This window comes from Variovorax sp. GW822-FHT04E09, assembly GCF_058800845.1.
Genome location: NZ_JBXAMR010000006.1, coordinates 53,828 through 109,322, shown reverse-complemented (window position 1 = coordinate 109,322; position 55,495 = coordinate 53,828). Strand labels below are relative to the sequence as shown.

The following is a 55,495-nucleotide window of genomic DNA, read 5'->3' as shown; positions in this document are numbered from 1 at the left end:
GCCCGAGCTGGTCGAGCGCGGCCACATCTACATCGCGCAGCCGCCGCTGTACAAGGTGAAGGTCGGCAAGGAAGAGCAGTACCTCAAGGACGGCCCCGCGCTGGACGCCTTCCTGCTCAAGGTCGCACTGAAGGACGCGAGCATCGAGACCGGCGGTGCCGCCTCGACCACGCTGTCGGGCGACACCCTGGCCGAGCTGGCGCGCAAGCACCAGGTGGCCGAGGCCGTGATTGCGCGCCTGCGCAACTTCATGGACGCCGAAGCCCTGCGCGCCATCGCCGACGGCGTGGCGCTCGACCTCGACACGCCGGCCGCCGCCGAGGCCTCGGCCGTGGCGCTGCAGGCCAAGCTGCGCGAGCTCAACACGACCGGCGTGCCGGCCGAGGTGAGCAGCGAGTTCGACGCCCGCACCGACAAGCCGCTGCTGCGCATCAGCCGCCGCCACCACGGCAACATCAAGTCCAGCGTGATCTCGCAGGACTTCGTGCACGGCGCCGACTACGACGCGCTGGCGCAGGCCGCCAACACCTTCCGCGGCCTGCTGAGCGCCGAAGGCGCGCTGGTCAAGCGCGGCGAGGGCGAACGCGGCAAGGAAGAGAAGGTCGACGACTTCCGCCAGGCTATGAAGTGGCTGATCGGTGAAGCCGAACGCGCCACCTCGCGCCAGCGCTACAAGGGCCTGGGCGAGATGAACCCCGAGCAGCTGTGGGAAACCACCATGGACCCGACCGTGCGCCGCCTGCTGCGCGTGCAGATCGACGACGCGATCGAGGCCGACCGCGTGTTCACGATGCTGATGGGCGACGAGGTGGAACCACGCCGCGAGTTCATCGAGCAGAACGCGCTGCGCGCGGCGAACATCGACGTCTGATCGATCGATGGCGCGGCACCGGCGGTGTCGCGCTGTTCACCAAAGGGCGCCTGCAAGCGCCCTTTTTTTTGACTCCTCCTACTGCTTGCGCTGCACGAACAGGTTGCGCTTGGCGTCCTCCGGGTACGCGAAGCTGATCTGCCCGTTGCGCACCACGCCCATCACCAGCATGTTGGGCGACAGCGCGTCCTTGTCATTTTCCGAGAACGACTTGTCGTAGGTCGTGACCACGCCGTAGTAGGGCCGCTTGGGCTGCTCGAGCGCGGCCTTGATGAACGGGCCTTCGAGCTTGCCGCTGGGCACGTTGAACATCGCGTGGGCCAGCAGGTAGGTGGCGTCGTAGGCCTGCGCGGCGGCCATCGGCACCGGGATGCGCCTGGTGTTGAATTTGCGCGCGTAGTTGGAAAGAAACGACGAGCGGCGCTCGTTGCTCGGCTCGGCGATGAAGCTCTGCGCCATCAGCGCGCCTTCGGAAGCCTCCCGCGCGCCCTCGATGAAAGAAGGGAAGGACAGCGTCCAGGCCCCGACCTGCGGCACCTTCCAGCCGATGGCCTGCCGGCTGCGTGCGATCACGGCGTTCTCGGGGCCTACGGTGTAGCTGAAGATGACGTCCGCGCCGGCCGCCTTGGCCTCCGACAGCTCCTTCGTCAGGTCTTTCACGCCGAGCGGAAATTTCCCCACGTAGACGGGCTTGAGGTGCTTGGCCGCCAGCGCCTTCTCGACATCCTTGGCGCCCGCCTCGCCGTAGCCGGTGCTGTCGTGCAGCACGGCAACCCGTTTCCAGCCGCGCGCCAGCAGGTCGTCGACCACGAAAGGGGCCTGGATGCTGTCCTTGGGCGAGGTGCGAAACACATAGCTCGTGGCCGGCGGGTAGGTCGACGTCAATGGCGAGCCGGTGGCGCAAGGCACGATCAGCGGCAATTTCGCGTCATTGAAAACGGCCAATGAATTCATCGCCACGCCGGTGTTGCAGAAGCCGATGGTGGCGACCACTTTTTCATTGACGAGGGCCTGGGATTGCGAGCGGCCAGTGTCCGGATTGGCCTGGTCGTCCTTGATCACCAGTTCGAGCGAGCGGCCCAGATACCCGCCCACGGCATTGATTTCGTCGACGGCCATCTTCACGCCGTTGAGCATGGGCAGGCCGAAATCGGCCGACGGCCCGGTGAAAGGGCCGATGACGCCGATGCGGATCGGCACCGGCTGCTCTGCGCTTGCCTGGGCGGCCAGTCCCAAAGCCATCAGCAAAAAAACGAATCGGCGATTTGGATGAAGCATTTGGTTTGCACGCTTTGAAAGGAAGCGCCGAGCCTAATTTCTTTGTGCGCCCTCCAATAGCTAGGGAATGCCCAGTCAATTGCGCACCAATTCCGTCTTTTGTTGCCAATTCAGCACAGGCCGCGGGGCCGGCGACGGACCAGAAAGCGCTCGTTCGCGGCGCGCCCGCGAGCCCCGTCTCAGGGTTTCCGATGAAAGACACCCGAAAAGTGGAACTGACGCCCGTCACACGGGCGTCACCAGCTATGAAAACAATAGCATTCACCTGCGCAACGCAGAAGCTTCCTCGTAAACGCTATATCTAGCCCGACTCTTGCTAAGCAAAATTCCTGACGGATTTCCTGTCACGCAAGATCGAGGACACACAGAGCAATGAACCCCAAGCGTTTCCAACAGCCCGTGGCTGCACTGGTTCTGGGCGCCGCATCGGTCGCCGCGGCCTTCCTCGTGGCCGTGTCGCCGGCCCATGCGTTCTCGAACCCGCCGATCCAGGTCGCGCAGGGCATCGAATACATGTGCGGCGGCGCCGCCAAGGGCGAAGCCGCCTTCCTGGAAATGGTCGCGCCCCGTTGGGCCGCGACCATCGACTTGCGCGTGAACGACGGCAAGGGCGCGCAGCAGGCGGGTTTCCCGGCCAAGGCGTCGATCCAGGTGCGCCAGAAGTACACGGGCCAGACGGTGATGGAAGTGCAGACGCAGGCGCCCTACATGCTCGCGCGGCTCGAACCGGGCGCCTACGACGTCGACGTGACGCTGGGCGGGCTCACGCTCACGCAGCAGCTGGTCGTGATTGCCGGCATTCCGGCGCGGGCCTCGTTCGTCTGGCCGTCGAACTTCGACATGGCCTCGGTCGCGCCACCGCTGCCCCAGGCGCTGGCACAAACCGCCGCGCGCTGACCCGACGCGGGCCGCGACGGCCCGCGCGCAGTTAAGTCTTCCTTAAGTCGTGCCCGGCACAGTGCCTTCCTGCGTGGCGTGTCGCCACCACCGCCCGGAAAGGAAGGCTCCGATGTCTCTCACCACCAACCCCCTGTTTCTGTTCTCGCACGCCCGGCCCGTGGCCGCGGCGGCCGGCGCCGCCTTGCTGGTGCTGCTCGGCGGCGCGCTCTCGGCGCAGCCGGCCCAGGCCGCGATGAACCCGCCCATCCACATGGCGCACGGCGTCGAGTACATGAGCGGCGGCATCGGCCAGGACGAGGCGCAGCTGATGGAAACCGTGTCGCCGCGCTGGCCCGCGAGCTTCGAATTCGCGATCAAGGACGGCCGCCGCGCCGACTTCGCGGCCGGCGTGCACGTCACCGTGCGCGACAGCCACGGCACCGCGCTGCTCGACAACGTGGTCTCGGGCGGCCCGTTCATGGTGGCGCGGCTCGAGCCCGGTCGCTATGAAGTGGAGGCTCGCATCGGCGGCCAGACGCTGAAGCAGACGCTGCTGGTGTCACTGGGCGCGCCGGCCAAGGCGGTTTTCGAATGGCCGGCGGGCACCGACATGGCGTCGGCCGGCACGCGCACGGTGCGGTAAGCGAGGCGGCATCGCGCCGCGGGCGGTGCCGAACGGGCGCGCCCGCGGCGCCCCAACGCCCGCTATCCGGTTGCCCTGCGCTATAGAAAAAATAGCGACCCAGGCAGCTTTCGACGCCTTGAATGCGCGGCATGCGCCTTGCAGATGACATGTCCCGGGCGATGCCCGCGTCCCCCCAGTCCTCATGCCGATCCGTCCCCTGAGCGTCCTGACCGCGCTGCTGCACGTCTACATCGCGCTGCGCCTGCTGCCTGCGCTGGCGTCGCTCACGCCTGCGTGGCCGCTGGCGCTCGTGCTGCTGGCGGTGTCGGCGGTCACGATGCCGCTGCCGTTCGTGTCGCGCAGCCACCGCGCCGACCGCAAGGCGAAGCCAGCGGGCGAGACGCTGCACTGGATCGGCCTGATCAGCATGGGCTGGTTCTCCTCGCTGTTCGTGCTGACGCTGGTGCGCGACCTCGGCCTGCTGCTGGCCTGGCTGGCGAACGCGCTCGGCGGCCTGCAAGTACCCTGGGACAAGGTCGGGCCCTGGAGCGCGCTGGCGGTGCTGGCGCTGGCCACGGGCGTGTCGCTGGTCGGCTTCGTCAACGCGCGCCGCACGGCCGGCGTGAAGCAGGTCGACGTGCCCATTCGCGGCCTGCCGGCAGCGCTGGCCGGCTTCACGATCGCCCAGCTCAGCGACATCCACGTGGGCCCGACGATCCGCAACGGCTACATCCAGCGCATCGTCGACGCGGTGAACCGGCTCGGCGCCGACGCCATCGCGATCACCGGCGACCTGGTCGACGGCAGCGTGCCCGAGCTGCGCGATCACATCGCGCCGCTGGCGGGGCTGCGCGCACGCCACGGCACCTTCGTGGTCACGGGCAACCACGAGTACTACGCGGGCGCGCACGCCTGGATCGACGAGCTGCGCCGCCTCGGCCTGAAGGTGCTGCTGAACGAGCACGTGGTGCTGCAGACGCGCAACGTGCGCGGCGCGCAGACCGACGAAGAGCTGTTCGAGAGCGCGCTGGTGCTGGCCGGCGTGACCGATTTCACCGCCGGCCATTTCGACGCCGCGCACGCGAGCGACCCGCACCTGGCGCTGTACGACGCGCCGCCGCTGGTGCACACGCGCGTGCTGCTGGCGCACCAGCCGCGCAGCGCGCCGGTGGCGGCCGCGGCCGGCTACCAGCTGCAGCTGTCGGGCCACACGCACGGCGGCCAGTTCTTTCCGTGGAACCTGTTCGTGCCGATGCAGCAGCCGTTCACGGCCGGCCTGCACAAGCTGCACGACATGTGGATCTACGTGAGCCGGGGCACCGGCTACTGGGGGCCGCCGAAGCGTTTCGGCGCGCCGTCGGAAATCACGCTGGTGACGCTGGTCCCGGCGCAATCCTGAAGAGACAGAAGAAGCGGGCCGTCAGGCCTGCAGTTCGGCCAGCAACCGCCGTGCGTTCGACGTGGCGGCGGTGTGGATCGGCTTGAGGCCTTCGCGCGCAATGCGCGCCGCCACGCCCGTGAACTGGCCCATCGTGCTGGCGCCGCGCGCCGTGGCCTGCACGAGCGCATCGCCGTGCGTGGCCGCCTGCGCCGGCGTGAAGCTGCCGGCCAGCGAGAAGAGCGCCGTGGCGCCCTGCAGCCACTGTTGCCATGCGCGCTGGGCCAGCGAGGCCTGGCTGCTGTGCCACTGCCGGGCCATCGCCAGCCCCGATTCGCTGGCTGCCGCGAGCTTTTCGTGGCCCATCAACTGGAATTCCGCAAGGTCGGCGGCGCTGGGCGTGAGCCCGGCCTTGGCGATGCGCTCGGTGCGCATGCGGATCACCGTGCCGGACGACAGCAGGGTCTCGTGGGTCTTGAGGGCCAGGTCGACCCATTGCATCAGCGGGCTGGCCACGCGGGCGGTGGTACTGAAGGACGACATGGGAAGAGGGCACGTAAGGGAACAGAGGGCCACTATAGGCCTGCAAAGTGAAAATTGTTGCAGTGCAACAATTCCTGACCGTCATTTCACCGATCGATTGCTTTCTGCGGGCAATATTTAACGTTTGTTGTGGTTGTTGCCGGCATCCGCGCGCAAGCGCCGTGCACGCGCCTCGGTGACGAGGTAAGCGACGAGCGCCCCGGCCAGCGGCAGCAGGTAATACAGCGCGCGGTAGGCCAGCAGCGCTCCCAGCAGCCGGGTGCTGGGCACCTCGTGCGCCAGCAGCGCGACGAACACGGCCTCCAGCACGCCGAGCCCCGCCGGCACGTGCGTGACCACGCCCGCCACCGCCGCGACCAGCAGCACCGCGAGCACCTGCGGATACCCGACCTCGCCCTGCAGCAGCACCCAGATCACGCCGCCGATGAGCGACCAGTTGACGCACGACATCGCCAGCTGCAGCAAGGCCATCGGCAAGCTCGGCGTGCGCAGCGCATGGCCGCGCACGCGCCAGACGTGGCCATCGGAGAACGCGCACAGCGCCAGGTAGGCCAGCGACACCATGAGCAGCACCGCGCCGAGCATGCGCAGGCCGCCGCCGTCGATCTTCCAGTCGGGCGGCAGCGCCATCGGCCAGAAGCAGAAGGCGGCGCCGGCCACCACGAGGTAGCCGAGCCAGTTGGTCAGCATGCTGAAGCCCAGCACGCGCGTGATGGTCTCGTTGCCCAGCCCCAGGCGCGAGTACAGCCGGTAGCGAAACGCCACGCCGCCCACCAGCGAGCCGAAGTTGAGGTTGAAGGCGTAGCTGATGAAGGTCACGCCGATGACGGTGCCCGCGCCGAGCCGGTGCTTCGTGAGGTGGCGCCCCAGCAGGTCGTAGGTGCTGTAGAGCCCGAAGCTGGCGGCGGCCAGCGCGCCGGCCGCGAGCAGCGTGGTGCCCGGCAATGCGCGCAGTGCGGCGAACACCTCGGCCCAGTCGATGGTGCGCGCCTGCTTCAGCAGCAGCCAGGCGATGGCGCCGAAGAAGGCCCAGATCGCCACGCGCCGCACCCACGACCACCAGGGCCGGTGCGTGAGGGCGAGGGATGCGCTCATGCCGTCTCCGTGCGCGCCGTGCCCTCGTCGCCGCGCTTCTTCTGCTGCGCCATGAGATCGGTCGCCTCGGCCGGCGTCAGGCGCGGCGCGTGGCGCGGCAGGCGGTTGAGCCACGACGGGTACCAGCGCAAGAAGTGGAAGACGAAGAAGCTGCGCACCAGCCGCCAGCCGCTCCATTCGCTGGCCAGGTCGTGCGTGCCGATCTGCTTGCAGCTGTGCTGCATGAGATGGTCCATGCGCTCCCACAGCACCTTGTTGAACGCGGTGTCGCGCACGACCACGTTGGCCTCCAGGTTCAGCGACAGGCTCAGCGGGTCGAGGTTGCTCGAGCCCACGGTGCTCCAGCGGTCGTCCATGAGCGCGACCTTGCCGTGCAGCGGCCGGTCGCAGTACTCGTAGATGCGCACGCCGGCGTGCAGCAGGTGGTGGTACAGCATGCCGGCCGCCGTCTTCACGATCGGCATGTCGGGCTCGCCCTGCAGGATGAGGCGCACATCGACGCCCCGGCGCGCCGCGCGCCGCAGCTCCTTGATGAGCCGGTAGCCCGGAAAGAAGTACGCGTTGGCGATCACGATGCGCTCGCGCGCGGCGCGGATCGCGGCGCGGTAGTGGCGCTCGATGTCGTTGGTGTGGCGGCGGTTGTCGCGCGTGACGAAGATCGCGTCGGCCTCGCCCGCCGCGGCCTGCAGCTGCGACACCGGCGGCGCCTGCTTCAGCCTTCGCCGGAACCAGCCCACGCCCTTGCCGCCGACCGCGATGGCGCGCAGCACGAACTGGTGGATCTCGGCCACGATCGGCCCCGCCAGCTCGACCGCGTAGTCCTGCTTGGCCTTGGGACCGAAGTCGAGCAGGTGGTCGGCCGAGTAGTTGATGCCGCCCACGAAGGCGCGCTCGCCGTCGACCACCACGATCTTGCGGTGCATGCGGCGGAACACGTTGAGCCGCTGGCCCAGGAAGCGCTGGCCGGGGTCGAACACGCGCACCTTGACGCCGGCCGTGGCCAGGCTTTCGAGGTACGCGTGAGATAGGTCGGGCGAGCCGAAGCCGTCGATCATCAGGTCGACCTTCACGCCGCGCTGCGCCGCCGCGCGCATGGCCGCGTGCAGCGCCAGGCCCACCTTGTCCTCGAACAGGATGAAGGTCTCGATGATCACTTCGCGCCGCGCCGCGCCGATGGCCTCGAACACGCGCGGAAAGAATTCCTCGCCGTTCTCCAGCAGGTCGATGCGGTTGCCGCCGGTCCAGTGGCCGGCGCGCTCGGGGGTGTCGCGCATGGGGGCCTCGGTGCTCACAGGTCGATGTCCGCCACCAGCGGGGCATGGTCCGACAGGTGCGACCAGGGCCGGCGCGGCAGCACCACGGGCGCGTGCGCGCCCGCATTGCGCACGTAGATGCGGTCCAGCGGCAGCAGCGGCAGGCGCGCCGGAAAGGTGCGCGCGGCGCGGCCGTGGGCATGCACGAACACCTCGCGCAGCGACGCGCCTTCGGCCAGCACGTCGTGCGCGCGGGCGCGCCAGTCGTTGAAGTCACCCGCCACGATCAGCGGCGCATCGGCCGGCACTTCGTCGCGCACGATGTGGCACAGCAGCTCCAGCTGCTGCTGGCGGTGCGCCTCGGCCAGCCCGAGGTGCGCGCAGATCGCATGCACGTCGACCGTGCGCCCGGGCAGGCGCAGCACGCAGTGCAGCAGGCCGCGTTTCTCGGGACCGCTCACCGACACGTCGTGGTTGCGGAAATGCACGATCGGAAACTTCGACAACACGGCGTTGCCGTGGTGCCCCTTCGGATACACCGCGTTGCGCCCGTAGGCGAACTGCGGCCACATGGTGTCGGCCAGGAATTCGTAGTGCGGCGCCTCCGGCCAGTTGTTCACGGTGCGCGAATGGCGCGCGTGCGTGCCCATCACCTCCTGCAGGAACACCACGTCGGCGCCCACCGTGCGCACCGCGTCGCGCAGCTCCGGAAGGATGAAGCGGCGGTTCAGCGCCGTGAAGCCCTTGTGGGTGTTCACGGTCATGACCTTGAGCGAGGCCGGTGCGGCGGCGACAGCGGCCTCGGGCAGCGGGGAAGTGATGGGGGAGGACATCGGTGTTCCCGTTGTACGTGGCCGCGCCCGCGCCGACTGTAGGAACGCGCCACCTTCTTCGCGTGCCTTTCACGCAAGGGCGGCGGGCTCCTACAGGCAGGCCTGCCGCACCCCCACACAGCGCCCGAAACGAGGCTCCTACGGTGGTTTCAAAGCCGATGCCAACGCGCTCGCGCTTTGTGCCTTTTTCCATCTGCAAAGGAGCTTTCCATGATGACCACCCTGCAACGCCTGACGATCCCCACCGCGCTGCTCGCCGCCCTGCTGGGCGCGGGCGTCGCCCAGGCCCAGAAACCGGCGCCCGTCGAACCGATGGCGGGCGACAGCTCGATGCCCGTCTCGCGCGAGGCCGTGAAGGCCGAGGCCCGCGCGCAGAACCGCAACAACGCCAACAGCGTGGTGCCCAAGGGCGAGGCCAGCACCACCGTGAACCACCAGCCCAACGCGATGCCGTCGCCCACCGGCGAGCGCTCGCGCGCCGAGGTGCGCGCCGAGACGCAGCACGTGAAGCCGCGCTTCGGCCAGCCGGGCGAACGCCCGGCGGTGCCGACCAACCCGACCGAGAAGACGGGCACGCCGCAGTAACACCGCGCGCCCACGAAAAAGCCCGCGATGCTTCGCGCATCGCGGGCTTTTTCTTGCCCTTTCCTGGAGGCCGGCTCCCTTCAGCCGGCCGCCTGGTCAGCCTCAGCTCTTGGCAGGCGCTGCACCGTGGTGGCCTTCATGCCCACCGCGATGGAAGCGATGGCCGTGGCCCGCGAACTTCGCGGTCTCGGCGTCGAAGGTCTTCTGCTGCTCGGGCGTCAGCGCGGCGTAGAAGGTCTTGGTCGCTTCGGCGCGCTTGGCGAACCGGGCGCTGCGCTCGGCCTGGCGGGCCTGCATGTGCTCCAGGCGCTGCGGCGTGGTCAGCTTGGCGAACTCGGCGCGGTCCATGCGCTGCGGGCGGGCGGCACCGGCCGGCGGCTGGCTGGCCTCGGTGAAGCTGCTCCACGCGCCTTCCTGGGCGCTGGTGAGCTTGAGCTTGTCCTTCAGCGCGGCCAGGCGCTTGGCACGGTGCTCCTTCATGCGCTCCATGCGCTGGGCCGGGTCCATGCGCTTGTGCTGCGCCTTGGGTGCGGCGGTGGCATCGGCGGGGGCCGTGGCGGCCGTTGGTGCGGCGGTCGACGGCGTGGTGGCAGCCGGCGCCTGAGCGAAGGCACCCGAAGAGGCGAGGGCGGCCGAACCCAGCAGGCTGGCCCAGACGATGCGTTGGCGAAGAGAGATCATGAGAGTCGCTTCCTTTCGAAGAAGTCCACCACCAAAGGGCAGCGGGTGAGACGAAGTGTGGAGCGCCTCTGTAACGCGTCCGTGAGCCGAACGTGAGCGTGCGTAAAGAAGCATGAACCGCAGCGCGGGCCCGTGGCCTGCAGCGTGACTTATTTGGGCCGGGGCGCCTTCAAGCCGCGGTCGGGCACCTGCAGCTTGCCGGCGCGCAGCGCGGCCACCGCGAGCACCACGGCGCGCGCAACGTTGCGCACCTCTTCCTGCACGTCGGCATCGGCGTCGAGCGCCTCGTGGCTGGTGGCGTAGGGCGCGTAGTAGCCGATGTAGCGATCGAGCCGCGCCTGGGCGCCGGCGTCGACCAGGCCCATCCAGTCGAGCCAGTCCGTGAGGTTGCGGCGCAGGCCCTCGGGGCCGGCCACGTCGCCGTGCACCACCACGCCGTAGACGCGGCCTTCCAGGTGCTTGGGGTAGCCCCAGCCTTCGAGCTCCAGGGCCTTGGCCTCGTCGGGCTTCTTGCCGTGCGTGCTGGTGGGGTCGGGGTTGCCGCCGTCGGCGCACACGAGGCGGTCGATCATGAGCTTCAGCGGGCTCGCGGCCTGGTACCAGTGCGTGGGCGTGAGCACGATCACGCCGTGCGCGGCCACCCAGCGTTCGTAGATCTCGTTCATCCAGTCGCCGGTCTGGCGCAGCGCGTGGTTGGGGTAGCAGCTGCACGGCCAGTGGCACAGCGGCATCGCGGTCGAGACGCAGCCCTTGCACGGGTGAATGTGGCGGCCGTAGTCCGACGTGAGCCGGCTCAGGTCGAGCACGTCGACCTCGATGCCGCCACCTTCGAGCACCTCGCGCGCGCACTGGGTGAGGCGCCAGGTCTTGGAGATTTCGCCGGGGCAGGTGCCGTCGTTGCGCGGCGAGCCGTTGACGAGCAGCACGCGCGAGCGCGTCTCGGGCCGGCCCCAGGCGTCCTGCGCCGCGTCGATGCGCGCGCGGGCGTCGAGCCAGTCGACCGAGAGTTCGTAGTCGGGGTCGGCATAGCCGGGCCCGGCGCGGCGCGTGACGGGCGCCTTGCGGCCTTCGTCGTAGGCTTGCCAGGCGATGTCTTCCAGGCGACGCAGCGCCTCGGTCTCGGCCCGGAACGCCGGGTCGTGGAAGCTCTGCATGAAGCGGTCGTGGAACTCGGCGCGCTGCAGCATGGGCGGCGCCTGTCCCTTGCGTATCGTGGGAGGCATGACCGCAATCTAGGCCGCGCACCGGCCGGCGCGAACCGCACGCGACGCCGACTTGCGGTAGGCGAGCGACTACAGAGGCTTCGGGCTCAGCCCAGCTTGCCGTTCTGGAAGTCGTGCACCGCCTGCTTGATCTGCTCGGGCGTGTTCATCACGAAGGGCCCGTACTGCGCGATGGGCTCATTCAGCGGACGGCCCGCGATGAGCAGCGCGCGCGCCGGGCTGTGGTTGCTGGCGCCGGCGCGCAGCACCGTGCCGTCGCTGCCGGGGTCGTTCGCGAGGATGGCCATGCGCCGCGTCGGCACCTCGCTGCCCGCGATCCACAGCGATTCGCGGAACACGTAGACCAGCGCGTTGTGGTCAGGCGGCAGCGGCTGCGCGAACTCGGCGCCGGGCGGCAGCGTGATGTCCAGGTACAGCGGTTGGGTGTGCGCGCGCTGCTCCGCGCCCACGACGCCGTGGCTGGTGCCGGCGATCACGCGCACGTGCGCGCCGCTGGCGGTGGTGAACTCGGGGATCTCGCTGCTGCGGATGTCGCGGTACCAGGGCTCGCGCATCTTGTCCTTGGCGGGCAGGTTGAGCCAGAGTTGAAAGCCTTCCATCAGGCCTTCTTCCTGCTCGGGCAGCTCGCTGTGCACGAGGCCGCGGCCGGCCGTCATCCATTGCACGCCGCCGTTCTCGAGCAGGCCTTCGTGGCCCGCGCTGTCGCGGTGGCGCATGCGCCCGACGATCATGTAGGTGACCGTCTCGAAGCCCCGGTGCGGGTGGTTCGGAAAGCCGCCGATGTAGTCGCCCGGGTTGTCGCTGCCGAAGGCATCGAGCATCAGGTAGGGGTCGAGCCGCTTCTGCAGCGGCTGCTGCAGCACGCGGGTGAGTTTGACGCCGTCGCCGTCACTGGTGGAAACACCGGCCACGATGTGGTCGATGCCGCGCGGGGTGGCGACGGGATCGGTGGGGTGGTGGTGGGCATGAACGTTCGTCATGCCGCCCATGGTGGCACCAAAGGCCCGACCGCGCCACCGGTGGGGGTGCCCGCCGCCCGGAGCCGTTCAGCTCAGCGCGGCCACTGCTGGCGCTGCCAGTAGCAGTACTGCCAGCGCGTCTCGAAGCCCGCGCGGCGGTACAGCGCCAGCGCCGGCTGGTTCTGCGCGTCGACCTGCAGGAACACCCGCTCGACGCCGCGCGCCAGCGCCGCCTGCGCCAGGCCCGCCAGCACGCGCCCGGCCAGGCCGCGCCCGCGCTGCGACTGTTCGGTGCGCATGCCGTGCACGCTGGCCCAGCCGTGGCCGAAGGCCATGGCGCCGGCGGCCACGGTGGCGCCGTTCTCGCGCACGCTGGCAAAGAGCGAGCCCGTGGCGCGCGACAGCGAACGCACGCGGTGCACGCCGTCGACCGGGTCGAAGCCTTCGCCCAGGAACAGCGCGGCCCAGTCCGGATCGGGCGTCGCGTCGACGTCGGCCAGCCGCACGTCCGCCGCGACGAGGTCGCGCATGCGCCGCGCCGAGCCGGTCTGCACGCAGGTCGGGCTGTCGGCCATGTAGTGCCGGCGCGCGAGTTCGGCGCGCAGCGTGTCGAAGCAGGCGGCGTCGGCCAGCCGCAGCGCGGGCGCGACCTGGCGGCTGTCGCAGCGGTCTTCGATGCGGTCGAGCGTGGCGGGCTCGACCGGGTCGCGGTGCAGCGGCACGGCCGAGCGGGCGCGCTTGACGGTGCCGCGGTCGAAGGGCAGCAGCCAGCCGTCGAGTTCCTCGCAGGCCTCGGGCGCCACCGCCGCCACGGTGGCGCGTTCGATGGCCTCGATGTCGGGCGGGGCCACGTTCATCGTCACTGCACGGCCTCCGGTGGCGCGTACTTGGCGGCGGCCACGCTCTTGAGCAGCGCCTCGCGCTGGTTGCGGCTGATGCCGCGCACGCTCTCGGCCACCCACTTGGTGCGGTCGGCATCGATGTGGCCGTCGCGCCGCCATTGCTCCAGCACGGCCTGCGGCTTGTGCAGCATGGCCGCGAGCCAGACCGCCTGCGCCGGTTCGAGCGTGCGTGCGCTGCGCTTGAAGTAGCGCCGCGCCGCGGCCTCGCCGCCGCAGAGGTTGCCACCCCACGGGGCGTTGTCCAGGTACAGCTGCAGGATGCGGGCCTTGCCCAGCGTCTGCTCCATCTCGACCGCGTACAGCAGCTCGCGCAGCTTGCGCTCGGCCGTGCGGTCGCTGCCGGTGACCAGCAGCTTGGCCAGCTGCTGCGTGAGCGTGCTGCCCCCGCGCCGGGTCTGGCCGGGCTTCTGGTTGTGGTCGATCGAGGCGAGGATTTCGGTCAGGTCGTAGCCGGCGTGGCTGAAGAAGCGCTGGTCTTCCGCCGCGATGACCGCGCGCGCCAGCCAGCTGTCGTTGGCCAGCTTGGCCGACGGGCCGCAGCTGGTGCGCGCGCCCAGCATGGCCTCGGTGCCCAGCCCTTCGACCGTGAACTGGCCGATGGTCGGCTGCACCGCGAAGGTGGCGTCGGGCAGCAGCAGCTGCGCCTGCAGCGCCAGCGTGCCGCCGATGCGGGCGCGCTGCAGCTCGGGCAGCGCCGGCACGAGCACGGCGTACCAGCGGGCGATGGGCGCGTCCTGCACGCGAACGTCGAGCTGCAGGTTCTTCGGCGCGAGGCGGCCGGTCCAGGTGCCCTGCAGCAGGGCGTTGCTGTCGGCCGCCTGGGGCGTGGCCTCGAAGGTGCCGGCCAGCGTGTTGCCATCGCGCCGCACGGTGGCCACCAGCCGCTCGACCTTGATCGGCTGCGTACCGAGCGCGGGCACGTCGGCGCTGCACGGCGCGCAGCGCATCTGCTGCTGGCCGGTTTTCTCGTCCCAGGTGAAATGCACGGTGCCGAAGCGGGTGTCGAGCGCGTGGCCATTCAGCCGCGGCGCGAACCACGACGAGGTGGCCAGGCGCACCGCGGTCGGCACGCCGACCTCGAAGTCGAGCGGGCCGGCCTTGACCGTGGTGCTCCATTCGCCCGCCGCCGGCGCAAGGGCGATCTTGGCGATCAGGAAGATGGCCACCAGGGCGGTCAGGACGAGGGCCAGCAGCCCGAAAAGCACGAATCGCAGGGTCTTCTTCACAAACACGTTCTCATCACATCGGTCTTGCCACGGTGACAGCTTGCCACGGACCGTGCGACTGGCCGCTGGCCGCCGCCCAGTACCAGGCCGAAGTGTCGGTGAAAGCCGTGCCTTGGGCGTCGACGATGCGCTCGCAGACGCGGAAATTTGCCGTACCGTGCCGTTGCGCCACAAAACAGCGCCACATCCGCGCTTGCGCGTCGCGTTCCAGCCGCGCCTGCTCGATGCGGTAGCCCAGCGCGCGGTAGCAGTCGGCGGCCGGATGCAGCATGCGCGTGGGCCGGTTCACGGCGCGCATCACCAGCGTCTGCTGGCCGTCGGTCATGCGGCCGATTGCGCCCGGGAAGCGATCGGCAAAGCGCTGCTCGACCTCGCTCAGCGCCAGCGGGCGCAGCGGCACGCCGTCCCACTGGCTGGGCCATTCGTGGGCACCCACCGCGTCGGCTTCGGCCGCCGGCGCGCGCAGCGCCGCGGCAGCCGACCAGAGCACGCACAGCAGCATCGCCAGCGCGAAGGCGCTCTTGTGGCCCACGCGGTTGATGAAATGGTTGGCGAACCAGCGCTCAACGAACGGTATCGACACGGCGGCCTCCTTCGGCGGTGATCAGGCCCGGCAGCGGGCGGTCGAATTCGATGCGCGGTGCGACGCGCGCCGGCACCATCAGGCGCGCGATGGCGCCGCACACCACGGCCAGCAGCACCAGCCCCAGCGCGTTGTGCGCCCAGGGCGCGAGCGCGTGGCCGGCGCCTTCAAAAGCGATCAGCACGCTGTTGCGCACGATGTTGCCGGTCAGCACCAGCAGGCCGACGGCCGGCAGGCGGCGCAGGAAGGCGCGGTCGCTGCGCCGCGCCCACAGCGCGACCGCGCAGACCGTGAAGTAGCCCAGCCACACCATCTGCACGCCCGAGCAGGGCGCGTCGACGATCACCAGGCGCCCGTCGACCATCAGCGTCGCGCCTTCGCGCGCCACCTCGAAACCCGGCGCGAGCAGCCAGCGGCTGGCCTCGGCCGTCACCACGCGCAGCGGATAGCCCGCGTAGAACTGCAGCGACGACAGCAGCGGCAGCGCCAGCACCGACAGCCCAGCCACCGGCAGCGCCGCCACGCCGCGCGGCAGGAAGGCCAGCAGCCCGGCCGCGAGCGACAGCACCGCCACCAGCCCCGAGGCCAGCGGCGGCAGCGCGGGCAGGCCGCCGAGCCCCGTGCGCAGCAGCGTGGCGAGCACGGTGCCCACGCCGGCCAGCGCCAGCCAGCCCAGGCGCGGCGAGGCGCGCAGCTCGCGCCGGCACTGCCAGGCGAGCGCGGCCAGGGCGACCAGCGCCACGAGGCCCAGCGGATCGTCGGAACCGTCCTGCAGGCGGCGCGCCATCCAGGCCCAGGTGGGCGCGAGCGCGGCGCACTGCAGCGCGAGCCAGCCGAAGGCCGGCGTGCGGTCGATGCGGATGGCCCAGTCCACGACGCGCGGATGGTGGTGGGCCAGGGTTGCCAGAGACATGGTCGTGCGTCCTGTGTTCAAGCCGTGAAACGACGGGGGTCGTTGCGACGTGCGCGGCGGCGCAGCATGGCCAGCATCGACAGCACCACGGCGATCGCGCCCAGCGTTTCCGGCTCCGGCGTGCTCGGCACCTCGGCGCCCAGCGCCAGGTCGCTCACGCCCTGCGGCATCGGCAGCGGCTGGTTCACGTCCACGCTGTGCTGCGGCGCGACGTTGCGCACCACCTTGTCCACCGCGATGAAGCTGGTGTACTGCGTGAGCAGGCTGTACTTCAGGCCCAGCTCGGTGATGCGGTCCTTGAAGGCGGCGCTGCCTTCGAGCGCTTCCTGGTCGCTCAGGCTCTGGATGCGGTGGCGTGCCCACAAGGTGCGCAGCGCGGCGGTGTCCTGGCGCGTCTGCGGCGTGATGCGCACTTCCTCGCGGTACGGGCCGGTGGCGGCCTGGCCTTCGATGATCACGCGGCCCTTGGGCTGTCCATTCGAATCCGGGCGCCACTTGCCGAACACGATCACGGGGCGCTCGCCCAGCACGTCGGGCAGCGCCTGCGGCTCCACGTCGTACACATCGAGGCCGCCGAAGGTGGCCTTCACGTTGGTGAGTACGGGCGACTCCACCATGCGGCGAAAACGCGCGGCCTGCTCGGGTGCCTGCACCGGGTCGGTGATGATGAAGGGCTCGCCCATGCCGGCGCGTGCAATGCCTTCCATGAGGCTGCGGTTCACCGACGAGCCGATGCCGAAGGCGAACACGTTGGCCTTCGACAGGTTGTTGCGCACCAGCTCGAAGGCTTCGCGCTCGACCGTCACGTAGCCGTCGGTCACCACCACCACGGTGCGCGACACGTTCGCGGCCTTGGGTTCGGCGTACACGCGCTTGAGCGCCGGGATCAGCTCGGTGCTGCCGCTGCCGCTGTAGTTCTTGATCGTCGCGAGCGCCTGCTCGATGTTGGCGCGCGTGGCCGGCACCGACTGCGGCGACAGCATCTTGTTGCTGCCCGAGAACAGCAGCACGTTGAAGGTGTCGCTGGGGCGCAGGCCGCCGATCAGGCGTTCGAGCACGGTCTTGGCGGTGTCCAGCGGAAAGCCGTGCATCGAGCCCGAGATGTCGACCACGAAGATGTAGTCGCGCGGCGAGATGGCGCTGGCGGTCACGGCCTTGGGCGGCTCGACCATGGCGAGGAAGAAGTTCTCGGCGTTGTCTCCCTGGCCCTTGTAGAGCATGAGGCCCGATTCGATCTTCTCGCCCGCCAGGCGGTAGTCGAGCACGAAGTCGCGGTTGTCAGCGGGGCGGCCGTCGGCACCGAGCGTGATGTCGGCATGCTGGTCTTCGTCGCGCTTCTTCACGTCGATGGCGTGCGTGGCGGAGCGGATTTCCTTCAGGCCCATCGGCGTGTCGATGCTCGCCGTGAGCTTGAAGCTGGTGGCCGGCGCCACGCCGGCGCGCAGCGTGGGCTGCGCCGGCCATGCGGCCTTGGCGTTCTCCGACTGCGGCGAGTTGTAGCGCGGCCCGACCACGGTCGGGAACACGAACTGGTAGTTGCCCGACTGCGGCACCAGCAGTTCGGTGTAGCGCAGCTCCACCTTCACGTCGTCGCCCGGCAGGATGTTGGCGACGTTCATCTGGAACACGTTGGGCAGGTGCTGCTCGAGCAGCGCGGCGGTCTTGCCTTCCTTCTTGGCGGTGTCGTATTCGATCTTGGCCTGCTGCTTCTCGCGGATCTGCGCCGTGATCAGGCGATCGGCCAGGCGCACGTTGAGGCCGCTCACGGCCGCCTTGGTGGAACCGGGAAACACGTACTTCGCCTCGATGGCACGCTGGCCTTCGTTGCGGTAGGTCTGGGTGACCGTGACGTCGGCGATCACGCCCGAAATCTTGACCGAGACCTCGGTGTCCTTCAGCGGCAGGCGGTCGACCGAGGGGTCGTCGCTCTTGACGAAGAAATACGGGCTCTCGGTCTTCAGGCGCGGACCGGCGGGCGCTTCCTGCGCGTGGACCGGGCGGGCGCCCATGGCGATGAAACCCACGGTGGCCAGGCTCACGGTGGCGAGCCAGAGCCAACGGCCGGGGCGTGGGGTGGTGGGGGTGTCCATGGCGGGTGTCCTTCTGCGTGCGAACTTGCACGGCCCTCACTGTCGTGAGCGTGCGAGAAGGCAGTTGGAAGGCGCGTTGAAGTCGCCACAACCGGAGGCGCCGCTGTGTGAAGTCTGTGTGAAGTGCGCCGCGCGGCGGCTTCATACGGCCTTCGGATCGGCCGGAGAGCATCGGCGCCTCATCACGAAAAAACCCGGAAAAGAGGGGAGAAACCCATGCTTCAACTGTTGAAGGCCCTGCAGGCTTCGGTGCTGGTCAAGGTGGCCGGCCTGTTCTTCCTGCTGCTGGTGCTGTGCATTCCGCTGGCGCGCATCGACGACCTGAACCACGCCCGCGGCGAAAGCCAGCAGGAGGCCGCGCGCGAACTCGCCGCGTCCTATGCCGGGCCGCAGGCCATGGTCGGCCCGCTGCTGCTGGTGCCGTACGTGGAGCGCTGGATGGAGCCGCTGCGCGACGCGCAGGGCAAGGTGATCGGGCAGGCCCCGCAGAGCAAGGAGATGGTGCACGCCGTGTTCCCCGACAAGCTGCACATCGAGGGCGACATGGCGCCGCAGGAGCGCTACCGCGGCATCTTCCGCATTCCGTTCTACACGCTCACGGCCGCGCTCGGCGGCGGCTTCGCGGGCTTCGACCCGCAGGCCGTGCCGCACAGCGAAAGCGGCTCGTCGATCGAGTTCCGCCCGCCGTTCGTCGCCTTCCACGTGAGCGACCTGCGCGGCCTCGACGGCTCGCCCGCGCTCACCGTCAACGGCGAGGCGCTGCGCTTTCGCCAGCGCGTGCCGGGCCTGCCCGACAACGCCACGTACGCCGACGGCATCCACGCGCCGCTCACGGGCGCCGCGCTCGCCGCCTGGCAGACGGGCAAGCCGCTGGCCTTCGACATGAAGCTCTCGCTGGTGGGCCAGGACACGCTCTCGATGGTGCCGATCGCCGAGGAAACCACCGCGCACCTGCGTTCGCCGTGGGCGCACCCCAGCTTCGGCGGGCGCTTCCTGGCCACGCAACGCGAGGTGACGCCGCAGGGCTTCGACGCGCACTGGCGCGTGTCCTCGCTGGTGACCACGGCGCGCGAGCAGGTGCGCGCCGGCCTGTGGGGCGGCGAAGGCGATGCCGCGCAGAACGCCGCGGCGGCCGTCGTGCGCACAGCGCCCTCGGCGTCGATGTCGCGCCATGCCTCGGGCCCGCTGCAGACCTTCGACGTGTCGCTCGCACAGCCCGTCAACGTGTATTCGATGAGCACGCGGGCCGGCAAGTACGGCGCGCTCTTCATCGGCCTGGTGCTGATGGCGGCCTTCATGTTCGAGCTGTTCCGCAAGCTGCGCCTGCACCCGGTGCAGTACGGACTGGTGGGCCTGTCGATCGCGCTGTTCTTTTTGCTGCTGCTCGCGCTGTCGGAGAAGTTCGCCTTCTGGATGGCCTACGCGGGCGCGGCCGCGGCCAGCGTGGCGCTGCTGGCCGTGTACTTCAGCGCGGTGCTCGAAGGCTGGCGCCGCGGCCTGTCGTTCGCCGCTTTCGTGGCGCTGCTGTACGGCGCGCTCTACGGCCTGCTGGCCTCGGAAAGCAATGCGCTGCTGCTGGGCGCGCTGCTGATCTTCGGCATGCTGGCCACGCTGATGCTCGTGACGCGCAAGGTCGACTGGTATGCGCTGTCGCGCCGCAGCGAACCCGCCCCGGCCACGCCGGCGGCCACGGTGGACGCATGAGGCTGCTGCGCGCCATCCCCGGCGTGCTCGGCTGGCTGCTGCTGGCCGTGCTGTGCGCCTGGGCCTGGCACCTGAAGGACCCGCATCTGCGCTTCCTGCGCGAGGAGGAGCTGCCACTGCTGCTCGCCGCGCTGTGCGCCAGCGGCGCGATCGCCTGGCGCAGCGCGCGTGGTGCGCGCCGTGTGGTGGCGCTGGCCCTGACGGTCGGCGCGACATTGACGGCGCTGGGCCACGAGCTGGCCTCGCGCCAGCACCGGCTGGAGGTGAGTGCGGCCTCGGGCCCGGTGGCGCAGGCACTGGGCGCGCGCTTCATCGTCGGCTACGACGACGCGAACGACCTGCGCGAGCTGGCCCGCCGGGGCCTGATCGGCGGCATCTTCGTCACCGGCCGCAACGTGAAGGGCCGCAGCGCCGACACGCTGCGCGCGGAAATTGCCAGCCTGCAGGCGCTGCGACAGGCGGCCGGCCTGCCGCCGCTGGTGGTGGCGACCGACCAGGAAGGCGGCGGCGTCTCGCGCCTGTCGCCGATGGTGCCCCGCCAGCCGGCACTCGCCAGCCTGCTCGAGGCCGACGTGCCCGCACACGAACTGTTGCAACGTGCCCGCGCCTACGGCGCGCAGCAGGGCGGGGCGCTTGCCGCGCTGGGCATCACGCTGAACTTCAGCCCCGTGGTCGACCTGCGCCCCGGCCGCGCCCCGGGCCGCTGGGACCTGCACACCCGCATCGAGGAACGCGCCATTTCCAGCGACCCCGACGTCACCGCGCAGGTGGCGCTCGCTTACGAGCAAGGCCTTGAATCGGCTGGCGTGCGCGGCACGCTCAAGCACTTTCCCGGCCTGGCCGGCGTGACCGAGGACACGCACCACATGGGTGCCGAACTGCACACGCCCGTGGCCCGGCTGGCCGCGCACGACTGGAAGCCGTTTCAAGACGTGTCGAAACATTCGGATGCCGCGATCATGCTCGGCCATGTCATCCTTCGGGAACTCGACGCGGACGCGCCGGTCTCTTTCTCACGCAAAATCGTGCGGCAGGTGATTCGAGGCGAATGGGGCTTTCAGGGCCTGCTCGTCACCGACGACCTCACGATGGGCGGGGCCTACAACCGAGGTCTTTGCAACGCCACGCTGGGCGCACTCGACGCCGGGGTGGACCTGCTGCTCATCGCCTACGACCACGACAAGTATTTCGATGCCATGCACTGCGCGCTGGAAGGCGTGCGGCGCGGCGCGCTCGATCCCCGGGTGACGGAACGCCCGCGCGCGCCACGGCTCCAACCTCTTCGCTAGCCCCCATCCCATGTCCCAAGAACCTCGCCCTTCCCAACCCGCCGGTGCGCTGCACCAGCTCCCGTGGAAACGCATCGCCGGCTGGAGCGCCATCGCGGCCGGTGCCGGCGCCGTCGCGCTGCTGGGCGCCGCCATCGTGGGGGTGGTCGCCATCTACCCGAAGCTGCCCGACATTTCCGAGCTGGCCGACTACCGGCCCAAGCTGCCGCTGCGCGTGTACACGGCCGAGGGTTCGCTGATCGGCGAGTTCGGCGAGGAGCGCCGCAACCTCACGCCCTTCGCGAACATTCCGAAGGTCATGAAGGACGCCGTGCTGGCCGTGGAAGACGCGCGCTTCTACGACCACGGCGGCGTGGACTACAAGGGCTTCGCGCGCGCGGCCGTGGCCAGCTTCAAGGGCGGGCGCAAGCAGGGCGCCTCGACCATCACGATGCAGGTGGCGCGCAACGTCTACCTGAGCTCGGAGCGCACGCTCAGCCGCAAGGCCTCGGAGATCGTGCTGGCCTTCCGGCTCGAGCAGCAGCTGAGCAAAGACCAGATCCTGGAGATCTACCTGAACCAGATCTACCTGGGCAACCGCGCCTACGGTTTCGCCGCCGCCTCCGAGGCCTACTTCGGCAAGCCGTTGCAGCAGGTGACCATCGCCGAAGCCGCCATGCTCGCCGGCCTGCCGAAGGCGCCCGGCGCCAACAACCCGGTGGCCAACCCGCGCCGCGCGCGGGCGCGCCAGCTCTACGTGATCGACCGCATGCACGAAACCGGCTTCATCACCGCCGAACAGGCGGCCGAAGCCAAGAAGGAAGAACTGCACCTGCGCGACGCCGCCGACCCGAACCGCCTGCACGCCGAGTACGTGGCCGAGACCGTGCGCCAAATGATGTACGCGCAGTACGGCGACAGCATCTACACCAGCGGCATGAAGGTCTACACCTCGCTGGTGGCGGCCGACCAGGCCGCGGCGTACAAGTCGCTGCGCAAGGGCATCATGGATTACGAGCGCCGTCAGGTGTACCGCGGCCCCGAGAAGTTCGTCGACCTGCCGGCCAGCGGCCAGAAGGAAATCGACGAGGCGGTCGACGAAGCCCTGGCCGAGCACCCCGACAACGGCGACGTGATCTCGGCCGTGGTGCTGGAAGCCAGCGCGAAAGAAGTGACGGCGGTGCGCGCCAACGGCGAAGCCTTCGAGATCTCGGGCGAGGGCCTCAAGCCCGCGCAGTCCGGCCTGGCCGCGAAGGCGCCGCCGAACATCAAGATCCGCCGCGGCGCCGTGATCCGCGTCGCCAGGACGCCCAAGAACACCTGGGAGATCACGCAGCTGCCCGAAGTGGAGGGCGCCTTCATCGGCATGGACCCGCGCACGGGCGCCATCACGGCGCTGGTCGGCGGCTTCGACTTCGGCAAGAACAAGTTCAACCACGTGTCGCAGGCCTGGCGCCAGCCGGGTTCGAGCTTCAAGCCCTTCATCTATTCGGCCGCGCTCGAAAAGGGCTTCACGCCCGCCACCGTGGTGAACGACGCGCCGCTGGTGTTCGATGCCGCCGCCAACGGCGGCCAGCCCTGGGACCCGAAGAACTTCGACGGCGGCTTCGAAGGCCCGATGCCGCTGCGCAACGCGCTCATGAAGTCGAAGAACCTGGTCACGCTGCGCGTGCTGCAGTCGATCGGCGCGCCCTACGCGCAAGACTGGGTCACCAAGTTCGGCTTCGACAAGGACAAGCACCCGGCCAACCTGCCGATGGGCCTGGGCGCCGGCTCGGTCACGCCGATGCAGATGGCGGTGGGCTATTCGGTGTTCGCCAACGGCGGCTACCGCGTGAACCCGTACCTCGTGACCCGCGTGACCGACCTCAAGGACAAGGTGCTGATGGAAACCGAGCCCCCGGTGCTCGACGAAAGCCGCCGCGCCATTCCCGCGCGCAACGCCTTCATCATGGAATCGCTGCTGCAGAGCGTGGTCAAGGGCGGCTCCGGCTTCAAGGCCTACCAGGCGCTCAAGCGCGACGACCTGTACGGCAAGACCGGCACCACCAACGACTCCTTCGACACCTGGTTCGCGGGCTTCCAGCCCACGCGCGTGGGCATCGCCTGGGTCGGCTACGACACGCCGCGCCAGCTCGGCGTGCGCGGCGAGACCGGCGGCAGCCTGAGCCTGCCGATCTGGATCGGCTACATGCAGTCGGCGCTGCGCGGCGTGCCCGTGACCCTGCCGGCCGAACCGCCCGGCGTGGTGAGCATCGACGGCGAGTGGTACTTCGACGACTTCACGCCGGGCCACAACGTGGCGAGCCTGGGCCTGGAAAGCGCCGAGCAGCCGATCCAGCCGGTGGAAGTGCTGACGGGCGCGCCGGTCGGTGCGCCGCCACCGCCCGAGGAACGCAACCGCATCCTCGATTTCTTCAGGTAACGGCACTCCCCCAGGCTACGCGCACTTCGTGTCGCTACGCCAACCCCCTCGCCGGGGGCAACACCAGCGGCCCGGCAAAGCCGGTTCCGCGGTGTTTCACGAAAAGACGATCCAGCAGAAGGAAAACGCGGGCGGTCTGCGGTGCCTACACTCGGTGCCGCGGCCCCCGCTTCTTTTTTTGTCTCTTCTCTTTTCTCCCCTTTTCTCGCATCCATGGAAATCCTCACCCTGGTGGCCCTGATCGCCTCCGGCTTCTACATCCTGAAATCCAAGGAACAGCGCCAGCGCATCGCGCTGCTCGGTCGCCATCTGGGCCGCTACCAGATCGAGAAGCTGATGGAGAGCCTGACCCAGGGCTATCTGCGCTGCCTCGGCGAAGACGACGCCGAGCGCCGCCAGCAGATCTGGCACCTGCTCGACGCCACCGAGGAAAAACTCGCCGGCCAGTTCGAGACCTTCGCTGCCGAACTGGCGCGCGAACCCGAAGCCGACACGCGCGTGAGCCGGCTGCCCGTGGCCTTGCCGTTCGCCACCACGCTGTTCCCTTCCGCCAGCTTCGACCTGCGCGAGGCATTGCGCATTCATGCGCGCGGCATCGCGGGCGTGGCAAAAAATGCCGCCGGCCGCTCACCGAAATCGAAGGCCTTCACGATGTCGGCCGAGCTGTTCCTGATGCAGCACACCTGCCACTGGTTCTGCAAATCGAAGGCGGTTGCGTCGGCACGCATGCTGGCGCGGCACCAGACGTCGTACGAGCAGTTGCTCGACGCCGTGAGCCCCGAGACGCGCGAGGCCTACCGCGCGCTCGTGGGTCAGTGATGGGTTGACAGCAGCGGCAGCGTGAGCGTCGCCACGGCGCCGCCACGCGTTGCGTTGCCCAAGTCGATGCGGCCCCGGTGCAGGGTCGCGATCTCCTTCACGAACGCCAGCCCCAGGCCCGTGCTTTTCTTCTGGCTGTGCGGTCGGGCGAGCGAGTAGAACTTCTCGAAGACTTTTTCCTGCGCGTAGTCCGGAATGCCCGGGCCGTGGTCGCGCACGTTGATGCGCGCCAGGCGCGAGGTGGTTTCCAGCGTCAGCAGCACCTCGCTGTCGGGCGGTGAAAAGTCGAGAGCGTTGTCGAGAAGGTTGCTGATCGCGCGGCGCAGCAAAAACGGATCGCCTTCGACGCGCGCAGGCTCGCGGATGTTCACGATCAACCGGATGTTGCGTCGCGACGCAGCGGGTTGCGCGCTGGCGGCAATGTCCTCGATGAGCGGGCCCAGCGCCACGGGTTCGGTGCGGTCGAGCGTGCGCCGCGTTTCGAGCGCGGTGAGCTCCATCATGCGGTCGACGATTTCCTGGATGCGCTGGGTTTCGCGTTCGATGTTCTTCAGGAAACGTTCGCGCTGGTCGTGCGGCATCTGCGGTTCCTGCAGTAGCTCGGCCGCGCCGCGGATGGCCGAGAGCGGGCTCTTCACTTCGTGCGTGAAGGTCTGCACATAGTCGGCCACGTAGTTGCGCCCGGTGAGCGCATCGCGCATTTCGCCGAAGCCGGTGCGCACCGCGTCGACCGCGCGCCGCGCCATGCGCGACAGGCTCAGGCTGCGCTGCGCGCGCACCCAGGTCCAGTAGTCGCGGATCAGGCCGAAGGGCCGCACCAGCCAGACCGAGACGATCACGGTGAGCAGCAGCAGCGCCAGCGCCGAACCCACGCCGACCCAGATGGTGCGCACGCGTGCGTCTTCGACGAACTGGCCGAAGCTCTGCACCGGCTTGCCGACGCTGACGACGCCGACGATCTCGTCGTTCCAGCGGATCGGCGCGCCGACGTACATCACCGAGGTGCGCGGGTCGCCGTCGACGTCGCGCGAGGTGCGCGCGCCGTACAGGCCGCCGAGCGTGCGTTTCACGTCGCTCCACTGCGAATAGTCGTTGCCCAGGTGGCGGCCGAGCGAATCGAACATCACGCGGCCGGTGCGGTCGGTGACGTACACGCGCAGCTCGACCCGGCTCTTGTGCAGGTTGTAGATCTGGGCCGAAAACTCGCGCGTGTAGACGCTGCGAAACAGCGGCTCCAGCCGCGCCGTGTTGATGGCGCCGGCGATCACGTCCTGCTCGACCAGGCTGGCCATGAGCTGCGAGGTCTCGACCAGCGATTCCTCGGCCGACTCGCGGTAGCGCGGGTCGATGTCGGAAACGACGCGGTACAGCAGGAAGGCGATGCCCGCCGTGTAGATCAGCAGGATGCCTATGAAGATCCGCGTGCGCCGGGTCATTCCCTGCTGGCAGGCAGATCTTCGTGCAGCGCGTAGCCGGTGCCGCGCAGCGTGCGGATCGGCTCCACCTCCGGCGCGATGGTCTTGAGCTTGGCGCGCAGCGTCTTGATGTGCGCGTCGACCGTGCGGTCGAAGCTGTCGCTGGCGTCGTCCCAGACGAGTTGCAGCAGTTCGTCGCGCGTGAACACGCGCCCCGGGCGCTGGACCATGAGTTTCAGCAGGCCGTATTCGTAGCGCGAGAGTTCCAGCAGCCGTCCGTAGTAACGGATTTGCATGCGCTCGCTGTCGAGCGAAAAGGGCGTTGCGGGGGTCTGTGGCGCCGCTGGAGGCGGCGCCGGCGCGTTTTGATGGGGTACCCCATGAATCGGCGCTGCGGCCGCTGGCGGGCTTCCTGGGCCGTTTCTGGCGCTGCGCCGCAGGATGGTGCGCACGCGGGCAACCAGCTCGCGGGGTGAAAACGGCTTGGCAATGTAGTCGTCCGCACCCAGTTCGAGGCCCACCACGCGGTCTATTTCGTCGCTGCGGGCCGTCAAAAACACCATCGGTACCTCCGGGCCGCCCATCGACTGGTTCAGCGCCTGGAGGCGTTTGAAGAGCTCGAAGCCGTTCAGGTCGGGCAATCCGATGTCCAGGATGGCGAGGGCGGGGCGCTCCTGCGCGAACTGCGCAATGGCTTCTTCGGCCGTGGCGCACCAGATCGGCTGGAAACCGTCGCTGCTCAGAACGTACTGGAGCGTGTCGGCGATGCCCGATTCGTCTTCGGCAATCAGGATCCGGGGTTTGAAGCTCATCCGGCGATGTTAGCGAGGGCCACGAACGACCCGTGCCCGGTTTTTCGCCCGAGGCGCTGGGGACCGGCGCGGCCTTTCGTGGCTTTTTTTTTCGGGCGCGGCTTTTCCTCTTCCTGTCTTCTTATTCTTCTTATTCAAATTAGTAGTAGTAGATAAGGGTCGCACCCGTCTGTGGAAAGGTCGCTTTTTCCTTGACGTGACAACGACTTGTCATGCCCGCGTCACTGTGCGCACCCGCGCTTCCGTGGTGTACCCGCAACTTGGACAACATGGGGTAACCCGTCGGCCCTGTGGATAACCGATGGCTTGTGCAAAAACTCTCCCCAGAGTTGTCCTTTGACAGCCTTCGCCAATTCTGCGAAAGGCGGTTTTCGGGCCGAGAAATTCATTGCCTGTTAATTGAGCAGGCTGTAGATTTCCATTGCAAATCAATGACTTGCGACGCCCCTACAGAGCAGTGCCGGGGTTATCCACAGAGTTGCCCCAGTTTTGTGGGGAGAACGCGTGGAGGAACCTTCGGGCGCCGCGCGGACCCAATCCGCTCCTTCACATGACGAAAAAACTCGAACATGACACCTTCTGAAACAAAAGCGATCGTCACCCTGAGCCTGCTGGCGGCCTTCGTCGACGGCGAGAAGCACGAACGCGAGCGCGCCGAGATCAAGCGGATCGCCGAGGGCCTGTCGCAGGCCGACGGTGTGAACCTGCCGACGATCTACCAGGACGTGCTGATGAAGCGGGTGTCGCTGGCCTCGGTGGCCGGCGAGCTGAAAAGTGCCGAGTCGCGCCAGCTGGCGTACGAGATGGCGGTGTGCATGTGCGACGCCGACGGCGTGCAGTCGGAGCCGGAGCGGCTCTTCCTGATGGACGTGCGCAGTTCGCTCGGCCTGGACGCCTCGGCGGTGCAGTTCTCGCAGCGGGCGGAAGACATTGCCGCCGCGGTACCGGCGGCTGTGGCGGTAACGGCTGCAACGGCGGCAACCCCCGCGGCGCCGCAGGCGCCCGACAGCACCGAGCTCGACCGCGCGATCCTCAACGCCGCCATCCTCAACGGCGCGCTCGAGTTGCTGCCCGAGACGCTGTCGACCATGGCGATCATTCCGCTGCAGATGAAGCTGGTCTACCGCATCGGGCAGGCGCACGGCTACCAGCTGGACACCGGCCACATCAAGGATTTCCTGGCCACCGTGGGCGTGGGCCTGACCTCGCAGTACCTGGAGCAGGCGGGGCGCAAGCTGCTCGGCGGCCTGCTGGGCAAGGTCGGCGGCGGTTTGCTGGGCGGGCTCGGCAAGCAGGCCGTGAGCTCGGGCATGAGCTTCGCGTCGACCTATGCGCTGGGCCACGTGGCCAAGCGCTACTACGCGGGCGGGCGCACGCTCTCCACGCAGATGCTGAAGGACGCGTTCTCCAGCGTGGTGAAGGAAGGGCAGGGCCTGCAGACGCAGTACCTGCCGGCGATCAAGGAACGCGCGCGCACCCTCGACACGAGCCAGGTGCTGTCGCTGGTCAAGAACGCCTGACTTTTTTCAGGGATACCGTGGAACCGGCTTTGCCGGGCCACCGGTATCGCCCCCGGCGAGGGGGTTGGCGCAGCGACACGAAGTGCGCGAAGCCTGGGGGAGTACCTAGACTTGGCTCAGGTCGTCGAGGATGGGGCAATCCGGCCGCGCATCGCCGTGGCAGCAATGCACGAGGTGCGCCAGCGTGCTGCGCATCGACTGCATGTCGGCGATGCGCTGTTCCAGTTCACCCAAGTGCTTTTGCGCGATGCGCTTGACGCTCGAGCTGGCGCGGCGGCGGTTGTGCCACAGGCCGACCAGTTCGGCGATTTCTTCCATCGAGAACCCCAGGTCGCGCGAGCGCTTGATGAAGCGCAGCGTGTGGATGTCGGCGTCGTTGTACTGGCGGTAGCCGCTCTCGGTGCGTGCCACCGCGGGCAGCAGGCCCAGGCCTTCGTAGTGGCGCACCATGCGCGCCGACACGCCCGACAGCCGCGCGGCCTCGCCGATGGCGACCTGGCGGCCGTGGGCGGAGGTCGCCGTCATCATTGAACGGTGTAGCCGGCGTTCTCGATCGCGACCACGATGTCCTGGCGCGGCTGCTGGCTCAACACGTCCACATGGCCGGTTTCGAGATCGACCGTGACCTGCGCGTGCGGGTCGACCGTCTGCACCGCGTCCTGCACCGCCTCCACGCAGTGGTTGCAGCTCATGCCGGAGACCTGGAATTTCTGGCTCATCGTCGTTGCTCCTTGTCGGAATGAATGAAGGGTGGAAGGATTGAACACCCGAATCGGGGACAACGCCAGTTTCAACCCTCTCACGATGTCAACGTCCAGCCAAGGGCTTTGAAGCCACCGCGCTTGACCTTGCCATGGTGTCAGGCTTTAGCCTCGGGACCATGGAACACATTCAGCCTCAACCTTCCGCGGCCGCCGCCACGCTGGACCTCTCGGTCGGCGGCATGACCTGCGCCTCGTGCGTGATGCGCGTGGAGCGCGCGCTCAAGAACGTGCCCGGCGTGCAGAACGTGAGCGTCAACCTCGCGACCGAGTCGGCCCGCATCGTGGCCACCGGCGGCGAGGACATGGCCCTGCTGCTGCGCCGCGCCGTGCGCGCCGCCGGCTACGAGCCGCGCGCCGAAAGCACCGCGCAGGACGAGGCCGCCGCGCTGTCGCCCTGGCACGGCTTCATGCCCGTGGCCATCGGCCTGGCGCTGTCGATTCCGCTGATGGCGCCGATGCTCGGCGACCTGATCGGCCAGAGCTGGATGCTGCCACCCTGGGTGCAGCTGCTGCTGGCCACGCCGGTGCAGTTCTGGCTCGGCGCGCGCTTCTACCGCGCGGGCTGGCATGCGGCCAAGGCCCGCACCGGCAACATGGACCTGCTGGTGGCGCTGGGCACCAGCGCGGCCTTCGGCCTGTCGCTGTGGCTGTGGTGGCGCGCCGCCACCGGCGAGCACGCGGGGCACGGCATGGTGCCGCACCTGTATTTCGAAGCCTCGGCGGTGGTGATCACGCTGGTGCTGCTGGGCAAGTGGCTCGAGGCGCGCGCCAAGCGCCAGGCCACCTCGGCGATCCGCGCGCTGCAGCAGCTGCGGCCCGAAGTGGCGCACCTGATCAACGCACGCGGCAAGGAAAGCGACGTGCCGCTGGCCGAGGTGATGGTCGGCGACCGCCTCGCCGTGCGCCCCGGTGAACGCGTGCCGGCCGATGCACGTGTGCTCGAAGGGCAGTCCGAGGTGGACGAATCGATGCTCACCGGCGAACCGCTGCCAGTGGCCAAGAATCCCGGCGACAACTTGACCGGTGGCGCAGTGAACGGTGATGGCCGCATGGTCATCGAGGTGCGCGCGGTCGGCGCCGAAAGCGTGCTGGCACGCATCATCCGGCTGGTCGAGGACGCGCAGGCCGCCAAGGCGCCGATCCAGCGCATGGTCGACCAGGTGGCTGCCGTGTTCGTGCCGGTGGTGCTGGTGATCGCGCTCGTCACCTTCGCGGGCTGGATGGTCGCGGGTGCCGGCGTCGAGACCGCGCTGATCCATGCGGTGGCGGTGCTGGTCATCGCCTGTCCCTGTGCGCTGGGCCTGGCGACGCCGGTGGCGGTGATGGCGGGCACGGGCGTGGCCGCGAAGCACGGCATCCTCATCAAGGACGCACGGGCTTTGGAAATTGCACACCGCGTCGACACCGTGGCTTTCGACAAGACCGGCACGCTGACGGTGGGCCGCCCCGTGCTCACGGCGCTGCTGCCCGCGGCGGGGGCGCTGGCGAAGGAGAACGACCTGCTCGCCACGGCCGCCAGCCTGCAAGGCGGCAGCGAACATCCGCTCGCACGCGCCGTGTTGTCTGCCGCTGCCGAACGCGGCGTACAGGCGCCGCCGCTCGGTGCGATGCAGGCGATGCCGGGTCGCGGCGTGCGCGGCGAAGTGAACGGCGCGACCTGGGCCATCGCCAGCCTGCGCTGGTGCCGCGAACTCGACGCGATGCCGGCCGAAGCCGACATCGAGCGCCTGCAGTCGCAGGGCGCCACGGTCTCCGCGCTGCTGCGCTTCGACGATGCCGGTTCCGCGCATGTGCAGGCGCTGTTGGCCTTCGCCGACGAGCCGAAGCCGCAAGCTGCCGAAGCGATCCGCACCTTGCGTGCGCGCGGCCTGCGCGTGGTGATGATCTCGGGCGACAACCTGCGCGCGGCGCAGGCGATGGCGGCCCGCCTGGGCATTCCAGCCGAGGACGTGCGCGCCGACGTGCTGCCGGCCGACAAGGCCGAGCAGGTGAGCGCGCTGCGAAAGAACGGCCACGTGGTCGCGATGGTCGGCGACGGCGCGAACGACGCGCCCGCATTGGCCGCAGCCGATGTGGGCATCGCGATGGCGCCGTCGGGCGGCGGCACCGACGTGGCGATGGAAGCGGCCGGCATCACGCTGATGCGCGGCGACCTCGCGCTCGTGGCCGAAGCGCTCGAGCTCTCGGGCCGCACGGTGGCGAAGATCCGGCAGAACCTGTTCTGGGCCTTTGCCTACAACGTGGCCGGCATTCCGCTCGCGGCTTTCGGTTTGCTGAGCCCGGTGGTGGCCGGCGCGGCGATGGCGTTGTCGAGCGTGAGCGTGATGGCCAATGCGCTGTTGCTGCGGCGATGGAAGCCCAAGCACCCACAACACCACTGACCGAACAGTGGATCAGTCGAACAGCAGCGCCATCAGGTGCTCGTCGATGAAGTCCGCTGCTCCGGCCCGGCGGTAGAACTGGCGCAGCGTGCCTTCCTGCACGAAGCCCAGCCGGGCATAGAAACGCAGGGCCGTGGCGTTGTCGCTCTCGGCCATCAGCTCGACGCGGCGAACGCCTTCGGCCTTCAGCCGCGCGAGCACGTCGGTCACCATGGTCTGTGCAATGCCACGGCCATGGAATGCGGGATCGACCGCGAGCGTGCCCAGGCTCGCCACATGCTGCGCACGGCCCGGGTAGCGTGTGACGCGGTAGAAGCCGGCGAGCTGGCCATCGACTTCGAAGATGAAGAAGCCACGGCTGTCGAGCAGGCCCTGGAAGATCGGGCGAAAGTCGTCGCGCGGCATCGGGTCGTAGCCCAGGTAGGGCACGACCCGCTCGTGCATGTAGAGATCGAAGACGGCGTCGAAGTCCGAGGGGACGGCAGGGCGGTGCAGGGGCATGTCGCGCTTCTTCTGGGAGGTCTGCGAGGCAGGATGCGGCCGAGCATAGCAAGGCGGTGCAGACGACCGCACCGCCTTTGTCCTCCCCCTGAAGCTCAACTCTCCGAGACGCGCCGGCTTGCCACGATCACCGCGTTGGTGCCGCCGAAGGCGAAAGAATTCGACAGCACATGGCGCAGCCCCCGCGCCTCGCGCGCCGCGCCGCGCACGAAGTCGACGTTGCCGAACGCGGCATCCGGCGTGTGCAGGTGGGCGATGGGCGGCAGGGTCTCGCGGGCCAGTGCGCGCAGTGCGGCCACGAGTTCGATGGCACCGCCGCCGCCCAGCACGTGGCCGTGGATCGCCTTGGTCGCGCTGACCGGTGCGGCGTTGCCGAACAGTTCACCGATCGACGCAGCCTCGGCGGCATCGCCCGCGCTCGTCGCCGTGCCGTGGGCGTTGATGTGGCCGATGTCCGAAGGCACGAGCCCGGCGTCGCGCAGCGCGGCACGCATCGCGCGCACCTGGCCGGCCGGGTCGGGGTGGGTGATGTGCGTGCCGTCGCAGTTGCTCGCGTAGCCGCTGAGCACAAAGGGTTGTGCGCCGGCGCCGCGCGCCCGCGCATGGGCTTCCGATTCGAGCACCAGCGCGGCCGCGCCCTCGCCGATGGCGAAGCCCGCGCGGTCGCCCGAGAACGGACGGCAGGCGGTGGCGGGCGCATCGGCCGGCGGCGGGGCCATGACGCGCATCGCGTGCCAGCTGGCCATCACGCCGGGCGTGAGCATGGCGTCGTGGCCGCCGACGATGGCGATGTCGATCCAGCCGCCACGGATGGCGCGCATGGCTTCGCCGATGGCCACCGCGGAGGAAGCACAGGCGCAGGCATAGGCCAGCGCCGCGCCGCGCGCGCCGAAGTGCAGCGCCAGTTCGGCGACTGCGGCGTTGGGCATCACGGTGAGCACGGTGGTGGGGCGCATGCGGCGCTGTTCGCCGTAGAGCGCGCGCGTGGTGGCGTCGAAGGTGCCGGCGCCGGCCAGGCCGCTGCCCCAGAAGATGCCGAGGCGGTCGCGGTCGAGGGCGTCGAGGTCCAGACCGGCATCGGCCGCAGCATCCTGCGCAGCGGCCAGGGCCATCGCGGTGCCACGGTCGAGCGGCAGGCGCGAGGCGCTGCGCACGCTGCTGGCATCGAAGTCGCAGGTGGCGGCGGCGATGGCCATCGGGTCCATGCCGGGAATCTCGAGGGTCTGCGCGCGCACCGCGGAGCGGCCGGCGAACAGTGCATCGTCGAAGGCTTCGATGCTGCGTCCGAGCGGCGTGATGAAACCGAGCCCGCTCACGTGCACGGGTGCGGCGGCGGTGTGGGCCGTGGCGGTGGCCGCCAGCACGGCATGGGCGGCGCCGCTGCTCATGCGGCCGCTGCCATGGGTTCGGCGCGTGCGGCGGCGGCTTCGCCTTCGGCATCGATCACCTCGCACAGCCGCTGCAGCGTGATGCCGGCTTCGCGCGGGTCGAGCCGGTCTTCGGGAATGCGCAGGTGGAAGGCGTCTTCCACGGCGAAGACGAACTCCATGAGCGCCAGCGAATCGAGGCCGAGGTCCGACAGCGCGGTGGCCGGCGAGATGGCCGTGCGCGCGACGCGGAAGTCGGTCTCGAGGATGGTGGCGATGCTGTTGAAGGTGGGAGAGGAAGACATGAGGAGGTTCCTTTCTTTCAGGCGTGAAGAGCAAGTCCGCGGACGCGGAACACGGGTTCGGGCACCGGGCCGTGGGCCACGGTCTCGGCGAAGGCGAGGGTCTCGCGCACCACCTGCTGGCGGTCGTTGTCGATGCTGATCATGTGGTAGCTGTTGTTCAACACCACGGTGCGCAGCGAGGCGCAGCGCAGCCCGCGCACCAGCAGGTCGAGGTTGGACAGGCTGGCGACCTCGTCCTCGCGCGCATGCAGCGCCAGCACCTGCTCGCACTGCACGTCATTCAGGCGCCGCCGCACGTGGCGGATCAGCCGGTCGTGCTCGCGCAGGTGACCCACGCCGATCACCGCGCTGCCGGCGCGCGAGACCTGGCGATGCCGCAGCTCGCGCTCGATCCAGGTGCGCACGCGCTCATTCTTCACGCCGTAGGGCGGGCGCTCGCGGTACTGCCAGAAGCGGCCCAGTGGCGTGTAGAAAGCCAGCGGCAGCAGGAAGCGCGTGCGCGGCACGGCCCAGCCGTCGAAGCGCAGCGTGGTCGACATGAGCACTAGCGCGTCCACCTCGCGGCCGCAGCGGATGGCGCCGCCCAGGGCCAGCGAGGCGCCGGCCGAGATGCCGACCAGCATCACGCGGTCGTGCGTGCGCCGCAGCGCCTTCACGTGCGCCTCGAGGGTGTCGAGCCAGCGCTCGAAGGGCGCGGCCTGCTGCAGCGGCGCGGCGGCGTCGAACGAGTAGCCGGCGATGCACAGCGGCTGCACCGCATACCCGTGGCGCTGCAGGGTCGATTGCACGGTCAGCAGCTCGTCAGGCGTGCTGCATAAACCATGCAGCAGAACCACCGCGGTGCGCTGCACGGCGGGGGACACCAGGCTCAAGGGATCGGAGGGATCGCGTGCACTCATCGGAAGGTGTGTCGTATGCTCATGTCGCGTTTATCGCGGTGAGCGACTGACCGGCCGCTGACGCATCCATCGCCAGGGCAGACCCACAAATCACCCACCACTCATTCACTCACCATGCGAATCCTGCTTGTGGAAGATGACACCGTGCTGCGCGACGTGATGCTGCGCAGCCTCGCCGACGCGGGCCACCGGGTCGACGTGTCGACCAACGTCGAGGATGCCGACCACCTGTGGCGCGTGCAGCCCTTCGATGCCGTGCTGCTCGACCTCAACCTGCCCGCCACCGCCAGCCCCACCAGCGGCCTGGCGAGCGGCCTCACGGCCTTGCGACAGGCGCGTGCGCGCGGCGACCGCACGCCGGTGCTCGTGCTCACGGCGCGCGGGCGCACCGAAGAGCGCATCGCCGGGCTCGACGCCGGCGCCGACGACTACCTGGGCAAGCCCTTCGACCTCGCCGAGGTGGAGGCGCGCCTGCGCGCGCTGGTGCGGCGCGCCAAGGGCACCGAAGACATCGTGGTGCTCGGCCAACTCAAGCTCGACCGCAAGGCGCGGCGCTTCGCGGTCGCGAACGCACCGCTCGACCTGCCGGCGCGCGAGTTCGAGGTGCTGTGGGAACTCATGAGCCCGCCGGGCCGCACGGTGAGCAAGCGGGCGCTGTCGGACAAGCTCTCGGGCTTTGACGAATCGCTGGGCGACAACGCGCTCGAGGCCTTCATCTCGCGCCTGCGCAAGAAGCTGCTCGGCTCGGGCGCGGGCATCCGCACGCTGCGCGGCATCGGCTACCTGCTCGAAGCCGAGGTGTGAGAAGCGACCCGTGAGCGAGGCCACCACCCCACCGGTCACGCGCACTGCACCTTCGCTCACGCGGCGCGTGCTGCGCAACGTGCTGGTGCCGCTGGCGCTGACCTGGATGGCCGGCGCGGTGATCGCACTCGTCATCGCCAACTATTTTTCGGAACAGGCCTTCGACCGCGGCATGCTCGACGACGCCTATGCGCTGTCGGCCAACGTGCAGGCCGGTGAACGCGGCATCGAGCTGCTGCTCACGCCGCGCGAGGTGGCGACCGTGCTGTTCGATCAGACCGACAAGGTCTACTTCTCGGTGCAGCGGCTCGACGGCACGCCCATCTCGGGCAGGGTCGACCTGAAGGCACCGCTGCCCGACGAAGGTTCTCGCTACCGTTTTTCCGACATCGACTACGACGGGAACGTGCTGCGTGCCGTCGTGCTCGATCACGACGCCGAACCCGGTCTGCACATGCCCTACCGCGTGATCGTGGCGCAGACCACGCTGAGCCGCGCCGCCCTGGTGCAGCGGCTGCTGTTCTATGCCATGGCGCCGCAGGTTCTGCTGCTCGTGCTGCTGGCCGTGTGGCTCTGGCACGGCATCCGACGCGATCTGCGACCGCTCGGCGAGCTGCAGCGCGCACTCGACACCCGCGATGTGCGCGACCTCTCGCCGGTGACCGTGGCGCAGACCTCGAAAGAATTGCAACGCCTGGGCGATGCCGTCAACGCGCTGTTCGATCGTCTGCGCCACAGCGTGCGTGCGCAGCGCGAGTTCGTGGGCAACGTGGCGCACGAGTTGCGCACGCCGCTCGCCGGCATTCGCGCGCTGGCCGAGTACGGGCTCGCGCAGCACGACACCGAGGTGTGGCGCGAACAGCTCACGCGCGTGTCCGAACGGCAGGCGCGCGCGAGCCACCTGATCGACCAGCTGCTCGCGCTGGCATTGGCCGACGAGGCGCGCACCGACCTGCAGCGTACGCCCGTGTCGCTCGACATGCTGGCCGAGCAGACCGTGCTGCGCCACCTCGCGCGCGCCGATGCGCGCGGCGTCGACCTGGGCGCGCGCGGCCTTGACGACGGCGTGACGGTGCTTGCGAACGAAGCGCTGGTGGAGGGCATCCTCGACAACCTGATCGACAACGCGCTGCGCTACGGCGGCCGCACCATCACCGTCGAACTCGCGGGCCGCACGCTGAGCGTGATCGACGACGGACCCGGCATTCCGCTCGAAGCGCAGCGCGACCTCATGCAACGCTGGGCGCAAGGCCCCGCGGGCCAGAAGCTGGGGCAGGGCGCGGGGCTGGGGCTGTCGATCGTGGCGCGCTATGCCGAGCTGTTGGGGGCCGAGCTGCGGCTCGATGCCGCGGAGCCCACGGGCCTGCGCGTGAGCGTGACCTTCGGGGACGACGCCTGACAGTTCACGCGCTTGTCAGTGGCTTGCGCAGATAGACGCGTGTGCGGCCGTCGAGCGATTCGCGCCGGTACTCGACATAACCGATGCGCTGGTAGAGCGCGAGGTTCTCGGTCATCTTCTCGTTCGTGAACAGGTAGATCGACGCGTGGCCCTGGCGCAGCGCTTCGCGCTCGGCCAGTTCGAGCAAGGCGCGACCCGCGCCGCTGCCCTGGTGGTCGGGGTGGACCGCGATCACGTCGATGAGGAAGCCTTCGTCGGTGACGTCGAGCAGCAGCGCCGCGCCGATCTGTTGCTCCGGCCGCTCGGCCACCCAGACCTGCAGGTGCGCGATGGCCTGCGCGTAGTCGCGCGTCATCGGCCGCGGCGTGAGGCCCAGGCGCGGGATGTAGGTGCGGAAGGCCTCGACCGCGCATGCGGTGACAGTCGCCACGTCGTCGGCGGTGGCGCGACGCAGGTGCCAGGGCGCAGCGTTGACGCTCACGCGTCGAACTCGACCTCGCCCTCGATCTCCACCGGGATGCCGAAAGGCAGCTCGGCCATGCCCACGGCGCTGCGCGCATGCGCGCCGACCTCGGGACCGAAGAGTTCGAGGATCAGGTCGGAAAACCCGTTGATGACCGCCGGCTGCTGCTGAAAGCCGGGCGCCGAGGCCACCATGCCGAACACGCGCGTCCATGCGGTGATGCGGTCCAGGTCACCGAGCGCGCGCTGCAGGCTGCCGAGCATCGCGAGGCCGGTGAGGCGCGCGGCGGCGTAGCCTTGGTCGACTGTCAGCTCTGCGCCGAGCTTGCCCAGCGGCGCAGCGATGCGGCCATCGGCCGTGAGCGGGCCGTGGCCCGAGACGATCGCGCGCCGGCCGATGAGGCGGACGAACTGGAAGGGGAGGATGACGCCGGGAGGTGGCGTCACGGCAGGAGGAAGGACGAGGCCCAGGGCGTGGAGGCGTTCGGCAATGCGCGTCATGGTGAAGATGCGTGCGGCAAATGACCAAGGGTACGCGCGGCGTGCTGCGAAGGCAATTTGGGCGTTTTGCGGCTCACGGCGGGGAGACACTGCCGTGGGTGCGGCCAAGAGCACCGGCTATCGAGTGCCCATCCAGTTGCTGCCGAGTGACAGGTCCTTGCTGAAGATCAGGAGGGTGCCCCAAAGAAGAAAAGAGGCACAAAGCAGGCAGATGATGAAGATCAGAGCGCCTGCGAAGCTCGCAAATCCTGTCTTGTCTCGTGCCATCTTGAACCCGAGCACGATGCCACCCACTAGCAACCCAAGAAGAAGCCATGGGATGCCGCATAGAAGAAGGAAAAATGGATCTGCAAAGCAGCCAGTCATGTCGGTTCGATGTGGCAGCCGTCGAGCTTGCACATGCCTATTCTTTTGGCGTGGGGGCGGTTCATTGCGGCAGCTTGATGTTGGAGCCGTCGAGCTTGAGACCGCTCAGCTTCTTCAGGTCGGTGCCACCGGTTTTCTTGAATTCATGGACCTGGGTGTTGGACAGGTCCAGGGTCAAGGCAAAGACGGCCGAACTCAGTTCCAGCTTGCCGATGCGGGCATCGTTCAAGCGCACGGAGTTCGCTTCGAATTCCTCCAGAAGCAGATGCGCCGCATGGGCGTACTGCAGGTCAAGCCGGGTGAACTTGCTCTTTCGAAAAACAAGGGACTCGGTATGTGGGCCGCCGCCGATGTCCACGAGGATGTTGTCGCCAAGGATGGAGGTGTTCTCGATCAGCACCTCCTGGGCGTCGTTGCTGGCGAGGCTGAAAGCGAACTTTTCGCCTGATGCGGGAGGCGTGAACTGGCTATCTCGCACGGTGAGGCGTTTGGCGCCTTTGACTATCGCCTCGACGGTGCCGCCACGCACTCGCTCCATCGAGAGTCCCTCCTTGATAGTGGCGCCGGTCAAGTCGAGTGTGTCGATGACGGTGTCACGGATGGTGAGAGATTGGATTGAACTCGCGACCATATTGAAGGTGCCGCGCAACTTACTACGTTCTATCAAAACCGGCGCATGCACATTGGCCACCTCTCTAGGGTCATGCTTGCTTGAAACGGCTTCGAACTCACAGTCCCGAATCATCAACTTGGTGAGTCCGCTCAAGTCAAACCATTTGCCCTTGCATCTCACGAACTCTGCTTCTCCATAGCCGCCCACTGCACCCCAGTGATTGCGGTTGCTGCTTGCTCCGACGAAATTGCATCCGTCGAAAACCAGGCGCTTGCTGTCCGAGTAGCCCATCACATAGGTTTCTCCACCAAAGGCACAGCGATGAAGGGTCACGTCCACCATGTCGCCAAAACCGTGGATGCCGACAAACTTGCAGTTCTCGAAAGTGCTCTTCTCGAGTCGATCGAGCTTGATTTCATAGGCACCCGCAAAGTCACAGTTCACGAATTTCACATGGCGCCAGACCAGTCCTTGAAGATTGAGTCCACTGAACTCCGCGCCTTCGATGGTCAGCAGCGTATCGCCCGTTTCACGAGTGCGTAAAGCCGGATCCTGCAGATAGCGGTAGATCCCGCTGAAATTTTTGATGTTGGATTTGCTACTCATGGAGCATCCGGTCAAAGGGAAAAAAAAGGAGGCTGCGGTCAAGCCGAAGGTAGAAAGGAAGTCGCGTCGTTGCATGGGCTATCTATCGCACGGGGTCCTTGTTGACCCAGATGGCGGACTTCTTGTCGACATATCCTTTGCTCAGGAAGTTGTCGGACAAGAAATCCCAATCCGGCACTTCCCCACGCTCTCCCATCGGTCGTCCGAAATGCCATACCGCGTTCTTCGGACGCGCCGGGTCCGACTTGTCCAGGCTGAACCCGCCCATGTTCACGTTGCCGTCGATGAGCGCGATGTCCAGAGGAAACACCCATGGGTCTGCATGGAGCACGTCTTTGGCCCAGTTCTCGCCTGCGTCGGTGGGGTTAGGCTCCTTCAGCGTCACTTCACAGAAGGCCTGAACCAGTCGCTGGCGGAGCGTCACGTACTCGGTATTGGGGTAGTTATCGACCACGGATCGGGGACTCCACGCCATTGCCAAGGCGCCGTTGGAACTCACAGTCTTGGAGCTCATCATCGACAACAGCATTGCCGTGTCTTCATCCTTGAAGCTCAGTGTGGTGCCTTTCAAGCTGGGCGTGATGGGATGCCAGGTCTTGGTTTCGCCGCGCGAACCGTTGGGACGCTTTGGGTTGTTCTTCTCGAACACCCACAACTTCACTTCTGTCACACACCCCAGCTTGCGCACTTGCTCGCTCAAGACCAGTTCCAGCTGACCGCTCTTGCCGAAGTACCCAGGCTTGAAGCGCAATGGCACATGGATGTTGCCTTTCCTGGGCAAGCCGCTCATGGCGTGCAGGTAGTCGAGTGCCACCGCCAACCGCGGCTTTTCATTGAAGCCCTTGCCCTGGAACTCGCTCTGGACATGACACCGATCGGTCTTCACCTGCCGGATCTCGCCCGTCGTGGGATCGAGCGCGGTCCCCGCGGGCGGCCGGCCGGTCCAGGCGCTGAGTTCGCCGTCCAGGTTTTGGTAGCCGATGGGCCCGCCACAACTGGAGACGATCAGCGCCGTCACGGTGTTCGGTTTGACTGTTTGCGTGTTGTGGATGCCGCCTTCGCTCCATTCGCTGAAGCTGGTGCCGCCGTTGATCGTGACCTTCTTCTTGGCGGTGATGTAGACCGTGTCTTCGGTGCTCACGACGTCGATGTCTTTCAAGGCCGTGGCCTCGATGGCGTCGCTTTGGGCTTCGATGCGGATTCCACATGCTCGTACAGCGGATCGCCAGCCGCATAGGCGCCCATGGCGTCCGAGAGCACCAGGCGGTGCTTACCGTCCGAGTGCTCGAAGTGGTAGCTGATGCCCCATTCCTGGCACAGGCGGGAGAAGAAGGCGAAGTCGCTCTCGTTGAACTGGGTCTGGTAGTCGCGCACGGGGTAGTGCTCGATCAGGCGCTTGTCCACGGGGAAGGCGTAGTCGCCCAGGAGTTCGTCCAGGATCTGAACGACGCTGAGGTTCTGGAAGATCCTGCAGTCGGTGCGCAGGGTGGCCAGGTGCAGCCAGGGGCGCAGGGTGAGCTTGTACTGGGCGTGGCGCCCTTCCTCGCCCCACAGGGCTGCGTCGGTGATCAGGGCGTTGAGCTGGCGAGGCGAAGAGCCATCGAGTTCGATCTCGCAGCTGATCTCCTGGCCGATGAAGGCATCCAGGTCGAAGTCGGCGCCGGAGGAGACGCCGGACAGAGCCAGCGCATCCGGGGTCTTGAGAAAGAGCTCGTAGGCAAAGAGGCTGTTGACCCCTTCATGTCCCGACAGCCGCACGGGCGCCAGTGCAGCCTGACCAAGAACAACAGGGATCGCAGCAGAAGAGACAGACAGCGTGCGCGGCATCGACGACTTCCTTGAGAGGAGGAGAGGTCGGCGCAGTCTGCAGGGACTGCGCGGCGCACACTGCGAACAATCGTCACCTCACGCGCTGCCCGCGAAAAAGGGCGGAGCAAGCGCGAAGAAGTTGACGCCGAAGGGCCGACTCAGCCCAACGCCGGATAGTCCGTATACCCCTTCATCCCACCCCCATACATCGTGGCCTTGTCCAGCTCGTTCAGCGGCGCGTGCTCGCGCAGGCGGCGCACCAGGTCGGGGTTCGAGATGAAGGGCTTGCCGAAGGCCACGAGGTCGTCGCCTTCCTTCACGGCTTCTTCGGCCAGGGGGCGGTCGTAGCCGTTGTTGACCATCCAGGCGGCCTTGCCGCCGGCGGCGCGGTAGGCGGCCTTGAGGGCTTCGTAGTCGAAGGGGCGGTCGGCGATTTCGCGCGGGCCGCCGGTGGCGCCTTCGATGATGTGGATGTAGGCCAGGTTCAGCGGCGCGAGCTGCTGCACGACATAGGTGAACAGCGGCTGCGGGTCGCTGTCGTGCGCGTCGTTGGCGGGCGTGACGGGCGACAGGCGGATGCCGGTCTTGCCGCCGCCGACGGCGTCGACCACGGCGCGCGTGGACTCGAGCAGCAGGCGCGCGCGGTTCTTGATGGCGCCGCCGTAGTCGTCGGTGCGTTTGTTGCTGCCGTCTTTCAGGAACTGGTCGAGCAGGTAGCCGTTGGCGCCGTGCAGTTCCACGCCGTCGAAGCCCGCGGTCTCGACGGCGTTGCGTGCGGCCGCGGCATAGGCGTGGACGATGCCGGGCAGCTCGGCCGCGTCGAGTGCGCGCGGCTCCGACGTTTCGACGAAGGTGGGCACGCCGTCCTTGATGAGCACGGTCTTGGTCTTGGCGGTGATGGCCGAGGGCGCGACGGGCTTGCCGCCACCGGGTTGCAGTTCGGTGTGCGAGACGCGGCCCACGTGCCACAGCTGCACGATGATCTTGCCGCCCTCGGCGTGCACGGCGTCGGTCACGCGCTTCCAGGCGTCGAGCTGCTCGGTGCCGTAGAGGCCGGGCACGTCGGCGTAGCCCTGGCCCTGGTGGCTGATGGCGGTGGCTTCGGTGATGAGCAGGCCGGCGCTGGCGCGCTGGGCGTAGTAGGTGGCGGCGATGTCGGGCGGGATCGCGTTGGGCGAGCGGTTGCGCGTGAGCGGCGCCATCACGATGCGGTTGGCGAGCTGGAGGTCGCCGGCCTGGACGGGGTCGAAAAGGGTGGACATCGCGAGTGGAGGCAGAGTTGAAACAGGCGCAAGGCTAAGCCGCCCGTCTCAACCCTGCTGTCGCACGGTTGTCCCGATTGGTGCTAAGGAAGCAACCGCGCCAGCAGTGCCGGGCTCACGCGCACGGGCAGCGCCAGCAGGATCTGTCCCATGCCCTTGCCGAGCGGGTCGTTGCGCAGAGAGGCCATGCCGCCGCCGCCCAGCGCCTGCTCGCAGACGAAGTTGAAGGCGTGGATGCCGGGCACCTCGTGGCGCGTGACGCGGCCCTGCACCAGGTGCGCGAGCCATGCGGCCACGCGCGCCTCGGTGAGTTGCGCGCGCAGCAGCGGCAGCAGTTCGGGATGGCGCGCGATGACGCCGATGTTCGAGGTGTCTCCCTTGTCGCCGCTGCGGGCCCACGCGAGGCGGATCAGCGGGACTTCGATGGCATCGTCGCCGGGCGTGGCAAGAGGCAGTGCATCGTTGGTGCGCACGGCGGGCGGGTCGTCGCTGGTGGCGTGCGTCGCGGGCACATCGACGGCCTGCCCATCGACGCGCACCTGCGGGCTCACGCGCGCCTTGTCGAGGAGGAATGCGTACTGCCGGATCGACGGCGACACCGAGGCGCGCCCGCCGCCCGCGCCCGTGGTGCCGGGCGCCCACGAGGTGCCGGCCGGCGCGACCTCGCGCGCGAACAGCTCCAGCGCGTCCTTGCGCGGATGCGTCACGGCGAGCCGCAGCACGGCCTCGCGGATCTGCTGTGCCTGCGTCTGCGCATGCGGGCCGTAGCAGGACTCGGCGCCGAGCACTTCGAGCTGCGTGCCGCTGTAGGGCCCGAGGCCCTGCCGCGCAAAGAGGGCGCCGGTGCGCGCGAGGATCGCCTCGCCGGTGCGCCGCGCCTTGGCCACCGCGTCGAAGCCGACGATCGTGAGCTGCGCCGCGGTCTTGAAGCCGTCGACGTAGGTGGCGCAGACCTTGTAGCTGCCGGTGGGTGCGCGGCCGCGCGCGCCGTGCACGCGCACGCGGTGTTCGCCCGCCTGTTCGATGCGCACCTTCGTGAAGTCGGCCACCACGTCTGGCAGCAGGTAGGCGGCGGGGTCGCCGATTTCGTAGAGCATCTGCTCGCCGACCACGGCGGGCGTGAGCTTGCCGCCGGTGCCCGCGGGCTTGGTGACGACGAAGCTGCCGTCCGCGCTGCATTCGACGATGGGGTAGCCGATGTTCGGCCAGTCGGACACGGTGTCCCAGTCGGTGTGCAGGCCGCCGGTGGCCTGGCAGCCGCACTCGATGATGTGGCCCGCGAGGCTGCCCGCGGCGAGCAGGTCGTGGTCGCCGGGCTGCCATTGGAATTCGTGCATGAGCACGCCGAGCGTGACGGCCGAGTCGACGCAGCGGCCGGTGATGACGACCTGCGCGCCCGCGTCGAGCGCGGCCTGGACCGGGCGCGCGCCCAGGTAGGCGTTGGCGCTGAGCACGCGCTCGGGCAGCGGCGCGCCGCTCTGCAGTTCGCGCACGGGCGGTTGCGAGGCGCGCAGCTCGGGCAGCAGCGGCGACACGTCGTCACCGCTCACCACGGCGATCTTCAGCGAGACGCCTTGCTCGGCGGCCAGTGCCGCGAGCGCATCGGCGCAGCCTTGCGGATTGACGCCGCCCGCATTGCTCACGACGCGGATGCCCTGTGTCACGACGTCTTTCAGCACGGCCTTCATCGCGACGGAGACGAAGTCGGTCGCGTAGCCCAGCTCGGGCTTCTTGAGTCGCGCGCCCGCGAGGATCGACATGGTGAGTTCGGCGAGGTAGTCGAACACGAGGTAGTCGATCTGCCCGCTGGCCACGAGCTGCGGCGCGCCCACGCTGCTGTCGCCCCAGAAGCCGGAGGCGCCGCCGATGCGGACGACGCGATTGCTGTTGTGGTTGCTGCTGTTCATCGGCCACTCCATTGCGGTTTGCGCTTCTCGCGGAAGGCGAGCTGGCCTTCGGCCGCGTCTTCGGTGAGCGCGAACAGGCCGATCTGGCTTTCGGTGAAGGCCATCGATTCCTCGAAGGCCATGGCCTCGATCTTCTTCATCGTGTACAGGCCGCGGCGGATGGCGGCGGGCGACTTGTCGAGCAGGCGACCCAGCAGCCAGTCGACGCTCTCGTCGACGTCGTCGCTCACGCGGTTGATGAGCTTCAGCTCGAGCGCCTGCGCGGCGTCGATCGGTTCGCCGGTGATGCACATCTCGGCCAGCACGCGGCGCGGCAGCAGGCCGCCGAGCACGCTGAGCACCTGCGCGGGAAACACGCCGACCTTCACCTCGGGCAGGCCGAACACGGCCTGGCGGCTGGCCACGGCCAAGTCGCACATCGCCATGAGGCCCATGCCGCCCGCCATGCAGGCGCCGTTGACGCGCGCGATCAGCGGCACGGTCGATTGCCGCGCCTGGCGAAAGAGGTTGGCCATGCCCTGATAGGGCGCGGCGTAGTCGAACTTGAAGGAGGTGCCGCTCTGCAGGTCGGCGCCGGCGCAGAAGGCGCGCGTGCCGGCGCCGGTGAGGACCACGGCGCGCACGGCGGTGTCGCGGTTGGCGCGTGCCAGCGCATCGGACAGGCCCTCGAGCACGGCCGCGTTGATGGCGTTGCGGCGTTCCTGGCGATCGATGGTGAGCCACATGACGGGCCCGCGCATCTCTTCGCGCAGCTCGACGGGGGACGGGGAAGAAGGAGGGGGAGGGGATTCGGACATGGGCGGCTCGGCTTCCTGGTGACGGATGCCGTAGCGTCGCCCGAAAAAAAAGCCGCGGCATGCGGCTTGTGGCTGCGGTGATCCGGGTTTTCCCTGGGGTGGCCCGGATCGTCGCTGGCGTCGCGTTCTGCGCGCTTCGGCTTACTTCAGCAGGCCTTCGGCCTTCATCGCTTCCTGAACGGCGGGGCGGGCGGCCACGCGAGCGTGCCAGGCCAGCACGTTGGGGAAGTCCGAGATGTCCACGCCGGTGGGCTTGGTCCAGTTGGTGACGGTGAACAGGTAGCCGTCGGCCACGCTGAAATGCTCGCCCATCAGGTACTGCTTGGCGGAGAGTTCGCCGTCGAGCCACTGGAAGCGGGCCTTGAGCTTGTCCTTGGAGATGGACTTGGCTTCCTCGGGCATGGCCGGGTTGAACAGCGGGCTGAAGCCCTTGTGCATCTCGGTGCCGATGAAGGTCAGCCATTCCTGCAGGCGGTAGCGCGGCATGGTGCCGTTGGCGGGCGCGAGGTTCTTGGTGGGGGCGAGGTCGGCAATGTATTGCACGATGGCCGGGCCTTCGCGCAGGCGGGTGCCGTCGTCGAGCTCGAGCATCGGCACGTAGCCCAGCGGGTTGATGCCGTAGTAGTCGGTGCCGTCCTGCAGCTTGTGGCTCTTGGTGCTGGCCAGCACGGGCTCGAAGGCGATGCCCGCTTCGTGCAGCGCGATGTGGGGGGAGAGCGAGCAGGCGCCGGGCGAGTAGTACAGCTTCATTCGAAAAAACTCCAATGGATAGAAGGAAAAGATCTGTGCGACCGAAAGGGATGCTAGCGGGTTTGGCTGCATCGCGTTTTTGTCCTACGGTGGCTCGCGCGTGCCGACTATCGGGTGGTGCGGCGGGGCTTCCTACAGTCCGGACACGGCGGCGCATGCCCGCTGCAAAGCAACCAAGGAGTGGTTCACCATGCTCAAGTACGCGATCATTTTTGCGGTCATCTCGCTCGTGGCGGGTCTGCTGGGCTTCGGCGGCGTGGCGGCCGGCGCGGCGGGCATCGCCAAGCTGCTGTTCGGCCTGTTCCTCGTGCTGGCGGTGCTGTTCGTGGTGCTGGCCGCACTTGGCGTGGGCGCGGTGAAGAAGGCGCTCGATTGACCGCCTTGCCCCATGCCATGCACCTGTCGCACGTCGACCTGCGCCTGGACTACGAGGTGGACGCCCCGGCGCACCTGCGGCTGAACATCGAGGCCGCGCGCACGGGCGCGCAGGCGGTGCTGGCCGAGACGCTCACCATCGAGCCGCCCGCGCGGCTGCGGGTGGGCTGCGAGGCCGACAGCGGCAACCGCTTCGTGCGCTTCGACGCGGCGCCCGGGCCGCTGACCATCGCCTACCGCGCGACGGTGCGGCGCCCGGTGGTGCATGTGCCGGCCACCTTGCCCGAGGTGCCGGTGAGCCAGCTGCCCGACGCGGTGCTGGGCGACCTGCTGCCCACGCGCTATTGCGAGTCGGACCTGCTGGCGCGCTGCGCGCAGCAGCTCTTCGGCGACCTGCCGCCGGGCATCGGCCGCGTGCAGGCGATTGCCGACTGGATCCACGACAGCATCGTCTACGTGCCGGGCAGCAGCGACTCGACCACCACCGCGCGCGAAGTGTTCGTGCAGCGCGCCGGCGTGTGCCGCGACTTCGCGCACCTGGGCATCACCTTCTGCCGCGCGCTCAACATTCCGGCGCGGCTGGTGGTGGGCTACGTGTGGTTCGACGAACCGCCGCAAGACTTCCATGCCGTGTTCGAAGCCTGGCTCGGCGGGCAGTGGGTGCTGTTCGATCCGACGCGCATGGCGCCCGTCGACCGGCTGGTGCGCGTGGGCACGGGGCGCGACGCGAAGGACGTGGCCTTCTCCACGATCTTCGGCGCGGTGCGCATGACCGACAAGAAGCTCGCCGTGCGCGAATTGCAGGACGAGCGGGCCATTGCGCCGCGCACGCCGGCGCCCAGCGGCGAGCTGCGGGGCATCGAGAAGCCCGAACCGGTGCTCTGACCCTCCCAAGTGACCGCCCGATGCGGGTTGTTTGCTATTAAATATGTAGCAAACTGCGCAATGCCGACAAGGCTCCAGGCCGATTTTGGCGCGGCTCCCTAGCTTGTCCACACAGGGGTTGCGGCAGGGCATCGCCGCTTAAAATTAGTGCCCTTTTTTGCGCCGCGCACGCGTCTGTGGTGCGCCCCCTTTTTCCAATGCTGTACCCCGAAGAATTCGATGTGATCGTCGTCGGCGGTGGCCATGCCGGCACCGAAGCCGCGCTCGCTTCCGCACGCATGGGCGCCAAGACGCTGCTGCTCTCCCACAACATCGAGACGCTGGGGCAGATGAGCTGCAACCCGTCGATCGGCGGCATCGGCAAGGGCCACCTCGTGAAGGAGGTCGACGCGCTCGGCGGCGCGATGGCCATTGCCACGGACGAGGCGGGCATCCAGTTCCGCATCCTCAATTCGAGCAAGGGCCCGGCCGTGCGCGCCACGCGTGCGCAGGCCGACCGCGTGCTGTACAAGGCCGCGATCCGCCACCGCCTGGAAAACCAGCCGAACCTGAGCCTGTTCCAGCAAGCCGTCGACGACCTGATGATCGAAGGCGATCGCGTGGTCGGCGCCGTCACGCAGGTGGGCATTTCTTTCCGCGCACGCACCGTGGTGCTGACCGCGGGCACTTTTCTCGACGGCCGCATCCACGTCGGCTTGGACAACTACCAAGCCGGCCGCGCGGGCGACCCGCCGGCCATCAGCCTGTCGGCGCGCCTGAAGGAACTCAAGCTGCCGCAGGGCCGCCTGAAGACCGGCACGCCGCCGCGCCTGGACGGTCGCAGCATCGACTTCTCGAAGTGCACCGAACAACCCGGCGACGGCATGCCCGGTGGGGCAGGGCCGATGCCGGTGTTCAGCTTCATGGGCAAGGTCGAGATGCACCCGCGGCAGATGCCGTGCTGGGTGACGCACACCAACCAGCGCACGCACGACATCATCCGCTCGGGCTTCGACCGCAGCCCGATGTTCACCGGCAAGATCGACGGCGTCGGTCCGCGCTACTGCCCGAGCGTCGAAGACAAGATCAACCGCTTTGCCGACAAGGACAGCCACCAGATCTTCCTGGAGCCCGAAGGCCTGACGACCAACGAGTACTACCCGAACGGGATCTCGACCAGCCTGCCGTTCGACATCCAGTACCAGCTGGTGCGCTCGATGCCGGGCCTGGAAAACGCCCACATCCTGCGCCCGGGCTACGCCATCGAGTACGACTACTTCGATCCGCGCGAGCTCAAGAGCAGCTTCGAGACCCGTGCGATCCGCGGCCTGTTCTTTGCCGGACAGATCAACGGCACCACCGGCTACGAAGAAGCGGCGGCCCAGGGCCTGTTCGCCGGCATCAACGCCGCGCTGCAGTGCCGTGGCGAAGATGCCTGGCTGCCGCGCCGCGACGAGGCCTACCTCGGCGTGCTGGTCGACGACCTGATCACCAAGGGCGTGACCGAGCCGTACCGCATGTTCACCAGCCGCGCCGAGTTCCGGCTGCAGCTGCGCGAGGACAACGCCGACATGCGCCTGACCGAAGCAGGGCGCAAGCTGGGCCTGGTGGACGACGCGCGTTGGGACGCTTTCAGCCGCAAGCGCGACGCTGTTTCACGTGAAACAGAGCGGCTCAAGTCGATCTGGGTGAACCCGCGCAACCTGCCGGCGACCGAGTCGGCCCGGGTGCTGGGCAAGGCCATCGAGCACGAATACAACCTGGCCGACCTGCTGCGCCGGCCCGACGTCAACTACGAAACCCTGATGTCGCTGGACGGCGGCAAGTACGGCCCGTCGTCGGCGCTGAGCGCTTCCGAGATCGAGCAGATCGAGATCTCGGCCAAGTACTCCGGCTACATCGAGCGCCAGCACGACGAGGTGGAGCGCGCCGCCCACTTCGAGAACCTGAAGCTGCCGGCCGACTTCGACTACGGCCAGGTCAAGGCCCTGAGCTTCGAGGTGCGCCAGAAGCTGGACAAGCACCGGCCTGAAACGCTGGGGCTGGCATCGCGCATCTCGGGCGTCACGCCCGCCGCGATCTCGCTGCTGATGATTCACCTGCGCAAGGGCGGGCACAAGGCCTTCGCCCGCGACGCCGCCGATACCGCCACAGCCACAGAAACCACCGAAGCTGCTGCCACCGAGCCGCACACCGCACCATGAGCGCGACGCCCCTCGACACGCTGCGCGCAGGCGCAGCCGCCCTGGGCGTGGCCCTGTCCGACACGCAGGGCGAACAGCTGCTGGCCTACGGCACGCTGATGCTCAAGTGGAACAAGGTCTACAACCTGACGGCCGTGCGCGACCCGGCCGGCGTCATGACGCACCACCTGCTCGACAGCCTCGCGGCCGTCGCACCGCTGCAGCGCGAGTGGGCAGGGAAGGGCAGGCTGCTCGACGTCGGCTCCGGCGGCGGTCTGCCGGGCGTGGTGATCGCCATCATGCGGCCCGACATCGAGGTCAGCTGCCTCGATGCGGTCGCCAAGAAGGCGGCCTTCGTGCAGCAGGTGGCGGCCGAGCTGGAGCTGCCGAACCTGCGCGGCCTGCATGCGCGGGTCGAATCGCTGGCCGGCAGCTACGAGGTGATCAGCTCGCGCGCCTTCGCGTCGCTGCCCGATTTCTTCAACGGCTCGGTGCACCTGCTGACACCGGGCGGCGTCTGGCTGGCCATGAAGGGCAAGGTGCCGACCGACGAACTGGCCGTCTTGCCGGCCGGCGTTGCAGTGTTTCACGTGGAACAACTGACGGTGCCGGGCCTGGACGCCGAGCGCTGCATCGTCTGGGCGCGCAAAGAGGCCGCCTGATTTCGTAAAAGATGCGACGGCGCCGGCAAAAGCCGGTGCCGGAGCAATCTTCCCGGCGCTGGCCTGCCTTAGACTCGAAGCCTCCCCCTGGCTCTCTTTTTCGAGGCAAATCCCATGTTCGGCATCGCTGACTACGGCGCATTCGTCGCCGCCATCGTCCTGTTCCTTCTGATTCCCGGTCCGGGCAATCTGGCGCTGATCACTTCGACCAGCAAAGGCGGCATTCGTGGCGGCCTGGCAGCGACCTTCGGCGTGATCCTGGGAGACCAGGTCCTGATGTGGGCGGCGGTGGCGGGCGTGTCGGCCGTGCTGGCTGCTTACCCGGCCGCCTTCAAGGCGGTGCAGTGGCTGGGCGCCGCCTACCTGGCGTGGCTCGGTCTCAAGATGCTCCTGGCCAAGCCCGGCGCGGCACCGATCCTGAACATCCGCCCGAGCCATTTCCTGCGCCAGGCGCTGACGATCACCTTGCTGAACCCCAAGGCGATCGTGTTCTACATGGCCTTCTTCCCGCTGTTCGTCGATCCGGCGCGCCACCAGGGCGTCATCACCTTCGGCGCCATGGCCGTGACCATCGCCGCGCTGACCTTCCTGTACGGCCTGACCTCGACGCTGCTCACGCACTTCCTGGCCGAGCGCATCCGCGCCAATCCCCGCATCTCGGCCACGCTCGAAAAGCTGGCTGGCACCTTCTTGATCGCCTTCGGCATCAAGCTCGCGATCTCGCGCTGACCGACCCCGACGACCCGCACTGACGACACATGGCCAAGATTTTCTGCATCGCCAACCAGAAGGGCGGCGTCGGCAAGACCACCACCACCGTCAATCTCGCCGCCGGCCTGGCCAAGGTGGGCCAACGGGTGCTGATGATCGATCTCGACCCCCAGGGCAACGCGACCATGGGTTCGGGCATCGACAAGCGCCAGCTGGAGCTCACGGTGTACGACGTGCTGCTCGAATCGGCCTCGGTGGCCGAGGCGCGGGTGAAGTCCGACAAGCTCGTCGAGGCCGAAGCCAGCTACGACGTGCTGGGCGCCAACCGTGAGCTGGCCGGCGCCGAAGTCGAAATGGTGGCGCTCGACCGCCGCGAAAAACGCCTGCGCACCGCGCTGGCTGCGGTCGGTGCCGAGTACGACTTCGTGCTGATCGACTGCCCGCCGAGCCTGAGCCTGCTGACGCTCAACGGCCTGTGCGCGGCCCACGGCGTGATCGTGCCGATGCAGTGCGAGTACTTCGCGCTCGAAGGGCTCACGGACCTGGTCAACACCATCAAGCAGGTGCACGCCAACCTCAACAAGAACCTGCAGATCATCGGCCTGCTGCGCGTGATGTTCGATCCGCGCATCACGCTGCAGCAGCAGGTGAGCGAGCAGCTCAAGTCCCACTTCGGCGACAAGGTGTTCGACACCGTGATCCCGCGCAATGTGCGCCTGGCCGAAGCGCCGAGCTACGGCCTGCCGGGCGTGGTGTTCGACCCGTCCGCCCGCGGCAGCCAGGCCTTCATCGCCTTCGCCGAAGAGCTGGTCGCCAAGATGCCGCCCGCGAGCGCCTTCGCCTCGGGTGCGGTGGCGCCGCCGGTCACGCCCCCGCCGCGCGTGGTGCCCGATCTGCCGATCCCCGACGATGTGCTGGCCGCCGCGCCTTCCGCTTCCGTCGCCGATACCGATCAAAACCCCGTCTGATGCCCGCCCGAAGGGCGGTAGGCGCTATCAAGTTCGTAGCAATCAGCCATGAGTGAACCCCACATCCTGCTGCTGCCCGGATGGCAGAACAGCGGCCCCGGCCATTGGCAGACCCGCTGGGAGTCGGTCTACGGCGACCACCGCGTCGACCAGCACGAGTGGATGCGCCCGCTGCGCGGCGACTGGTCGATCCGCCTCGAAGAAGAAGTGCTGGCCGCGCCGCGCCAAGTGGTGCTGGCTGCCCACAGCCTCGGCTGCATCCTCACCGCCGCCTGGGCCGCCCACTCGCGCAACACGCACAAGGTGCGCGGCGCGCTGCTGGTGGCGCCCGGCGACCTGGAGCGCGACGACCTGCGCCAATTGATTCCCGGCTGGGCTCCCATCGTGCGCCAGCCGCTGCCGTTTCCGGCCGTGCTGATCGCCGCCAACGACGACCCGTACTGCGAAGCCTCGCGCTCGAAGCAGCTGGCCAGCGATTGGGGCGCACGCTTCATCGATGCCGGCACCGGTGGCCACCTGAACGCCGAATCCGGCCTGGGCGACTGGCCCGAAGGCCGGAAACTCCTGAACGACCTCTCGAAAGACACGCACTGATGGCGACCAAGAAACCCAAGGGCCTGGGCCGCGGCCTCGAAGCGCTGCTCGGCCCGACGGCCGCACCCTCCGCCGATCCGCTCGGCAATGGCGGCGACCGCGCCACGGAAGAGGGCGGCGCCCCGCAGAACCCCAACGCCCTGAAGCTCGACCAGATGGTGGCCGGCGTCTACCAGCCACGCACCCGCATGGACGAGGGCGCGCTGTACGAGCTGGCCGAGAGCATCAAGGTGCAGGGCATCATGCAGCCGATCCTGGTGCGCCGGCTCGACGCCGAATCGGCCGCGGCCAAGAACGCCGAGTACGAAATCATCGCGGGCGAGCGGCGCTTCCGTGCCGCCCGGCTCGCGGGCCTGGACACCGTGCCGGTGCTGGTGCGCGACGTGCCCAACGAGGCCGCGGCAGCCATGTCGCTCATCGAGAACATCCAGCGCGAAGACCTCAACCCGCTGGAAGAAGCTCAAGGCCTGCAACGCCTGGTGACCGAGTTTGGGCTCACTCACGAAATGGCGGCTCAGGCCGTCGGCCGTTCGCGCAGCGCCGCCAGCAACCTGCTGCGCCTGCTGAACCTGGCCGAGCCCGCGCAGCTGATGCTGATGGCCGGCGACATCGACATGGGCCATGCGCGCGCGCTGCTGTCGCTCGATCGCGGCACGCAGATCACCGCCGCCAACCAGATCGCCGCCAAGAAGATGTCGGTGCGCGAGGCCGAGGCGCTGGTGAAGAAGCTCGCGGCCGAGTTCACGCTCACGCCCTCGCGGCGCGGCAATGCCGGCGAGAAGTCGCGCGACCTGCAGCGCGTGGAAGAAGAGCTGGCCGACCTGCTCACGGCCGAGGTCGAGGTGCGCATCAAGAAGCGCACGAAGCGCGGCGAAAGCGGCGAGCTGGCGATCCACTTCGGCTCCATCGAAGCACTCAACGGGCTCATCGAACGCATCCGCCGAACGGCCTAGTTCGGCCCGGGTTGCGAAGACGGACCCCAGCGTTCGTTTGATTGATTCCTGCAATCCTTTGCGCGTATCCTCGATCGCGGTTTTTCTTTCAGCCCTGCAAGACCACCACCATCGAAACGAGGGAGTCGACCATGCCGTTCTTCGCCACCAAGTTCCCGCTCGCCGCAGTCGCCGTCGGCGCACTGCTGCTCACGGGCTGCGCCACCACCGACATGCAGATGGGCAGCCAGTCGGCCAAGACCATGGCCACGGGCAGCGCCGCCGGCGGTGCCACCTCGGGCGAGAGCAGCCAGCTCGAACGCTGCGAATCGCCGCTCGGGACCGTCTCGCTGGTCGAGAACGTCAACGCCGGCTGGTACACCATCCTCACGGGCGAGTACCGCCTGCCGCCTACTGCAAATCTGTTGCGTTTGCTGGTGCAGCAATCGAACTGCTTCATCGTGGTCGAGCGCGGCGCGGCCGGCATGAACGCGATGACGCGTGAACGCGCGCTGCAGCAGTCGGGCGAGATGCGCGGCGGCAGCAACTTCGGCCGCGGCCAGATGGTGGCGTCCGACTACGGCCTGTCGCCCGAGATCGTGTTCAGCAACAGCGATGCTGGCGGCATCGGCGGCGCGCTCGGCGGCCTCGTGGGTGGCGGCCGTGGCCGTGCCATCGCAGCCGTCGGCGGCAGCCTGCAGACCAAGGAAGCCAGCGCCTTGCTGACGCTCATCGACAACCGCTCGGGCGTGCAGGTCGCGGCAGCCGAGGGCAGCGCCTCCAAGACCGACTTCGGCGCCTTCGGCGGCCTGGCCGGCCGCAGCGGCGCCGGTGGCCTTGGCGGCTACACCAACACGGCGCAGGGCAAGGTGATTGCCGCAGCCTTCATGGACGCGTTCAACCAGATGGTCCGTTCGCTGCGCAACTACAAGGCACAGACCGTGCGCGGCCAGGGCCTGGGCGGCGGTGGCCGCTTGGGTGTCGATGGGGGCGCTGCGCCTTCGCAGACCTATGTGCCGCCGGAGCCGGCACCGGCACGTCGCCGCAGGTAAGAACAGGACGCGGGCTTTCGGGCCACGAAAAAGCCCGGCGCTCTTGCGAGCCGCCGGGCTTTTTCATTGATGCGTGATCGCGAGGGATCAGAGGCTGAAGATCTTGCCCGGGTTCATGATGTTCTTCGGATCGAGCGCGCGCTTGATCGTGCGCATCATGTCGATCGCGCCCACGCCGGCTTCGGTCACCAGGAAGTCCATCTTGTGCAGCCCCACGCCGTGCTCGCCCGTGCAGGTGCCTTCGAGCGCCAGCGCGCGGCTCACCAGCGCATGGTTCAGTTCTTCGGCCTTCACGCGCTCTTCGGGGATGTTCGGGTCGAGCAGGTAGCCGAAGTGGAAGTTGCCGTCGCCCACGTGGCCGACGAGGAAGTAGGGGATGCCGCTGGCGTCGGCCTCGGCCACCGAGTCGAGCAGGCAGTCGGCCAGGCGCGAGATCGGCACGCAGGTGTCGGTCGAGATCACGCGGCAACCGGGGCGCGACTGCACGGCTGCGAAGTAGCTGTTGTGCCGCGCGGTCCACAGGCGCGTGCGTTCTTCCGGCGTGCTGGCCCATTCGAAGGCGTTGCCGCCGTGGCCGCTCGCGAGTTCCTGCACCGTCTCCGCCTGCTCCTTCACACCCGCGGGCGAGCCGTGGAATTCCATCAGCAGCATCGGCTCTTCGCGCAGGTTGAGCTTGGCGTAGGCGTTCACCATGCGCACCGTGTTCACGTCGATGAGCTCCACGCGCGCGATCGGCACGCCCAGCTGGATGGTCTCGATGGTGGTGCGCACGGCGGCCTCGATGCTCGGGAACGAGCAGATCGCCGCCGACACCGCCTCGGGCAACGGGTAGATGCGCAGCGTGACCTCGGTGACCACGCCCAGCGTGCCTTCGCTGCCCACCATGAGGCGCGTGAGGTCATAACCGGCCGACGACTTCTTGGCGCGCGTGCCGGTGCGGATGATGTCGCCGCTGGCCGTGACCACCTCGAGCGCCAGCACGTTCTCGCGCATCGTGCCGTAGCGCACCGCGTTCGTGCCGCTGGCGCGCGTGGCCGTCATGCCGCCGATGGAGGCGTCGGCGCCCGGGTCGATGGGGAAGAACAGGCCCGTGCTCTTGATCTCTTCGTTGAGCTGCTTGCGCGTGACGCCCGGCTGCACCGTCACCGTGAGGTCGTCGGCGTTGATCGACAGCACCTGGTTCATGCGCGACACGTCGATGCTGATGCCGCCTTGCACGGCGAGCAGGTGGCCTTCGAGCGAGGAGCCCACGCCGAAGGGGATGACCGGCACGCTGTGCTCGCTGGCGAGCTTCACGGCATCGGCAACATCTTGCGTGCTTTCGGCGAACACCACGGCCGCGGGCGGCGGCGCGTCGAACGACGACTCGTCGCGTCCGTGCTGCGTGCGCACCGCCATCGCCGTGGAACAGTTGTCGCCGAAGCGCGCCTTCAGCCCGTCGATCAGGGCCGCGGGAACGTCGCGCAGATGAAGCGCCGGCATCAGGTGCGAGGTGGAAGTCGGGGCGTTCATCGGGCGTCTCCTGGAGGGGCTGAGGGGGATCGGTCATTTTACGGAGCGCGCACCATAATGCGCTTCGGTAAAAGACATGAACCCCACGACCCTTGCAGCCCTCGCGGCCTTTCCCTCGCAGCTCGAAGCCCACTACGCGGCCATTCCCAAAGCCTTCCGGCATTGGGCGCCGCCTTCATGGGAGGGCGTGCCCAGCGAGGCCTTCACCGCCATCGAGCAGCTGTGCCATGTGCGCGACATCGAGATCGAGGGCTACCACGTGCGCTTTC

54 protein-coding genes (2 of these 54 cut by a window edge) are annotated in these 55,495 nt (G+C 68.4%); 23 read left to right on the top strand and 31 right to left on the bottom strand.

All coding sequences use genetic code 11. The features are described 5' to 3' along the window. Positions 1-871, top strand: partial view of a DNA topoisomerase (ATP-hydrolyzing) subunit B gene (gyrB, locus tag AC1RL8_RS23265; RefSeq protein ID WP_062480420.1) — the 3' end only. 1,751 nt of this gene lie to the left of the window's left edge; 871 of the gene's 2,622 nt are visible here — the last part of the coding sequence; its start codon lies beyond the left edge, outside the window; the stop codon is at positions 869-871. A gap of 78 nt (positions 872-949) precedes the next feature. On the opposite strand, the gene AC1RL8_RS23260 is transcribed toward gyrB, so the two are convergent. Continuing rightward, positions 950-2,113, bottom strand: coding sequence for an ABC transporter substrate-binding protein (locus AC1RL8_RS23260; RefSeq protein ID WP_492686771.1), 1,164 nt, complete (start codon positions 2,111-2,113; stop codon positions 950-952). 408 nt (positions 2,114-2,521) lie between these two features. Here AC1RL8_RS23260 and AC1RL8_RS23255 point away from each other — a divergent pair, with 408 nt between their 5' ends. From AC1RL8_RS23255 to AC1RL8_RS23245, 3 genes are all read left to right on the top strand, one after another. Then, positions 2,522-3,046, top strand: a complete 525-nt coding sequence (locus tag AC1RL8_RS23255) for a hypothetical protein (RefSeq protein ID WP_307695326.1) — start codon at positions 2,522-2,524, stop codon at positions 3,044-3,046. Between the two features lie 112 nt (positions 3,047-3,158). Beyond that, positions 3,159-3,671, top strand: a complete 513-nt coding sequence (locus AC1RL8_RS23250) for a hypothetical protein (protein WP_492686773.1) — start codon at positions 3,159-3,161, stop codon at positions 3,669-3,671. Between the two features lie 184 nt (positions 3,672-3,855). Continuing rightward, on the top strand, positions 3,856-5,052 hold the full coding sequence (locus AC1RL8_RS23245) for a metallophosphoesterase (protein WP_492686774.1): 1,197 nt from the start codon (positions 3,856-3,858) through the stop codon (positions 5,050-5,052). A gap of 21 nt (positions 5,053-5,073) precedes the next feature. On the opposite strand, the gene AC1RL8_RS23240 is transcribed toward AC1RL8_RS23245, so the two are convergent. The 4 genes from AC1RL8_RS23240 to AC1RL8_RS23225 all read right to left on the bottom strand — a co-directional run bounded on the left by AC1RL8_RS23240 (position 5,074) and on the right by AC1RL8_RS23225 (position 8,755). Next, positions 5,074-5,574 carry a polyhydroxyalkanoate granule-associated phasin gene (locus tag AC1RL8_RS23240; protein ID WP_159279085.1) on the bottom strand — a complete coding sequence of 167 codons (501 nt, stop codon included), beginning with the start codon at positions 5,572-5,574 and terminating at the stop codon, positions 5,074-5,076. Positions 5,575-5,691: 117 nt separating this feature from the next. Then, complete coding sequence (locus AC1RL8_RS23235) at positions 5,692-6,669, bottom strand: lysylphosphatidylglycerol synthase domain-containing protein (protein WP_492686775.1); 978 nt, start codon at positions 6,667-6,669, stop codon at positions 5,692-5,694. After that, the gene (gene clsB / locus AC1RL8_RS23230) at positions 6,666-7,943 is read right to left on the bottom strand and encodes a cardiolipin synthase ClsB (RefSeq protein WP_492686776.1); all 1,278 of its coding nucleotides are present in this window, start codon (positions 7,941-7,943) and stop codon (positions 6,666-6,668) included. The genes AC1RL8_RS23235 and clsB overlap by 4 nt, the downstream gene beginning before the upstream one ends. A 14-nt stretch (positions 7,944-7,957) precedes the next feature. Further along, positions 7,958-8,755, bottom strand: coding sequence for an endonuclease/exonuclease/phosphatase family protein (locus AC1RL8_RS23225; RefSeq protein WP_062480435.1), 798 nt, complete (start codon positions 8,753-8,755; stop codon positions 7,958-7,960). A 210-nt stretch (positions 8,756-8,965) separates the two neighbouring features. On the opposite strand from AC1RL8_RS23225, the gene AC1RL8_RS23220 reads away from it, so the two are divergent. Continuing rightward, complete coding sequence (locus tag AC1RL8_RS23220; protein WP_240531255.1) at positions 8,966-9,340, top strand: serine/threonine protein kinase; 375 nt, start codon at positions 8,966-8,968, stop codon at positions 9,338-9,340. Positions 9,341-9,442: 102 nt separating this feature from the next. Here the strand turns inward: AC1RL8_RS23220 and AC1RL8_RS23215 are convergent, their stop codons facing one another. The 8 genes from AC1RL8_RS23215 to AC1RL8_RS23180 all read right to left on the bottom strand — a co-directional run bounded on the left by AC1RL8_RS23215 (position 9,443) and on the right by AC1RL8_RS23180 (position 17,917). Then, on the bottom strand, positions 9,443-10,021 hold the full coding sequence (locus AC1RL8_RS23215; RefSeq protein ID WP_369630747.1) for a Spy/CpxP family protein refolding chaperone: 579 nt from the start codon (positions 10,019-10,021) through the stop codon (positions 9,443-9,445). Positions 10,022-10,170: 149 nt separating this feature from the next. Then, complete coding sequence (locus AC1RL8_RS23210; RefSeq protein WP_095948407.1) at positions 10,171-11,244, bottom strand: flavodoxin family protein; 1,074 nt, start codon at positions 11,242-11,244, stop codon at positions 10,171-10,173. Positions 11,245-11,330: 86 nt separating this feature from the next. After that, on the bottom strand, positions 11,331-12,224 hold the full coding sequence (locus tag AC1RL8_RS23205) for a pirin family protein (protein ID WP_492686777.1): 894 nt from the start codon (positions 12,222-12,224) through the stop codon (positions 11,331-11,333). Positions 12,225-12,295: 71 nt separating this feature from the next. Then, positions 12,296-13,060 carry a GNAT family N-acetyltransferase gene (locus tag AC1RL8_RS23200; protein ID WP_492686879.1) on the bottom strand — a complete coding sequence of 255 codons (765 nt, stop codon included), beginning with the start codon at positions 13,058-13,060 and terminating at the stop codon, positions 12,296-12,298. A 2-nt stretch (positions 13,061-13,062) separates the two neighbouring features. Further along, positions 13,063-14,331: a biosynthetic peptidoglycan transglycosylase gene (locus tag AC1RL8_RS23195; RefSeq protein ID WP_492686778.1), complete on the bottom strand. Its 1,269-nt coding sequence runs from the start codon at positions 14,329-14,331 to the stop codon at positions 13,063-13,065. 13 nt (positions 14,332-14,344) lie between these two features. Beyond that, positions 14,345-14,914 (bottom strand): hypothetical protein, encoded by a 570-nt coding sequence (locus AC1RL8_RS23190; RefSeq protein ID WP_492686779.1) that lies wholly within the window; start codon positions 14,912-14,914, stop codon positions 14,345-14,347. Beyond that, positions 14,895-15,827, bottom strand: coding sequence for an exosortase Q (gene xrtQ, locus AC1RL8_RS23185; protein ID WP_492686780.1), 933 nt, complete (start codon positions 15,825-15,827; stop codon positions 14,895-14,897). The genes AC1RL8_RS23190 and xrtQ overlap by 20 nt, the downstream gene beginning before the upstream one ends. Before the next feature lie 17 nt (positions 15,828-15,844). Beyond that, entirely contained in the window at positions 15,845-17,917 is a 2,073-nt protein-coding gene (locus AC1RL8_RS23180; protein WP_492686781.1) for a VIT and vWA domain-containing protein, read from the bottom strand. Between the two features lie 216 nt (positions 17,918-18,133). Here AC1RL8_RS23180 and creD point away from each other — a divergent pair, with 216 nt between their 5' ends. From creD to AC1RL8_RS23160, 4 genes are all read left to right on the top strand, one after another. Continuing rightward, positions 18,134-19,621: a cell envelope integrity protein CreD gene (gene creD, locus AC1RL8_RS23175; RefSeq protein ID WP_492686782.1), complete on the top strand. Its 1,488-nt coding sequence runs from the start codon at positions 18,134-18,136 to the stop codon at positions 19,619-19,621. Beyond that, a complete protein-coding gene (locus tag AC1RL8_RS23170) occupies positions 19,618-20,910 on the top strand; it encodes a glycoside hydrolase family 3 N-terminal domain-containing protein (protein WP_492686783.1) in 1,293 nt (430 codons plus the stop codon). The genes creD and AC1RL8_RS23170 overlap by 4 nt, the downstream gene beginning before the upstream one ends. Positions 20,911-20,920: 10 nt before the next feature. Continuing rightward, positions 20,921-23,314: a penicillin-binding protein 1A gene (locus AC1RL8_RS23165; RefSeq protein ID WP_492686784.1), complete on the top strand. Its 2,394-nt coding sequence runs from the start codon at positions 20,921-20,923 to the stop codon at positions 23,312-23,314. Positions 23,315-23,527: 213 nt separating this feature from the next. After that, a complete protein-coding gene (locus AC1RL8_RS23160; RefSeq protein ID WP_492686785.1) occupies positions 23,528-24,133 on the top strand; it encodes a hypothetical protein in 606 nt (201 codons plus the stop codon). Here the strand turns inward: AC1RL8_RS23160 and creC are convergent. Together creC and creB are read right to left on the bottom strand one after the other, a co-directional pair. Beyond that, positions 24,127-25,569: a two-component system sensor histidine kinase CreC gene (creC, locus tag AC1RL8_RS23155; RefSeq protein WP_062473809.1), complete on the bottom strand. Its 1,443-nt coding sequence runs from the start codon at positions 25,567-25,569 to the stop codon at positions 24,127-24,129. The genes AC1RL8_RS23160 and creC overlap by 7 nt on opposite strands. Further along, positions 25,566-26,360, bottom strand: coding sequence for a two-component system response regulator CreB (gene creB / locus AC1RL8_RS23150; protein WP_369630754.1), 795 nt, complete (start codon positions 26,358-26,360; stop codon positions 25,566-25,568). Before creB ends, creC begins: the two co-directional genes overlap by 4 nt. Before the next feature lie 569 nt (positions 26,361-26,929). On the opposite strand from creB, the gene AC1RL8_RS23145 reads away from it, so the two are divergent. Continuing rightward, positions 26,930-27,880 (top strand): YcjF family protein, encoded by a 951-nt coding sequence (locus tag AC1RL8_RS23145; protein ID WP_492686786.1) that lies wholly within the window; start codon positions 26,930-26,932, stop codon positions 27,878-27,880. 105 nt (positions 27,881-27,985) lie between these two features. Here AC1RL8_RS23145 and cueR read toward each other — a convergent pair whose 3' ends face one another. Both cueR and AC1RL8_RS23135 read right to left on the bottom strand, forming a co-directional pair. Then, on the bottom strand, positions 27,986-28,405 hold the full coding sequence (gene cueR / locus AC1RL8_RS23140; protein ID WP_062473804.1) for a Cu(I)-responsive transcriptional regulator: 420 nt from the start codon (positions 28,403-28,405) through the stop codon (positions 27,986-27,988). Then, positions 28,405-28,599, bottom strand: coding sequence for a heavy-metal-associated domain-containing protein (locus tag AC1RL8_RS23135; RefSeq protein WP_062473802.1), 195 nt, complete (start codon positions 28,597-28,599; stop codon positions 28,405-28,407). The genes cueR and AC1RL8_RS23135 overlap by 1 nt, the downstream gene beginning before the upstream one ends. A gap of 161 nt (positions 28,600-28,760) precedes the next feature. Between AC1RL8_RS23135 and AC1RL8_RS23130 the strand changes: the two genes are divergently transcribed. Then, on the top strand, positions 28,761-31,025 hold the full coding sequence (locus AC1RL8_RS23130) for a heavy metal translocating P-type ATPase (RefSeq protein ID WP_492686787.1): 2,265 nt from the start codon (positions 28,761-28,763) through the stop codon (positions 31,023-31,025). A 12-nt stretch (positions 31,026-31,037) separates the two neighbouring features. On the opposite strand, the gene AC1RL8_RS23125 is transcribed toward AC1RL8_RS23130, so the two are convergent. The 4 genes from AC1RL8_RS23125 to AC1RL8_RS23110 all read right to left on the bottom strand — a co-directional run bounded on the left by AC1RL8_RS23125 (position 31,038) and on the right by AC1RL8_RS23110 (position 34,097). Then, a complete protein-coding gene (locus AC1RL8_RS23125; protein WP_492686788.1) occupies positions 31,038-31,526 on the bottom strand; it encodes a GNAT family N-acetyltransferase in 489 nt (162 codons plus the stop codon). A gap of 95 nt (positions 31,527-31,621) precedes the next feature. After that, a complete protein-coding gene (locus AC1RL8_RS23120) occupies positions 31,622-32,914 on the bottom strand; it encodes a beta-ketoacyl-[acyl-carrier-protein] synthase family protein (protein WP_492686789.1) in 1,293 nt (430 codons plus the stop codon). Further along, positions 32,911-33,198 carry a phosphopantetheine-binding protein gene (locus AC1RL8_RS23115; RefSeq protein ID WP_095948423.1) on the bottom strand — a complete coding sequence of 96 codons (288 nt, stop codon included), beginning with the start codon at positions 33,196-33,198 and terminating at the stop codon, positions 32,911-32,913. The genes AC1RL8_RS23120 and AC1RL8_RS23115 overlap by 4 nt, the downstream gene beginning before the upstream one ends. Positions 33,199-33,215: 17 nt before the next feature. Then, positions 33,216-34,097, bottom strand: a complete 882-nt coding sequence (locus AC1RL8_RS23110; RefSeq protein WP_492686790.1) for an alpha/beta hydrolase — start codon at positions 34,095-34,097, stop codon at positions 33,216-33,218. A gap of 114 nt (positions 34,098-34,211) precedes the next feature. Between AC1RL8_RS23110 and AC1RL8_RS23105 the strand changes: the two genes are divergently transcribed. After that, positions 34,212-34,901, top strand: coding sequence for a response regulator transcription factor (locus tag AC1RL8_RS23105; protein WP_056574813.1), 690 nt, complete (start codon positions 34,212-34,214; stop codon positions 34,899-34,901). Positions 34,902-34,911: 10 nt separating this feature from the next. Then, positions 34,912-36,300 (top strand): sensor histidine kinase, encoded by a 1,389-nt coding sequence (locus AC1RL8_RS23100; RefSeq protein ID WP_492686791.1) that lies wholly within the window; start codon positions 34,912-34,914, stop codon positions 36,298-36,300. Between the two features lie 4 nt (positions 36,301-36,304). On the opposite strand, the gene AC1RL8_RS23095 is transcribed toward AC1RL8_RS23100, so the two are convergent. The 9 genes from AC1RL8_RS23095 to gstA all read right to left on the bottom strand — a co-directional run bounded on the left by AC1RL8_RS23095 (position 36,305) and on the right by gstA (position 45,373). Then, positions 36,305-36,781: a GNAT family N-acetyltransferase gene (locus AC1RL8_RS23095; protein ID WP_492686792.1), complete on the bottom strand. Its 477-nt coding sequence runs from the start codon at positions 36,779-36,781 to the stop codon at positions 36,305-36,307. Next, positions 36,778-37,263, bottom strand: coding sequence for a RidA family protein (locus AC1RL8_RS23090; protein WP_492686793.1), 486 nt, complete (start codon positions 37,261-37,263; stop codon positions 36,778-36,780). Before AC1RL8_RS23090 ends, AC1RL8_RS23095 begins: the two co-directional genes overlap by 4 nt. 427 nt (positions 37,264-37,690) lie before the next feature. Further along, positions 37,691-38,923 (bottom strand): pentapeptide repeat-containing protein, encoded by a 1,233-nt coding sequence (locus AC1RL8_RS23085; protein ID WP_492686794.1) that lies wholly within the window; start codon positions 38,921-38,923, stop codon positions 37,691-37,693. A gap of 7 nt (positions 38,924-38,930) precedes the next feature. Continuing rightward, entirely contained in the window at positions 38,931-40,007 is a 1,077-nt protein-coding gene (locus tag AC1RL8_RS23080; RefSeq protein WP_492686795.1) for a hypothetical protein, read from the bottom strand. Next, positions 40,004-40,675 carry a type VI secretion system Vgr family protein gene (locus tag AC1RL8_RS23075; RefSeq protein ID WP_492686796.1) on the bottom strand — a complete coding sequence of 224 codons (672 nt, stop codon included), beginning with the start codon at positions 40,673-40,675 and terminating at the stop codon, positions 40,004-40,006. The genes AC1RL8_RS23080 and AC1RL8_RS23075 overlap by 4 nt, the downstream gene beginning before the upstream one ends. Before the next feature lie 140 nt (positions 40,676-40,815). Beyond that, complete coding sequence (locus tag AC1RL8_RS23070; protein ID WP_492686797.1) at positions 40,816-41,919, bottom strand: alkene reductase; 1,104 nt, start codon at positions 41,917-41,919, stop codon at positions 40,816-40,818. Positions 41,920-42,002: 83 nt separating this feature from the next. Next, entirely contained in the window at positions 42,003-43,826 is a 1,824-nt protein-coding gene (locus AC1RL8_RS23065) for an acyclic terpene utilization AtuA family protein (protein ID WP_492686798.1), read from the bottom strand. Further along, positions 43,823-44,623 (bottom strand): enoyl-CoA hydratase/isomerase family protein, encoded by an 801-nt coding sequence (locus tag AC1RL8_RS23060; RefSeq protein ID WP_492686799.1) that lies wholly within the window; start codon positions 44,621-44,623, stop codon positions 43,823-43,825. Before AC1RL8_RS23060 ends, AC1RL8_RS23065 begins: the two co-directional genes overlap by 4 nt. 141 nt (positions 44,624-44,764) lie before the next feature. Then, positions 44,765-45,373, bottom strand: coding sequence for a glutathione transferase GstA (gene gstA / locus AC1RL8_RS23055; RefSeq protein ID WP_062473773.1), 609 nt, complete (start codon positions 45,371-45,373; stop codon positions 44,765-44,767). A gap of 190 nt (positions 45,374-45,563) precedes the next feature. Between gstA and AC1RL8_RS23050 the strand changes: the two genes are divergently transcribed. From AC1RL8_RS23050 to AC1RL8_RS23010, 9 genes are all read left to right on the top strand, one after another. Further along, positions 45,564-45,749 (top strand): DUF1328 family protein, encoded by a 186-nt coding sequence (locus AC1RL8_RS23050; protein WP_013538518.1) that lies wholly within the window; start codon positions 45,564-45,566, stop codon positions 45,747-45,749. Then, positions 45,746-46,633, top strand: a complete 888-nt coding sequence (locus tag AC1RL8_RS23045) for a transglutaminase-like domain-containing protein (RefSeq protein WP_492686800.1) — start codon at positions 45,746-45,748, stop codon at positions 46,631-46,633. Before AC1RL8_RS23050 ends, AC1RL8_RS23045 begins: the two co-directional genes overlap by 4 nt. 197 nt (positions 46,634-46,830) lie before the next feature. Further along, positions 46,831-48,816, top strand: a complete 1,986-nt coding sequence (gene mnmG / locus AC1RL8_RS23040) for a tRNA uridine-5-carboxymethylaminomethyl(34) synthesis enzyme MnmG (protein WP_492686801.1) — start codon at positions 46,831-46,833, stop codon at positions 48,814-48,816. Next, entirely contained in the window at positions 48,813-49,457 is a 645-nt protein-coding gene (gene rsmG, locus AC1RL8_RS23035; RefSeq protein ID WP_492686802.1) for a 16S rRNA (guanine(527)-N(7))-methyltransferase RsmG, read from the top strand. The genes mnmG and rsmG overlap by 4 nt, the downstream gene beginning before the upstream one ends. A 114-nt stretch (positions 49,458-49,571) precedes the next feature. Continuing rightward, positions 49,572-50,186: a LysE family transporter gene (locus AC1RL8_RS23030; RefSeq protein ID WP_095743039.1), complete on the top strand. Its 615-nt coding sequence runs from the start codon at positions 49,572-49,574 to the stop codon at positions 50,184-50,186. Positions 50,187-50,215: 29 nt separating this feature from the next. Next, positions 50,216-51,136: a ParA family protein gene (locus tag AC1RL8_RS23025; RefSeq protein ID WP_062473764.1), complete on the top strand. Its 921-nt coding sequence runs from the start codon at positions 50,216-50,218 to the stop codon at positions 51,134-51,136. A 48-nt stretch (positions 51,137-51,184) separates the two neighbouring features. Next, complete coding sequence (locus tag AC1RL8_RS23020) at positions 51,185-51,730, top strand: RBBP9/YdeN family alpha/beta hydrolase (RefSeq protein WP_492686803.1); 546 nt, start codon at positions 51,185-51,187, stop codon at positions 51,728-51,730. Further along, positions 51,730-52,683: a ParB/RepB/Spo0J family partition protein gene (locus tag AC1RL8_RS23015; RefSeq protein WP_492686804.1), complete on the top strand. Its 954-nt coding sequence runs from the start codon at positions 51,730-51,732 to the stop codon at positions 52,681-52,683. The genes AC1RL8_RS23020 and AC1RL8_RS23015 overlap by 1 nt, the downstream gene beginning before the upstream one ends. 131 nt (positions 52,684-52,814) lie before the next feature. Continuing rightward, positions 52,815-53,714, top strand: a complete 900-nt coding sequence (locus tag AC1RL8_RS23010) for a CsgG/HfaB family protein (protein ID WP_070061439.1) — start codon at positions 52,815-52,817, stop codon at positions 53,712-53,714. Positions 53,715-53,801: 87 nt separating this feature from the next. Here AC1RL8_RS23010 and AC1RL8_RS23005 read toward each other — a convergent pair whose 3' ends face one another. Next, positions 53,802-55,226, bottom strand: coding sequence for an FAD-binding oxidoreductase (locus AC1RL8_RS23005; RefSeq protein ID WP_070061438.1), 1,425 nt, complete (start codon positions 55,224-55,226; stop codon positions 53,802-53,804). 76 nt (positions 55,227-55,302) lie between these two features. Here AC1RL8_RS23005 and AC1RL8_RS23000 point away from each other — a divergent pair, with 76 nt between their 5' ends. After that, a protein-coding gene (locus AC1RL8_RS23000; RefSeq protein ID WP_070061437.1) for a DinB family protein crosses the window boundary here: on the top strand, positions 55,303-55,495 show its beginning. Its footprint extends 308 nt past the window's final position; 193 of the gene's 501 nt are visible here — the first part of the coding sequence; it begins with the start codon at positions 55,303-55,305; its stop codon lies off the right edge, out of view.

Coding starts and splice junctions, on each gene's coding strand:
- gstA (WP_062473773.1), bottom strand. CDS start 45,373: ATGAAGCTGTACTACTCGCCCGGCGCCTGCTCGCTCTCCCCCCACATC.
- creB (WP_369630754.1), bottom strand. CDS start 26,360: ATGAGCTTCAAACCCCGGATCCTGATTGCCGAAGACGAATCGGGCATC.
- AC1RL8_RS23200 (WP_492686879.1), bottom strand. CDS start 13,060: ATGAACGTGGCCCCGCCCGACATCGAGGCCATCGAACGCGCCACCGTG.
- AC1RL8_RS23030 (WP_095743039.1), top strand. CDS start 49,572: ATGTTCGGCATCGCTGACTACGGCGCATTCGTCGCCGCCATCGTCCTG.
- AC1RL8_RS23210 (WP_095948407.1), bottom strand. CDS start 11,244: ATGCCTCCCACGATACGCAAGGGACAGGCGCCGCCCATGCTGCAGCGC.
- AC1RL8_RS23090 (WP_492686793.1), bottom strand. CDS start 37,263: ATGACGCGCATTGCCGAACGCCTCCACGCCCTGGGCCTCGTCCTTCCT.
- AC1RL8_RS23015 (WP_492686804.1), top strand. CDS start 51,730: ATGGCGACCAAGAAACCCAAGGGCCTGGGCCGCGGCCTCGAAGCGCTG.
- AC1RL8_RS23115 (WP_095948423.1), bottom strand. CDS start 33,198: ATGTCTTCCTCTCCCACCTTCAACAGCATCGCCACCATCCTCGAGACC.
- AC1RL8_RS23050 (WP_013538518.1), top strand. CDS start 45,564: ATGCTCAAGTACGCGATCATTTTTGCGGTCATCTCGCTCGTGGCGGGT.
- creD (WP_492686782.1), top strand. CDS start 18,134: ATGCTTCAACTGTTGAAGGCCCTGCAGGCTTCGGTGCTGGTCAAGGTG.
- AC1RL8_RS23170 (WP_492686783.1), top strand. CDS start 19,618: ATGAGGCTGCTGCGCGCCATCCCCGGCGTGCTCGGCTGGCTGCTGCTG.
- AC1RL8_RS23225 (WP_062480435.1), bottom strand. CDS start 8,755: ATGTCCTCCCCCATCACTTCCCCGCTGCCCGAGGCCGCTGTCGCCGCC.
- AC1RL8_RS23010 (WP_070061439.1), top strand. CDS start 52,815: ATGCCGTTCTTCGCCACCAAGTTCCCGCTCGCCGCAGTCGCCGTCGGC.
- AC1RL8_RS23105 (WP_056574813.1), top strand. CDS start 34,212: ATGCGAATCCTGCTTGTGGAAGATGACACCGTGCTGCGCGACGTGATG.
- AC1RL8_RS23145 (WP_492686786.1), top strand. CDS start 26,930: ATGACACCTTCTGAAACAAAAGCGATCGTCACCCTGAGCCTGCTGGCG.
- cueR (WP_062473804.1), bottom strand. CDS start 28,405: ATGACGGCGACCTCCGCCCACGGCCGCCAGGTCGCCATCGGCGAGGCC.
- AC1RL8_RS23205 (WP_492686777.1), bottom strand. CDS start 12,224: ATGACGAACGTTCATGCCCACCACCACCCCACCGATCCCGTCGCCACC.
- AC1RL8_RS23135 (WP_062473802.1), bottom strand. CDS start 28,599: ATGAGCCAGAAATTCCAGGTCTCCGGCATGAGCTGCAACCACTGCGTG.
- AC1RL8_RS23165 (WP_492686784.1), top strand. CDS start 20,921: ATGTCCCAAGAACCTCGCCCTTCCCAACCCGCCGGTGCGCTGCACCAG.
- AC1RL8_RS23110 (WP_492686790.1), bottom strand. CDS start 34,097: ATGAGTGCACGCGATCCCTCCGATCCCTTGAGCCTGGTGTCCCCCGCC.
- AC1RL8_RS23235 (WP_492686775.1), bottom strand. CDS start 6,669: ATGAGCGCATCCCTCGCCCTCACGCACCGGCCCTGGTGGTCGTGGGTG.
- AC1RL8_RS23215 (WP_369630747.1), bottom strand. CDS start 10,021: ATGATCTCTCTTCGCCAACGCATCGTCTGGGCCAGCCTGCTGGGTTCG.
- AC1RL8_RS23085 (WP_492686794.1), bottom strand. CDS start 38,923: ATGCAACGACGCGACTTCCTTTCTACCTTCGGCTTGACCGCAGCCTCC.
- creC (WP_062473809.1), bottom strand. CDS start 25,569: ATGACCCGGCGCACGCGGATCTTCATAGGCATCCTGCTGATCTACACG.
- AC1RL8_RS23075 (WP_492686796.1), bottom strand. CDS start 40,675: ATGCCGCGCACGCTGTCTGTCTCTTCTGCTGCGATCCCTGTTGTTCTT.
- AC1RL8_RS23020 (WP_492686803.1), top strand. CDS start 51,185: ATGAGTGAACCCCACATCCTGCTGCTGCCCGGATGGCAGAACAGCGGC.
- AC1RL8_RS23130 (WP_492686787.1), top strand. CDS start 28,761: ATGGAACACATTCAGCCTCAACCTTCCGCGGCCGCCGCCACGCTGGAC.
- AC1RL8_RS23260 (WP_492686771.1), bottom strand. CDS start 2,113: ATGGCTTTGGGACTGGCCGCCCAGGCAAGCGCAGAGCAGCCGGTGCCG.
- AC1RL8_RS23025 (WP_062473764.1), top strand. CDS start 50,216: ATGGCCAAGATTTTCTGCATCGCCAACCAGAAGGGCGGCGTCGGCAAG.
- xrtQ (WP_492686780.1), bottom strand. CDS start 15,827: ATGTCTCTGGCAACCCTGGCCCACCACCATCCGCGCGTCGTGGACTGG.
- AC1RL8_RS23255 (WP_307695326.1), top strand. CDS start 2,522: ATGAACCCCAAGCGTTTCCAACAGCCCGTGGCTGCACTGGTTCTGGGC.
- AC1RL8_RS23180 (WP_492686781.1), bottom strand. CDS start 17,917: ATGGACACCCCCACCACCCCACGCCCCGGCCGTTGGCTCTGGCTCGCC.
- AC1RL8_RS23240 (WP_159279085.1), bottom strand. CDS start 5,574: ATGTCGTCCTTCAGTACCACCGCCCGCGTGGCCAGCCCGCTGATGCAA.
- AC1RL8_RS23120 (WP_492686789.1), bottom strand. CDS start 32,914: ATGAGCAGCGGCGCCGCCCATGCCGTGCTGGCGGCCACCGCCACGGCC.
- AC1RL8_RS23125 (WP_492686788.1), bottom strand. CDS start 31,526: ATGCCCCTGCACCGCCCTGCCGTCCCCTCGGACTTCGACGCCGTCTTC.
- AC1RL8_RS23005 (WP_070061438.1), bottom strand. CDS start 55,226: ATGAACGCCCCGACTTCCACCTCGCACCTGATGCCGGCGCTTCATCTG.
- AC1RL8_RS23160 (WP_492686785.1), top strand. CDS start 23,528: ATGGAAATCCTCACCCTGGTGGCCCTGATCGCCTCCGGCTTCTACATC.
- AC1RL8_RS23245 (WP_492686774.1), top strand. CDS start 3,856: ATGCCGATCCGTCCCCTGAGCGTCCTGACCGCGCTGCTGCACGTCTAC.
- clsB (WP_492686776.1), bottom strand. CDS start 7,943: ATGCGCGACACCCCCGAGCGCGCCGGCCACTGGACCGGCGGCAACCGC.
- AC1RL8_RS23070 (WP_492686797.1), bottom strand. CDS start 41,919: ATGTCCACCCTTTTCGACCCCGTCCAGGCCGGCGACCTCCAGCTCGCC.
- AC1RL8_RS23060 (WP_492686799.1), bottom strand. CDS start 44,623: ATGTCCGAATCCCCTCCCCCTCCTTCTTCCCCGTCCCCCGTCGAGCTG.
- AC1RL8_RS23065 (WP_492686798.1), bottom strand. CDS start 43,826: ATGAACAGCAGCAACCACAACAGCAATCGCGTCGTCCGCATCGGCGGC.
- AC1RL8_RS23220 (WP_240531255.1), top strand. CDS start 8,966: ATGATGACCACCCTGCAACGCCTGACGATCCCCACCGCGCTGCTCGCC.
- AC1RL8_RS23250 (WP_492686773.1), top strand. CDS start 3,159: ATGTCTCTCACCACCAACCCCCTGTTTCTGTTCTCGCACGCCCGGCCC.
- mnmG (WP_492686801.1), top strand. CDS start 46,831: ATGCTGTACCCCGAAGAATTCGATGTGATCGTCGTCGGCGGTGGCCAT.
- rsmG (WP_492686802.1), top strand. CDS start 48,813: ATGAGCGCGACGCCCCTCGACACGCTGCGCGCAGGCGCAGCCGCCCTG.